The sequence below is a fragment of the Aquimonas sp. genome (genome assembly GCF_044377145.1).
GTDB lineage: Bacteria > Pseudomonadota > Gammaproteobacteria > Xanthomonadales > Xanthomonadaceae > Aquimonas.
In genome coordinates, this window is record NZ_JBILJQ010000018.1 from 1 (window position 1) to 57,671 (window position 57,671).

Below are 57,671 nucleotides of genomic sequence, written 5' to 3' on the forward strand. Positions count from 1 at the left end.
GCTTCGGTCTTGGCTTCGGTCTTGGCTTCGGTCTTGGCTTCGGTCTTGGCTTCGGTCTTGGCTTCGGTCTTGGCTTCGGTCTTGGCTTCGGTCTTGGCTTCGGTCTTGGCTTCGGTCTTGGCTTCGGCTTCGGCTTCGGCTTCGGCTTCGGCTGTGGCTTCGCTCCAGCTCCTGCGGGCACGACGCCCGCGCTCTACCCGGGGCCCCTGGGCAGCGGCGGGAGGCGGTCGAATCGCCCGAAGGGTCGCCGGCAGGGATGCCGGCGAGGTTTTCGACAGGCCATGGATGGCCTGTCCGAAAACCCCGACCGACTCACGCGTACCCGGAGTGCAGGATGCACGCAGGGCGCGGACGTGGGGTGCCCTTCTCTTTGGTTACTTTCTCTGACTCCGGGCATCCTGCCCTTCGCCCCTGCGGGGCCGCCTTCGGCGTTCGCGCCGCTACTGCGGCGCAGTGGCCACTCAAGAGAACGTGACTCGGACGGCCCGCAGGGCCGACCGAAAGCTCTCGCTCGCCACGCCACGCCACGCCACGCCGGACGGTGCTCGTGCTCGTGCTGGTGAAAGTGCAATCACACCACCCACCCCCAACCCAGACCCACCGCTTGAAAGACTCCCCGTTCCAACCTCAGCAGGCCGGATCAATCGCCCGCTACCCGCGCAGGCGCCGATGCTCGACCATCAGGCAGCGGTCCTGCACCACATCGATTCCCGCCTCGGTCAGGCGGCGGGCGAAGGCATCGTCGCGAATGCCCGACTGCAGCCAGACCGCACCCGGCGGGGCCAACAGCAGATCATCCAGATGGGCGGCCAGATCCTGCTGCCGCCTGAACACGCAGACCAGGTCGATTGCGCCGGGAATCTCCTGCACACGCCGATACACCGGTCGACCGAGGATCTCGGTCGCCTCCGGGTAATACACCGGCACCGGAACAATCTCGAAGCCGACACGCTGCAGATACTCGGGCACGTAGTACGCCGGCTGCGCAGCGGCGGCAGTCGTCTTGATGCCGAGTACGGCGATGCGGCGCACGCGCATCAGCAGCGCTCTCAGTTCGCTATCGGTTTCGAGCTGCCGTGGCTGTTCGGACATGGCGAGAGTCAGCGCCCGCGCATCGATGGGCGGCTGTCGCTGGCGTCGGCGCCGGGCTCGATTTCGCCGCGCAGCAGGCGGCCGATGACCTCGAGCGTGCGGTCGACCGCACCGCGCTCGGTGCCGACAGTACGCTGGGCCGCCTCACCCATGCGTTGACGCTGGGCAGGGTCCGACAGCAGCACCTGCAGCACCTTCGACAACTCTTCGGAATCGGCCACCCGCAGCGCCGCGCCCTGTTCCAGCAGCAGATCGGTGACTTCCTCGAAATTGAAGGTGTGCGGGCCGACCAGCACCGGCACGCCGAGTGCGGCGGGCTCCAGCACGTTGTGGCCGCCGATGGCCTCCAGCGAGCCGGCGACAAAGGCGACGTCGGCACAGGCGATGAAATTCACCAGCTCGCCGAGGGTATCGATGACGAAGCACTGGCAGTGGCCGTCGGGGTCGTCGTCCTCACTGCGGGTGCGGGTGGCGAAGCCGTAACTGCGACACAACTGCACCATCGGCTTGAAGCGTTCCGGATGGCGCGGCGCGACCAGCAGCAGCGCATCCGGAAAGCGGTTGAGCAGCCGCGAGTGCGCCTCGATGACCGCGAGTTCCTCGCCCTCGTGGGTACTCGCGGCGATCCACACTGGCCGCGCGCTACCCCAGCGCACGCGCGCGCCGGCGGCGTCTTCGAACAGGCTTGGCGGTACCTGCAGATCGAACTTCAGATTGCCGACCACGCGCAGGCGCTCCGGCCGCGCCCCCAGAGTCAGCAGACGGTCGGCGTCCTGCTGCGACTGCGCCGCCACAAAGCGCGCACTGCGGATGGCAGCGCGGATGATCGGCCGCACCGGCCCATAGCCGCGCAGGGATTTGTCCGACAGACGCGCGTTGGCGACCACCACCGGAATGCCGGCCGCCTCACAGCTCAGAAACAGGTTCGGCCAGATCTCGGTTTCCATCACCACCGCCAGCCGCGGCCGGGTGCGCTGCAGAAAGCGCTTGACCGCCGCCGGCAGGTCATACGGCAGATAGACGTGGAAGACCTTGTCGTCCCACAGCTGGCGTACGCGGTCGGAGCCGGTCGGGGTGACCGTGGTGACCACGAAGGCGATATCGGTGTAGCGCTTGCGCAGGGCTTCGATCAAGGGCGCCGCGGCATTGACCTCGCCGACCGACACCGCATGGATCCACAGGCTTTCCTTGAAATCGGGCTGCCGGAAGTAGCCGAAGCGCTCCCGCCACCGCGCGTAATAGCCGGGCATACGCAGGCCACGCGCCAACAGCCGGTAGAAGATCAACGGCGTCAGCAGGTACATGGCGAGGGTGTAGAGCGCGCGCATCATGCAGCGGCTCGCAGGCCGGGACACAGGCGGGCGCCGGCGAGGTCATGCGCGGGCATGGCGGAAGGATAACAGGGGCATGGCGACCGACTGGCTGACGGGAGATTGATCGCCGCGCGGGTCGGCGACACGCCTGCTCTCCGTGCGGCCCGACCAGGCCCTGCCGGATCGGGTGCGCACTGGGTCATCAGCGGCTAGAAAGGCAGCTTCAAGCCGGCATCCACCGCCAGCAGCTGGGCGCGGAAGGTCTCCTGCATGCGCGAGAGCGCTACATCGTTGTCGGCATCGAAGCGCAGCACCAGGCAGGGCGTGGTGTTGGAGCAGCGCACCAGGCCCCAGCCGTCCTGCCAGTCAGCACGGATGCCGTCGATGGTGGCGATCTTCGCGCCCTCGAACTTGGCCTGGGCGGCGAAGCGCTCCATGAAGGCGTAGTGGGCGCCTTCTTCCATGTGCACCTTGAGCTCGGGCGTGGACACACCCTTGGGCAGCTCGGCGAACACTTCGACCGGCTCGCGGCCGTCCGCCGCCAGGATTTCCAGCAGACGCGCGGCCGCATAGATGCCGTCGTCAAAGCCGAACCAGCGCTCGCGGAAGAAGAAGTGGCCGCTCATCTCGCCAGCCAGTTCGGCCTCGGTCTCGCGCATCTTGGCCTTGATCAGCGAGTGACCGGTTTTCCACATGATCGGGCTGCCGCCGTTGCGCAGGATGTGCCCGGCCAGGTGCCCGGTGCATTTGACGTCGTAGATGATCGCCGCGCCCGGATTGCGACTCAGCACGTCCTGGGCGAACAGCATCAGCAGACGGTCGGGGAAGATGTTCTCGCCGTCGGCACTGACCACGCCCAGGCGATCGCCGTCACCGTCGAACGCGATACCGAGGTCGAAGCCCAGGCGTTTGACCATCATGGTCAGATCGCGCAGGTTTTCCGGTTCGGACGGATCGGGGTGGTGGTTGGGGAAGTTGCCATCGACATCGCAGTACAGCGGTTCGACTTCGCAGCCGATGGCTTCGAGTACGGCCGGCGCGATCACGCCGGCGACACCGTTGCCGCAGTCGACCACCACCCGCAGGCGGCGCTCCAGCTGCACGTCGCCGCCGATGCGCGAAACGTAGTCATCCAGAATGTCGAACTGCTGCAGGCCGCCACCGCCTCCATGCGTCAGCCGGCCTTCGGCGATCCGCGCGTACAGGTTCTGGATTGCGCCGCCGTGCAGGGTTTCGCCGCCGACGACGATCTTGAAGCCGTTGTAATCGGGCGGGTTGTGGCTGCCGGTGAGCGCGATGCAGCAGCCGGTGTTGAGCTGGAACGCACCGAAATACACCACCGGCGTCGGCGCCATGCCGATGTCGATCACATCGCGGCCGGCTGCGCGCAGTCCTTCGATCAGGGCTTCCGACAGTGCCGGCCCGGACAAGCGGCCGTCGCGACCGACCACGATCTCGCGCAGGCCGGTCTCGGCCATCAGGCTGCCGACCGCTTGGCCGATCAGCCGTGCCACGCCCTCGTCCAGGCTCTTGCCGACCACGCCGCGGATGTCGTACGCACGGAAAATGCTGCGGTCGACGCTGACCGCGCGCTTGGCCAAGGCCGGTGCGACCGGCTGCGGTTCGGCCTTGTCCTTCGGATCCGGCTGCTGCTGATGGGCCAAGGTCTGGCTGAAGGTCGGCTCGTCGGCGCGCACCGGCGCAGCGCCAAACTCGGGCGCACGCCGCAGCTGCCACAGCAGCAGGGTTGCCAGCAGCAGGGCGATCAGGCCGAGGCCCATCTGCACCGGTGGATCGTAGGGGATCATGGTCACCATTGGCGGCGAGGCGATACCCAGCCAGAGGCCGCTGCCGGCAATCTGGACGGTGCGCGCATCCTTGGCAAGTTCGTTTACGCCGCTGGCGACCAGCACCGTGGTTTCGGTGCGCAGATCCAGATAGCCGCCGGGAAGATTGGCTGCCCGCACCTGCTCGATGTAGGGCTCGACCGGGAACTCGGCGAGGATCACGCCGAGGGTGCGGCTTTCCTCGCGGGCCGGCGCGGCGATGCCCATGCCGACCTGGGTGCCCTTGCCAATCGTTCCAACCACCGGGCCATCGGCGATGCGGGCGCGGTTGATCAGCTGCAGACGGGTGTAGCCGAACGTGCCGAGATCCGGGCCGAACACTTCCTGCAGCTGGGCGCTGAAGGCGCTCAGGCGCGGCGCGTCGTTCCACACCTTGGCCGCGCGTCCAGCGGCGGATTCGAGTGCACCAGCGGCGAGGTCGGCGCGCAGATAGGGGTCAGCCACCGCGGCGTCAATACGGCGCGTGCGGGCGTCGAGATCTTCCTGGATCGCGGTGGACAACTGCTCGCGCAGGGCTTCGAGTCGCGGCGCAGAGCGACCGGTCTGCCAGGCTTCGAGGCCCTGCCAGATGATGAACAGGCCGCCGACCAGGGCCACCAGTACAACGCCATACAGAACCGGGCGACGCAGGGCCTGCAGCTCGGGCGGCAGCTGAAACGGTTCTTGCTCTTTTTTCTTGCGCTTCGCCATCGCCACATTTCCCGTTTGCCCGGACAGGCTGTCCGGCGCCCCCACCCGATGAATCAGCGCACTCCGGTGTGGCCGAAACCACCCTCGCCCCGAGCGCTCGCCTCGAACGCTTCCACTTGCCGCAGCAGCACCCGCTGCACCGGCATCACCACCAGCTGCGCAATTCGATCCCCGGGCGCGACCGTGCAGGCGCGGTCGCTGCGGTTCCACAGGCTCACCAGCAGGGGGCCCTGGTAGTCCGAGTCGATCAGGCCGACCAGATTGCCCAATACCAGACCCTGCTTGTGGCCCAGACCCGAGCGCGGAAGGATCACCGCACACAGGCCCGGATCGTTCAAATGTATCGCGATTCCACTTGGAACCAGTTCACTCTGCCCGGGTTCGAGCTGCAGCGGCCGCTCCAGCATGGCTCGCAAGTCGATACCGGCCGAGCCCGCCGTGGCGTAGGCCGGCAGCGGAAACTCCGCACCCAGACGCGGGTCCAGCACCCGGAAATCGATCCCCTGCGGCGCACTCATCGCTCACCCCGGATGCGCTCTGCGACCAGCGTCAGCAAGAGTCGGGCCACTTCGAGTTTCGGCGCCGCCTCGATCCGCGCCTGCCCGCCCACCCACAGCACGCTGAGCGCGTTGCAGTCGCTTTCGAAGCCCAGACCCGGCGCGGCGACGTCGTTGGCCGCGATCAGGTCCAGCCGTTTGCGCTCCAGCTTGTCGCGTGCGTAGCGTTCGACGTCGACCGTCTCGGCGGCAAAACCGACCACGAGCGGCCGATTCTGACGCGCGGCGACTTCAGCGACGATGTCGGGATTCCGCACGAATTCAATCGCCAGGGTGTCGGCCGACTTCTTGATCTTCTGCGCGGCGCACTCGCGCGGACGGTAGTCGGCGACCGCCGCCGCGGCGATGAACACATCGGCTGCCTCTACCCGCGCCATCACTTCGGCGTGCATCTGCGCGGCGCTGCGCACATTGACCCGCTGCACTCCGGGCGGTGTCGGCAACACCACCGGGCCGGCCACCAGCTCGACATCGGCGCCCGAGGCCGCAGCCACCTCGGCAAGGGCGAAGCCCATCTTGCCGGAGCTGCGGTTGCCCAGAAAACGGACCGGGTCGATGTCCTCGAAAGTCGGCCCGGCATTGATCAGCACTCGCCGGCCGGCCAAGCCCGGCACCGGCGGCCGCAGCGCGGCCAGCGCATGCATGGCGATGTCGGCGGGCTCCACCATGCGGCCCTCGCCGGTTTCACCACAGGCCTGGGAGCCCACGCCGGGCCCGAGCACGCGCGCACCGCGCTGGCGCAGGGTATCGACATTGGCGGCCGTGGCCGGGTGCGCCCACATCAGACGATTCATCGCCGGCGCCAGCATCAGCGGGCGGTCCGAGGCCAGGCACAGGGTGCTCAGCAGATCGTCGGCACGGCCTTGAGCCAGCCGGGCCAGGGTGTCGGCAGTGGCGGGCGCGATCAGCACCAGATCGGCCCAGCGCGCCAGTTCGATATGCCCCATCGCAGCTTCGGCGGCGGCGTCCCACAGCGAGCTGCGCACGCTACGCCCGGACAGTGCCTGCAAGGTCAGCGGGCCGATGAATTCGGCGGCGGCAGCGGTCATCACCACCTGCACCTCGGCGCCACCGGCGCGCAGCAGGCGCACCAGTTCGGCCGACTTGTAGGCCGCGATACCGCCGGAAACACCCAGCAGGATGCGCGGTGCGCTATATGGAACCGTCACCGGAAAAGTCCTACCCAGAAAGCGGCCGATAGATTACCCGAAAGGGCGCAGTTCTCCGGACCGACAGCCGTGCCGACGGAGGCCAGACTGCCGCCTCCCGTTTCCATCCGGTGCTGCTTCCATGTCGATCCGTCATTGGCCCGAGGCCGAACGTCCACGCGAGAAGCTGCTGGCGCGCGGCGCGCAGTCGCTCAGCGATGCCGAAGTGCTGGCCCTGTTCCTGGGCTCCGGCAGCAGTGGCGAGGACGCCGTCAGCGCCGCGCGCGGCATGATCGGGCGCCACGGCAGCCTCGGCGCGCTGTTGGGCCTGGGCAGCAGCGGCCTGCTGCGTGAGCGCGGCCTCGGGCCGGCACGCTGTGCACTGCTGCTGGCGGCGCAGGAGCTGGGCACGCGTGTGCTGGCCGCCCAGCTCGAACGCGGCCCCGCCGTCACTGACGAACGCAGCGCCGGCCAGCTGTTCAGACAGCGCCTGCACCAACAGCCGCAGGAGGTGTTCGCCTGCATGTTTCTCGACAGCCGGCACCGCATGATCGCCTTCGAGGAACTGTTCCGCGGCACCATCGATGGCTCGGAAGTCCACCCGCGCGAGGTGGTGCGGCGCTGTCTGGGGCACAACGCGGCGGCGGTCATCTTCGGCCACAACCATCCCAGCGGGGTCAACGAACCCAGCGCCGCCGACCGTCAGATCACCCGCCGCCTGCAGGATTCACTGGCCCTGATCGACGTGCGCGTGCTGGATCACTTCATCGTCGGCGACGGCGAGCCGTACTCGTTCGCGGCGCGCGGGATGCTGTGAGAACGCTGCCCCGCGACTGAGCGCTGGCGAATCGGCGAGTGGCGCGTCATCGAACCGGTGTGGATCGGGCGCGCTCCCGCAGGCCTGCGAGACGATGCTGCGCCCCACCCTTCAGCCGGCTTTGAATCCCGAATCCCGAATCCCGGCACTCAGACCCCCCCCATCCGCGCCCGCAGCTGCTGCGCCGCGCGGCGGCTGACTTCGACTTCGCTGCCGTTGGCGAGGCGGGCGACCAGTCCGGCGCCGACGTCGGGTTCCAGGCTGCGGATGGCGTCGAGCCGCAGGATGCAGCTGCGGTTGACGCGGAAGAAGTGGGCCGGGTCCAGCCGCTGTTCGATCCGGCTGAGTGAGCTCAGCACGTAGGCCAGGCCGTGCGGCGTGTGCACGGCGGCGTGGTTGCCGACGCTGTCAAAGCGGTCGATCTCGCGCAGGCGCACGATCCGTGCGCTGTCGCCGAACTTCAGCAGCAGGCCGTGCTCCATCGGTAGTGCCATGGTGGCGCCGGCGCTGCGCGGCTGTACCCGCGCCAGGGTGCGCGCCAGCCGTTCGGGATCGACCGGCTTGACCAGGTAGTCGAGCGCGTTGAGGCCGAAGGCGTCGATCGCGAAGCTGTCGTAGGCGGTGCAGAACACGAACTGGCAGCGGTCCTCGATGTCGGCCGCCAGCTGCAGGCCGCTGATGCCGGGCATGCGGATGTCGAGAAAGGCGAGCTCGGGCTGGTGCTGATCGAGTGCGGCCAGGGCGGCGTCGGCGTGTTCGGCTTCGGCGACGATCTCTACTTGCGGATGTGCGCCGAGCAGGCGCCTGAGTTCGGCGCGGGCCAGGCGCTCGTCGTCGACCAGCAGGGTGCGGATGCGGTTGTTCATGCCTGTACTTGTCTGGGCGGGGCGGGTTGCGCTGGGTCGGCGGGGCTGGGTCGATGTTCGCCGATTTCGCCGCGTGGCGGCAGCGCTGACGCGGCATCGGTGTCGGCGTGACTTCGACGCGGGCCGTGCAGCCGCTAAACTCCGGCGATGACGTCATCGCCTTCTGATCTTCGCGCCCCGCGCCATTGGCCGGCCCAGCTAGGTGTCGCCGCGCTCAAGCTGGTCGGCCGCCTGCCCTGGTGGCTGCAGCTGCGCCTGGGCCCCGTGCTGGGGCGCCTGCTCTATGTGTTTGCGCGCAGCCGGCGCAAGGTGGCCGCGCGCAATCTGGAGCTGTGCTTTCCATCGTTGGATACGGAGTCGCGCAAGCGGCTGCTGGGCGAGCATTTCCGCGCGCTCGGCACCGCGGCCTTCGAGTTCACCCGGGCCTGGTTTGGCAGCGAGGCACCGCTGCGCAAGGGGCTTTCGGTGGAGGGCGCGGAGCACGTCCAGGCGCTGCTCGCGCAGGGCCGGGGCGTGCTGCTGGTGTCCGGCCACTTCACCACGCTGGAGGTGTGCGGGCGCCTGCTCACTGCCTATCTGCCGGTGGCCGGCATGTACCGCGCCCACGACGAGCCGGTGCTGGAAGCGGCGGTGCTGGCCGGGCGGATGCGCTACGCCAGCGCGATGTTCAAGCGCGAGGAGCTGCGCGCGGCGATTCGCCATCTCAAGGGCGGCGGCGTGCTCTGGTATGCGCCGGACCAGGACATGCTCGGCAAAGACATCGTCTACGCGCCGTTCTTCGGCATCCCCGCGGCCAGCATCACCGCGACACATCAGCTGGCGCGGCTGTCGGGCGCGGCGGTGGTGCCGTTCTTCCATCGGCGCGAAGGCGGCCGCTACGTGATCAAGCTCGGCGCGCCGCTGGCGAATTTTCCGAGCGCTGATATCGCCGCCGACACCGCGCGGGTCAACGCTGCGGTCGAGGCGATGGTGCGCGAGGCGCCGGCGCAGTACCTGTGGATCCACAAGCGCTACAAGCGCCGACCGCCGGGTGAGGCGCCGTTCTACTGAGGGTCGCGGGTGCGGTGGCTTGTCCCCCTCTCCCCAACCCCTCTCCCACCAGGGGAGAGGGGCTTCAGCTGAGACGGCCCGATGCATCGCGCCAGATGTCTGTGCTTGGCTCCCCTCTCCCCTCGCGGGAGAGGGGCCGGGGGAGAGGGTAAGCATTCTTGCGAGGCGCGTTGTCCCCCTCTCCCCAACCCCTCTCCCACCAGGGGAGAGGGGCTTTACTGAGGCGGCCCGATACATAGTGCGAGATGTAGTGGTAGTGCTCGGCTCCCCTCTCCCCTTGTGGGAGAGGGGTTGGGGGAGAGGGGAGCATTCTTGCGAGGTGTGTTGTCCCCCTCAACCACAACCCTCACCCACGCAGCGAATGTGGCTTACAGCAAGTCCAGCAAATCCGCCACACCGGTGGGACGCATACAGTCGGCGGTTTCAACCGCAGCAATCATTCGGCCGATGAACTGCTGGCATTGAGCGCGGCCAGCTCGGTTTCCACCGCGACGATCAGGCGATGCCCAGGCGCGTGCTGTGCGCGCCGCAGCGCCAGCGCGTGCTCAAGCGCGGCGCGCGCTTCATCGATCCGGCCGAGTGCGGCCAGCGCCTTGCCGGCGCCGAGATAGGTTTCACTGATGAACGGATGTTCGGCGCCCATGTGCTCGGTCGCCAGTGCCCGTGCGTGCAGGTGGCTCGCCAGTGCGGCCTCGGCATCACCGCTGTCGAGCTCGAAATTGCCGAGATTGGCGCGACTCATGATGCTGCGCGGGTGGCCTTCGCCGAGGGTGCGCACGAAGCTGGTGTAGGCGCGCTGGTAGTAGGCGCCGGACTCCTCCAGCTTGCCCTGCTGACGCAGCGCACCGGCCAGGTTGCTGACCGCACCGAGGGTGCCCAGATGATCCGGGCCATTGCTGCGTTCCAGGCCTTGCAGGGTCTGTCGCAGCACCGGTTCGGCGTCGGCGTAGCGGCGCTGCTGCAGCAGCAGCAGCACGCCGAGGCTGTTGGACAGGCGCAGGGTGCGTGGATGGTCTTCACCGTCGCGCGCCTGGCGCGCCGCCAGCAGCGGCCGCAGCACCTGTTCGGCCTCGTCCAGGCGGCCCAGATCGCTCAGCACCACCGACACCACATAGCCGGCGGTCAGTGGGTCCGGGTCCTCCTGCGGGCCTATTGCCTGCAGGCGTTCGCGCGCCGCCGTCGCCTCTATCAGGGCCTCGTCATAGCGACCGAGATCACGCAGCGCCCAGGCCAGGCTGAGCTGCAGATCCGACCACTCCCGCGGCAGTTCGGCCAGTGCTGCCGGTGCATGCTGCAGGGCGGCGCGCGTCAGCTGCTCGGCCTCGGCCGGCGAGCCCTGCGCAGCCAGACCATCGGCAACGCGGCGGACCAGCCGGAGGCTGCTCGGGTGCGCATCACCCTGCACCGCACGGCTGAGCGCCAGCGCGCGTCGACTGGCCTCCAGGCCGCGCTCGATCTCGCCAAAATTGGTGTACGTGTTGCCGATGGTGCCGAGCACATCAGCCAGCACCTCCGGGCGCTGTGCCAGCTCGCGTTCGGCGCGCTCATAGGCCTGATCGAGGATGCGCTTGAGCAGGCTGCGGTCGAGATTGGCGGCGTGCTCGGGGTCGACGCTGGTCAGCACGCTGGACAGGAACTCGGCCATCGCGCGGCTGCCCTGAGCCTCGCGCTCGGCGCGCTGCAGGCCGTACAGCGCGATCCCCAGGCCGGCCAGCAGGGCCAGCACGATACCGGCGCTGGCACCCACCGCCAGCGCATTGCGACGCACGAAACAGCCGATGCGATAGCGCCGCGAGACCGGCACCGCCAGCAGCGGGCGGCCGCGCAGCCAGCGCGAGAGATCATCGGCGAAGGCCTCGGCCGAGCCGTAGCGCTCGGACTGCTGCGGCGCCAGCGCCATCCGCAGCACGTGCAGCAGGGGCACCGGCACCGCATCCAGCAGCGGCTCGGCATGGCCACGGCCGGCGCGCAGGCGGGCATCGATGCGCAGGCGCAGGCGCTGAGCGTCCTCGATGCCCTCGCCCAGTGCCGACAGCCGCGCCTCGGGCAGCAGCAGGCTGAGCAGAATCATGCCGAGCGCATACACATCTGAGCGCGGGTCGACCGCTTGGGCGGCACCGCTGCGCTGCTCCGGGCTCATGTAGGCGCCACTGCCAGCGCCCTAGTAGCTGCGCGATTCCAGACTGCCGCTGGTGATTCCGGCGCCGATGCCGAGTGCAATGCCGAAGTCGATCAGCTTGACCTGCGGCTGGCCATCGACTTCGACCACCAGCACGTTGGCGGGCTTCAGATCGCGATGCAGCACGCCACGCTCATGCGCGTGCTGGACGCCGCGGGCCAGCGCCATCAGCAAACGCAGCCGCACATCGAGCGCCGCACCCTGGCCGCGGCACCAGGCGTTCAGCGGCACGCCATTGATCCACTCCATCACGAACCATGGATGACCTTCGGAGGTGCGGCCGGCATCAAAGACCTTGGCGATCGCCGGATGGTCCATCCGCGCCAGCGCCTGCCGCTCGACCTCGAAGTAGGCCTCGGACAGTGGGCTCAGCAGCTGGCGCTGCATCAGCTTGAGCGCCACCGGTCGGCGCACCGGTGTCTGCTGCTCGGCCAGCCAGACCTCACCCATGCCGCCGGCGCCGAGGGCGCTTTTCAGCAGGTAGGGGCCAATGCGCTGGCCGGGGCCGATGCCACTACCGCTACGACCGGGCGCCGCGTCCAGGCTGCGGGTTGGGGTGTCGTCGGCGTCGCCGAGATCTGGAACCATTGAAATGTGCCGCTCATCACATATTTGCCCGCATTATCGACAAGTTGGGCGGCGACGCCAGTGCAGGGGCGGTGCGCGGCGCGGCAAGCCCATCCGCCCGCAGACCGCCACACTTGCGCTGATCCGTGGCCACGCTCCGGCTGCAAGCTGCCCAGCCCTCATGCCCTTGGAGCCGTCATGTCCAAGCTCACCCTGCATAGTGTTGTCATCCTGCTGCTGGCCGCCCTGGCGATGCCGCTGCGGATGTCGATGCCGCAGCCGGAGTTCGGCTGGCCGCGCTGTTCGCCGAGCACGGCCTGCAGGGCAGCTTCGTGCTGGTCAGCTCGGGCGCCGCAACGGGCGCTCGCGCCGAAGCGGATCGAACTCGGACGCGCCCTGCTGACCGAACTCGGTGCCCTGCCTGCACGCTGAAGCCGCCGCCGCTGGCACGACCCGGCGCTCGCGCAAGCGCAGCGGATGGCGGCTGCCGACCCTGATCGCGCTGTGCGCACTCGGCCTGAGCCTGCCGCTGTGGTCGGCGCAGGCCACGGCACTCGGTCCACGTCTGTACTGGCTGCTGGATCTCGCCTGTCACTGGCAGTGGCTCTACGCCCAGCTGCTGCTGATCGCGACCCTGGCACAGCTCGCGCGGACCCAGCGCTGGCGACTGCTGTTTCTGCTGCCGCTGGCGGCGCTGCCGTGGTGGACGGTCGCGCCGATGGCACCGCGCGCAGTCGGCAACGGGCCGAGCCTGAGTGTGGTTGCCGCCAACCTGCACCACCGCGAGCGCGACCTGCAGCCGCTGCTGGGCTGGCTGGTTTCGACCCGGGCTGATCTGGTGGTGTTGACCGAGCTCACGCCATCGCACGCGCGCCAGATCGAGGCCATAGCCGGGTATCCGTATCGGCAGCTGGCGCCGGAGCAGGGGCCGTTCGGCATCGGCCTGCTGTCGCGATACCCGCTGATCGAGGCGCAGCTGCGTCATGACGCCGACGGCATCCCCCATATCAACGCGCTCGTCGACTTCCGCGGCCAGCCGATCCGCGTGCTGGGCGTCCACCCGATCCCGCCGCTGTCGCCGCATTTCCACCGCGCGCGCGACGGCGCACTGCGCGTCTGGGCCGCGCATGCGAAGGTCTTGCCTACCGTACTGGCCGGCGATCTCAACGCAACGCCCTGGTCATCAGGGTTCGCCGGACTGGCTGAGCATGGCCTGCGTCGCGCCAGCGGGCTGGCACCGACCTGGCCAAGCGCGGTCGCTGCGATCAGCGGCCTGCCGATCGACCATGTGCTGGTGTCGAAGGCGTGGTCGGTGCAGGCGCAGGCGCGCGGGCCGGACATCGGCTCGGACCATCGGCCGGCGTGGGTGCGGCTGCAGCTCGACCACCCATCGCCAAAGCGCGCGCTCACACCAAGCGGTGAGCCACCTGCACAGCGGCACCGGCGCAGTCGGTTGGACTCCGCACCATCACTTTCCTGCGGCCGACCGGCCGGGAACCCTGGATGTCCGCGTTGTCCTGGCGCGGCCTGCTCGCGCTCGCGTGCGATCGAACGTTCTGACATCTCACAACACCGGAATCGGGTGGCGAGTGGGCCGAGAAACGGGTGCAGCCGGATGATCTGAGGTCGTCATGGGCGGCGGCCCTGCGGCCGCGGACAGACGTCCGCTTAACCGGCGCCACGGAAGCGCTTAACGCGCGCACAAGATTGGCCCAAGGCCGGGCCCGCAGCATGCATCGCCATGAACACCTCTCCCCTGAGCAATCCTGGTTTTGCCCGCGCCGACTGCATCGGCCCCGACCACCCGCGGCGGGCTGAAGTCGAGGACTTCATCCGCAGCGTCTACCGGCAGCGCTTCAGCGCGCATCCGCCGCAGCTGATGTCACATCTGCTGGCCTTCCGCGATGCCGACGGCAGCCTCAGTGCCGCGGTGGGCCTGCGCTGCGCCTTCGAAGGCCCGCTGTTTGTCGAGCGCTACCTGGGTGAACGGGTCGAGCAGCGCCTCGGCCAGCAGCTCGGCATCGCGCCCTTGCGCAGCGAGATCGTCGAGATCGGCAACTTCGCCGCCCACTCCGCCGGCGCCGCGCGTGCCCTGATCCTCGCGCTGATTCCTTTGCTGCGCGATGCCGGCCTGCGCTGGACCCTGTTCGTCGCCACCCGCCAGCTGCGCAACGCCTTCCAGCGCCTGGGGCTGGTGCCGCGCTTTCTGTGCGCGGCCTCGGCGCAGGCGCTGGGCGAAGAGGGCGATGCCTGGGGTCGCTACTACGAAGCCGCGCCGGAGGTGCTGTTTGGCGATCTGCAGACCGTGCACGCCAGCGATGCCGCGCCGACACCGCGCGCGCTGCGGGCGGAGGCTTCAAGCGCGCAGGCGCGCCAGCTGCTGAGCTGCGGAGCACCGGCATGAACGTGCTGCTGCAGAACCTGTGGACCGCGCTGACGGCGGCCCCGGGCGAAGCCGAGCTCAGCGATGGTCAGCAGTCGCTGCCGCTGCGACAGCTGCCTGCGCGGGTCGAGACCCTGCGCGATGCATTGGCTGGCGATGGCCCGTGTCTGGCCAGCCGGCTCGACAACGGCGTCGATGCACTGCTGGTCGAGCTCGGCGCGCAGGCCGCTGGCCTGGTCAGCGTGGCGATTCCGCCCTACTTCAGCCCGGCGCAGATGCGCCATATGCTGAACGATTGCGGCGCGCAGATGCTGCTGCTCCCGGCGGCAGCGCCGGCTCCTGAGACCGACTGGCAGGCCGATGCAGTGAGCCCCCTGCCCGGCCTGCGGCTGTGGCGCCGCGCCGCAGTGGCCGCGGCCGCAGCGATCCCTGCGGGCACGAGCTGCATCACCTACACCAGCGGCAGCACCGGCCTGCCCAAGGGCGTGTGTCTGGATGCCGCGACCCTGCTGAGCGTCGCGCAATCGCTGGCCGACAGCTTCGCGCCGCTTGCGCCGACCCGGCACCTGTGTGCGCTGCCGCTGTCGACCCTGCTGGAGACCGTGGGCGTGTTTGCCGCCCTGCTGGCCGGCGCCAGCGTGTGCCTGCCGAGCCTGGCCGAACTCGGCTACAGCGGCGCCAGCGGGCTGGATCCGCGGCGCCTGCGCACGGTGCTGGAGCGGGTCCAGCCGCACAGCCTGATCCTGGTGCCGCAGTTGCTTGAAGGCCTGCTGTGGGCAGTGCAGGTCGAAGGCCCCCTTGGTCAGCCGCCGCGGCTGATCGCGGTCGGCGGTGCGCGGGTCGCACCTGCGCTGCTGCAGCGTGCGCAGGCGTCCGGGCTGCCGGTCTACGAAGGCTATGGTCTGAGTGAGGCCGGCTCAGTGGTCTGCCTCAATCCGCCGGGCGCCGCGCGCGCCGGTGCGGTCGGTCGGCCGCTGCCGCATCTGCGCATCGAGCTCAGCGCCGAGGGCGAAGTGCTGGTGCACGGCCCGCGCTTTCTAGGCTATCTCGGCGCGCCAACGCCGCCAGCGGGCCCGCTCGCCACCGGCGATCTGGGCTGGCTGGATGCCGACGGCTATCTGCATATCGAAGGCCGCAAGCGCGATGTGTTCATCACCGCCTACGGCCGCAACGTGTCGCCGGAATGGCTGGAATCCGAACTGCTGGCCCAGCCCGAGATCGCCCAGTGCGTGGTCTGCGGCGAATCCCGCGCAAGCAACCTCGCCCTGCTGCTGCCGACCGATCCAACCCTGTCCGAAGCCGCATTGGCCGCGGTGATCGCGCGGGTCAATGCCGGCCTGCCCGACTACGCGCGGATCGGCGGCGTGCTGCGTCTGCAGACGCCCTTCAGCCTGGAGTCCGGCCTGTTGACCGGCAACGGCCGGATTCGCCGCGCCGCCATTCTCAGCCACTACGCCGAGGCGATCGACATGCATTACGCACGCAGCGCCACTGCATCCCTGCCCGCCTTGACCACATCCTCCCTGGAGACCGTCTGATGCCCTTCCACGCCCAGTTGCTTGCCCGCACTGCCGCCGAGCGCGCGCAGTTCAGCGCCATACCGATCCTGCAGCGCGCCACCGTCGGCGCGATCCAGCGCGACCAGTACATCGCCTTCCTCGGTCAGGCCTTCCACCATGTTCGCCACACGGTGCCGCTGCTGATGGCCTGCGGTGCACGCCTGCCGACCCGGCTGGAATGGCTGCGTCGCGCGGTGGCCGAGTACATCGAAGAGGAAACCGGCCACGAGGACTGGATTCTCGATGACCTGGTCGCCTGCGGCGAGAACCGCGCGAACTGGGCCGACAGTTCACCGGCCTACCCGACCGAGCTGATGGTGGCCTACGCCTACGACGCCATCGCGCGGACTTCGCCACTGGCCTTCTTCGGCATGGTGCTGGTGCTCGAAGGCACCAGCGTGGCCCTGGCGACACGCGCCGCCGACGCGATCGAAACCCAACTCAAGCTGCCGCGCTCGGCGTTCTCGTACCTGCGCTCGCACGGCGATCTCGACGTCGAGCACACGGCGTTCTTCGAGAACCTGATGAACCGCATCGACGACCCCGCCGACCAGGCCGTAATCGTGCACGCGGCGCAGCGCTTCTACCGGCTGTACGGCGACATCTTCCGCAGCCTGGACACCCCGGCGGCGCAGGCGGAGGCGGCCTGATGAACCTCTCAGGACGTACCGTCATCCTCACCGGCGCTGCCGGCGGTATCGGTTCGGCGCTGGCGCTGGAGCTGTGTGCCGAAGGCGCCGATGTGCTCGCAATCGGCCGCCGCGCCGGCGCACTGGATCAGCTGCGCCAGCGCTGTGCCGGCCGGCCCGGCCAGCTGCATCCGCTGGCGGCCGACATTACCGATGCAGTTGATCGCCAGCGGATCGTCGAGGCCGCGCGCAGCTTTCGTGCGCCGAGCGTGCTGGTGCATGGCGCCGCCTGCAGCGCGTTCGGGCTGTTCGCCGACTCCGACGAGGCCGAACGCGAGCGCCTGATGCAGACCAATGTGCTGGCGCCAATGGCGCTGACTCAACTGCTGCTGCCCCTGCTGCTGGCGCAGGCCGCGCCGGCGGTGGTGGCGATCGGCTCGACCTTCGGCAGCCTGGCCCACCCCGGCTTTGCCGCCTACAGCGCGAGCAAGTTCGCCCTGCGCGGCTTTATCGAAGCGCTCGGGCGTGAGCATGCCGATACCGCACTGGCGGCGTTCTGGATCGCACCGCGCGCCACCGCCACCGGCTTCAACAGCGCCGCCGTCGATGCGCTGAACGCCCAACTCCGCACCCGCGTCGACAGCGCCGAAACCGCCGCCGCAGGGATTCTCCACGCCTTGAAGCACGACCGTCATCGCCGCCAGCTGGGCTTCCCCGAGAAACTCTTCGCCTGGTTGAACGGCGCGTTTCCGGCGCTGATCGATCGTGGATTGCGCGGCGCACTGCCGGCGGTGCGCACGCACGCCGCGGCGGCACGCGCCGCGGCGCCACGTATCCAACCCGTGGTCGCCCCACTCATCCCCACCGTCCCGCGCAGCCCCGCACGTCCCCAAGGAGCCACCCCATGAAAACCCATTCCGCCCCGCGTTCGCTGTTCGCCCTGCTGAGCGGCGCCAGTTTCGCCCTCGCCTTCGCCCAGATCGACACTGCGCGTGCCCAGGAAGACACCGCCGCGGTTGCCATGGACCAGGCCGCTGCGGTCGGCGCAGACCCCGCGCCGGCCGACCCGTTGCCCGCCATCCAGGCGCGCTGGGCCGAGGTCCGCTACCAGCTGCCCGAGGGCGAGCGGGTCAAGGCCTTTGATGCGCTGGTGAACGAAATCGGCCGCAGCCAGATGCACCACCCCGACGACCTGCGCCTGCAGGTATGGAAAGGTATCGTCCTGGCCAGCGAGGCCGGCGCACAGGGCGGCCTCGGCGCGCTGACCCTGGTCAAACAGGCCAAGGCCGAGTTCGAGGCGGTGATCGAAAAAGACGGCCGCGTGCTCGACGGCTCCGCCTACACCAGCCTCGGCAGCCTGTACTACCAGGTGCCCGGCTGGCCGCTCGGCTTCGGCGATGAGGACACCGCCGCCGAACTGCTCAAGCAGGGCCTAGCCATCGCCCCCGACGGCATCGACGCCAACTACTTCTATGCCGACTACCTGCTGGAGCAGGAGGACTACGCGGGCGCTGTTGCGGCCTTCGAGAAGGCCTTGGCCGCACCGCCGCGGCCGGGCCGCGAAACCGCCGATGCCGGCCGCCGCGCCGAAATCGAACAAGGCCTGCGCAAGGCGCGCGAGGAGCTTGGGCAGGGCTAGCCCTGAGCGTGGCAATCAGCGCGGCGGGCGAGGTCGCTGCAGTTCGATCGGCTTGCGCGCAGGCCGAGTTGGCTGCAGCAGCCCGCTCAGCGCCCGCCGCCGCTACGCCAGATCGACCAGATCAGCCAGGTCCCGCAGGCGCCGGCGCCGAGGAAGCCGAGCAGGCCGAACAATGGCAACCCGAACAGGGTCGGCCCGCCGGCAACCGTCATCACGATCGAGGAGCCGATGATCAGCGCCGCGGTGACGGTGCCGACGGTGAGCCGGTTCATCGAATGCTCGACCTGTTCGCCGAAACGCTTCAGGCGGTCGACATCGATGTGCACATTGAAGCGTCCGCGGCGCGCGGTCTGCAGCAGCTGGCGCAGCTCGCGCGGCATCGCCGCCAGCAGGGAAAGCGCATCCCCGGCAGCGCGCCAGCCGCGACGCGCCATCGCCCTGGGCCGATAGCGGCGCAGCACCGAGCGGCGCAGGAACGGCGCTGCCTCAGTCGCCATGTCGAAGCTCGGATCGAGCATGCGGCCCATGCCTTCGAGCGTTACGAACACCTTGATCACCAGCGCCAGGTCAGCCGGCAGCACCAGATGGTGGTCGCGCAGCAGGGCCATCACCTCCCCCAGCAGACGGCCGAACTGCAGCTGGCCGAGCGGCACGCTGTGGTAGCTGTCGATCAGCGCGTCGATGTCTTCGGTGAGCGCGCCCTCGTCCAGCTCACCCTCTTCGGCCCAGGCCAGCAGCACCTCGACTACGGCAGCCGTGTCGCGCGCGACCAGGCCCTGCATCAGTTCGACCAGCTGCGCACGGCGCGCTTCCGACAGCCGCCCGACCATGCCGAAATCGATCAGGCCGAGACGGTCGCCGACCAGCCAGAACACGTTGCCCGCATGTGGATCGGCGTGGAAGAAGCCGTCCTCGAACATCATCTTCAGCACCGCCTGGGCGCCGAGCCGGGCGACTGTGGCGCGGTCGGCACCGGCGGCGTCGAGTGCTGCGGAATCACACAGCGGCACGCCGTCGATGTAGTCCTGAACATTCACCCGCGGACCGGTCAGCGGCCAATGCACCCGCGGCACCCCGATCTTCGGGTTCGCCGCAAAGCTCAGCGCGATCCGCTCGGCATGGCGGCCCTCGGCGGCGAAATCGAGCTCGCGCCGCAGCGAGGACTTCAGCTGCCGCACCAGGGCCAGCGGCTGATAGCGCCGCCATTCCGGCCACTCCGATTCGACCATTTTGGCGATCCGCTCCAGCAATCGCGTGTCGGCCTCGATCACCGGCTCGATGCCCGGCCGGCGGATCTTAACCACCACCGCGGTTCCCTCATGCAGGCGGGCGCGATGCACCTGAGCGATCGAGGCCGCTGCCAGCGGCGTGGTGTCGAATTCGGCGAACACGGTCTCCACGCTGCCGCCCAGGTCCTCTTCAAGCTGCGCGCGCAGCTGCTCGAACTCAATCGGCGGGACCTTGTTTTGCAGCTTTTCGAACTCGGCGATCCACTCCGGCCCGAACAGGTCCACGCGCGTCGCCAGCACCTGGCCGAGCTTGACGAAACACGGCCCCAGTTCTTCCAGCACGCAGCGCACGCGCTGTTCGGGCTTGAGCGCGACCAGCGCCTCCAGATTCTGCGTCGGCAGCACCCGCCCGACCCGCTCCAGCGCACCCAGAAGGCCCAGCCGCCGAACCACATCGCCAAAGCCATGCCGCACGAGCACCACCGCCACTTCGTGCAGGCGGCCCAAGTCTCGTGCGGCGGTGAGGGTTTCCCAGAGCATGGACGGGAGTGTAGACGCCCGGCTGTAGCTGGGCGCGGTGTAGGCTGACACGCCTCAGCAGACACCCGAGCACCGCCATGCAATCGCCGCCCGTTCCGAAGCTATGGCAGCAGCTGCTGATCTGGAGTCTCGGTTCGGTTTCGGTGCTGCAGGTCGGTGGCAGGTGCGTGTGCGCGTGCGACGAGCACAATGCGTGGAAAGCATCGGCACGCACAGGATGAGAGGCTGTTCGTCTGGTGGGTCAAGACCCACCCTATGAACGAAGCGCGCACGGTGCAGGTATCGGCCGCTCCCGGATCCGCATAGGGTGGGTCTTGACCCACCGCCCTCCCGCGCCAATGCTCACGCCGCCCGGATGCGTCCGAGCGCCTGCCGCGACGACCTTGGGGTTCTGGTGACTGTCGCGTCGAATGCGGCGACAGCCAAACCGGTGGCCCGGGTCAAGGCCGAAGTTCAGCCGGCGATCGAGTTGCCCCAGTCTGGCGCGAGCAAACCGTCGCGGACGTGGCGATGGAAGCTCGAATGCGGCCAATCCCGAGCGCGCTCGGCGTAGCCATGCTTGACCGGGTTGTAATGGATGTAATCGATATGGGCGTGCAGGTCGCGTTCGTCGAGGATGAGACGCTCGTAGTATCGCCGCTGCCAGATGCCACGCTCACCCTTTGCGCTGCGGCTGGGGCTGAGCGATTCGCCCAGCGGTAGGCCGCGGGAGAACACGGTCTTGATCTGGCGCCAGCGTGTGGCGTTGTCAGCGTCGTCTTCGGGCAGCGACCACAAACAGTGGAGATGATCTGGCAGCACGACCGCGGCCACCAGTTCGAAGGACCGCTGGGTACGGGTTGCGCGAAAAGCTTCGCGTAGCAGAGTGATGTGATCCACCAGCAGGCTCTGCTCGCGGTTCCAGAGATTCACCGTGAAGAAGCAGGTCGCTCCGGGTGTATGAAGGCGTCGATAGTTCGGCATGCCCACGATGATGTCCCGACCCGGGGAGGCCGGCGATCGCGAAGTGGCGCGCTGTCGGGTAGGAGTTCTCCCCGGCCCGACGACACTGTCCCGAGCCGGTGCATCACCGGCAGACCTCCAATCCGAAAGGTTGCGCTTCGCCCATAGGGTGGGTCTTGACCCACCGCGCTCGCGCGGCTTTCAGGTGTTCGAGCATGGTCGCAAGGGCCCGACGACAAACCCGTCGGATCTCAATCGGGGCACGCAATCGGCGTGGTCCGACACCAAGCAAACGCAGAGCGCGGCGAAGGTTGAGGTTAGGTGGGTCAAGACCCACCCTATGGACGAAACGCGCACGCTGCAGGTATCGGCCGCACGCGGATCGACATAGGGTGGGTCTTGACCCACCGCGACCACGACACGACCACGACTCCGCACCTTGCCCAAAGGATTGCATCTCCGGCTGGACGCGTCTGGACGCGATCCGCTACGGATAGCTGAATCGCTTGACCAGGGTCAGCTCGCCCGGCGCGCGCATCGGCACCTGCACGGTTTCGCGTTTCTCATTCACCGTGCCTTCCTGGCTGACCAGGGTGATGCTGGCGACGGTCAGCGCCTGTTCGGCTTCGCCCTCGCTGTAGCCGCCGCCGTAGAAATTCACGTAGACCAGGTACACGCCGGGTAACGGCGTGGGGCTGGCGAAAATTTCCGGCCCGTAGCCGGTAGTGACGTCGATATCGATGGCGCCGCCGTTGTCGAGCGAGCGCTGCCCGTACCAGGCATGGCCGCCGTCGGGCGTCACCACGTGCAGGTCGAGGTCGGTGCCGTCGGTGTCCCAGCCCAGCAGGATCCGCAGCTTGGCCGGGGTGGCGCCATTGGGCAGGGCGTAGAACTGCAGCCGGCGCCGCGCACTGTGGTCGCCACTGCGCAGCTCGATGCTGTTGCTGCCGGCAGGGAAGATGTAGGGGCGGTCGAAGCTGCCGTCGTCTTCGACCCGCTGCGGCATCGCCACGCCATTCACCACCAGCGTCGCCGGGCCCTTGGCAGCACCGCGCACGCGGCCGCGGATCCGCGCGCTGTCGGCCTGGTCGAGCGGGCTGCTGAGGTTGCTGGCCGGATAGTTCACTTCCTGCATGAAGTTCGCGCCCTCGCCGCCCTGCTGGCGCCAGCCGGCGCGCGGGCTGCTGAACTCGACGCTCGGGATGTCGGTGCTCGGGGTGTCAACGTCCGAGGTCTCCTGCGCGCCAACCAGCGGCGCCAGCAGCAGGCTGGTGATCAGCAGGGCCAGCCGCCTACTCAAGCAGCAGCCGGCGGGTCCAGTCTTCGATAAAGCTTTCATCTTCGCCATGGGGATGGGCCTCGAAGCCCAAGTGGAGGTATTCGTGGGTAAGGTCGAGCCGATCCTGCTGGCTGCGCAGGCCGCGCACATGGATGCGCTTGCGCGCGCGGTCGACGAAGGGTCGGCCGCTGAGCAATCGGCAGACTTCGAAATCGCTGCGCTCCTGGTAGCCGGGCTCGGCCTGCAGGCGCGGGCGCCAGCGCGGCAGCTGGGCCTGCAGCCAGGCCTGTGCATCGGGCAAGGCCTCGCAGCGCGCCTGCGCCTGCTGCAGCGGGGCGAGATCGGCGCGCGGAAAGTGCTCACGCAGGATCGCGCTGACGCCCTCGCCGGCTGCCGCCGCGGCCTGCGCCTGGCGCCAGCCGAGCTGGTCCGCCCCGGCCTGATCGAGGTGATAGCGCACCGCGCTGCCGGCCAGAACGAGCTCGGCGCTGAAGGCGGCGTGGGCGCGTGCGGCCTCACCCGGCGGCTGCGCGAGCACGCGCTGGCGCGCGCTGCTGTCGTCGATACTCAGGCATTCGCCGGCGCGGCTGGCGTTCTGCTGCAGGTAGCTGCGGATGACGATGGCCAGCGCGCGCGCGGCGGCAGCGGGTTCGCTGGCGGCTTCGCGCTCCAGCACGCGGGCGACGTAGTCTTCGCCGCGCAGGCGGGCGATCAGGCGCGGGCCGCTGTCGGCGTAGTCGAGCAGCAATTCGCCTTCGGAACGGATCTCGAACTGGCTGCCGTGCTGGAAATGCACCCGATAGCGGCCGCGCAGCGCGCCGGGTGCGGCCGGCTGCGCGGTGTCTGCATGTTCGACACGACGGATCGGATAGCGCGCGAACATTCGCACCTGCACGCAGTCCTCGCCAGCGGCGGGCAGTTGCACCGGCAGTGCTCGCGCCAGCGCCGGGGCGAAGCGGGTCAGCACGCTGCGGCTGGTGCCTTCGCCCTGCGCCCACAGCGGGCTGCCGTCGGCTGACCAGCCGGCAAATCCCGCAATGCGATCAGCGCTGTCGTCATCGCGGTGCCAGCTCCAGGTCTTGACCCGCAGCTGCGAGCCCAGCGCATCGAACACGGCCGCTGGCTGCTGCAGCACCGCGGCGGCCAGCAGCTGCTGCTGGGCCTGGCGGGTCGGCAAGCGCGCCAGCAGGGCCAGCAGTTCGTCGATCCGCACTTTCGTGTCGGGCCGGAGCTGGTCGAGCTCCAGCAGCCAGGCCGGCGCCTGCTGTCGGGCCCAGTAGCTGCGCCAGGCGTTGGCATCGATCTGCAGCCGCGCGGGTTCGAAGTACAGGCCGCAGGAGCGCAGCAGGGCGTCGTTGCGTTCGATCTTCTGACCGGGCTCGCAGCAGTAGACTTCGTCGCGGTGCTGGCCACTGCAGGTGTAGGCCGGTTCGTTCTGTTGGGTATCCAGCAGCCAGGCGTGCGCGAACAGCTTCCACACGCTGCCCAGCGGCGCGCGCAGCGCTGCGGCGTCGGGCATCGGCGCTTCGCCACCGTCGACGCCGAGCTGACGCACGCGCAGCGCGCCATCGCGCAGTTCGGCCAGCTGCAGGGTGTCGGCCTGCAGCTGCGGCGCGAGTGCGGCGAGCGTCGCCGCCAGCGCGATGCGCAGGTGGCGCCGATTGGCAAAGTTGGGCATCCGCTCAGGGCCGTGCTGCTGGCATCGGTGCGCCGGTGTCGGCGCCGTGTCCGGCGATGCTCACTCCACCACCACCCGCGCCAGCGCCGGCTCGGTTTCCCAGGCTTCCTGGCCGGGCTGGTACATGCGGGTGTAGCGCGCCGGTGGGAGCTTGAACTCGCCGCGCTGCGAGAACCGCAGCAGATGGCGGTAGCTGGCGGTGCCGACCAGTACATCGACCGGCAGCGCGTAGGCGAGCTGGCCGGGTTCGTGGCGGGCGCGCTCCAGCGCCGGTGCGGCGACATCGCCGCTGCCGGCGACCAGGTTCAGGCCCCAGGTGGTGCGCTCGACATCGGCACCGGGCGGCAGCGGCACTTCGACCAGGCCGTAGTGCAGGGCGCCGTCCGCAGTGTTGCGCAGTTCGATCTCGTCCAGATACAGCGCACTGCTCTGCAGCGGTGCATCGGCGGCGACCGCCTGCAGGCTGAACTCGAACGCGCTGCTGCCGGGCACCAGCTTCCACAGCCGGCGGCTGATCTGCACCGGCAGCTCGCTGCTGGGGCTGGCGGCGCTGTCGTAGCCAATCCGTGCGCTGAGCACCGTGCCCGGCAGCTGTGCGAAGGCCAGATCGGTCGGCGGCTGCGCGCCGGTCCAGCGCCAGCGCGGCTCAAGTGCCGGGCCATCGACACGCTGCCAGTCGCCCGTCGGGGCCGGTGCTGCGGCGCTGTCGCCGGCGGCGGCGGCCTGCTGCAGCCAGCTCAGGGCCAGCGCACGTTCCAGGGTCGACTGCTCGGGCGCGAGCTGGGCGAACACGGCGGCGATCGCCGCTGGATCCGCCGCGCCGCGGTGCAGACGCAGCGCCTGCGCGAACGGCAATGCGCTCTCGGCCAGCCGACGCTCGGCAGCCTCGGCCAGCTTGGCCAGTTTGGGCGGCGCCTCAAGTTTCAGTTCCGCGGCCAGACGCAGGCCCAGCAGGGTGGCGGCAGCATGCGCCTGGGCCGAATTCGGCGCGGCGAAAACCAGGCTGTCCACGACCTCGATCGTGTCCGGCTGTTCGGGCATCGGCGTTTCCGCCAGCGCGCTGAGCGCGCCTTCCAGCAGGGTCTTCACCGGCAGCTGCATCGCATGCGCGAAGTCGAGGATCAGCATCCGCTTCAGCGGCGCCATGCCGTCGGCCTGCTCGCTGTAGATCTGCAGCACGCGTTCGAAGTGGCCGGGCGGCAGCGCCACGCCGAGCGCGCGGCTGGCGTGGAAGTCGGCGTAGTAGGCATAGGCGGTCAGGAAGGCGTCTTCGCTGCCCTCCGCGCCCCACCAGCTGAAGCGTGCGCTGGGGCCGGCCATCTGCATCAGCCGCAGGCGACCGTTCGCCAACACCAGGCGCAGCCGATCCTGCTGGGCCGGGCTGGCCTGCTGCAGACTGGGCAGGGCCAGCGCCAGCGGCAGCAGGCGGCTGGCGGTCTGCTCGCTGCAGCCCCAGGGGTAGTCGATCAGGTCATCCAGCGCGCTGCGGAACAGGGCCGCGCTGCCGACCGCAAGCCGTAGCTCGATCTCACCGGCATCGGCCGGCAGCGCCAGCGGCGTGCTCGCCGCGTTCGGCTGCAGGCTCAGGCTGGAGCGCGCCCGCCAGGTTTCGGCGAGGGCTTCGAGATCGACGCTGAGCGCGTCGGCGCGCTGATCGTTCTGATACAGCTCGGCCACCAGCTCGCCGCCGCTGGCGGTGTCGAGCGCGTCAATGGCAAGGAAGTTGGCGCCGCGCTGCAGCCGATGCGGCTGGCGCTGCTCGCTGCCCTTCCAGCGGCTGAGCAGCTCGACGTCGACCGCTTCGCTGCCCTGGTTGAACGCCAACAGGCCGAGCTGAGGCGCATCGCCGGCGCGGAACTGGGTCGGTCCGGACCATTTCAGATACAGCGGCTGCTCGCTACGGATGAAGGCGCGGCGCTGGCCGACAAGGCCGTCGTCGGCGACCGCACGTGCGGTGATGCGCCAGCGGGTCAGCGAGTCCGGCATGCGGAAGCTCAGCCGCGCCCGACCCTGGGCATCGGTCTGCAGCAGCGGCGCCCAGGCTGCGGTATCGACTTCTTCGCGACGCGGCCGCTCCAGCACCTTGACCCCGCGCTCGCTGCGGTTGCCGGCCGGCGGCGGGCTGGGTCGGCCCGGCAGGGCGACGTCGTAGCTGATGAAGGACAGGCTGGCCGCGGTCCGCACATTGTTACGCCGCGGATGGAAGAAGAACTCGCCGATGGTCGGTGCGATCTCCGGCTGCAGCGCATAGATCATCTCGTCGACCACCGACACCGTCAGCCGGGTCGGCTGCGGCTTGCCGTCGCGCGTGGTTTCGAACTCCAGCGTCACCGTTTCGCCGGGCCGATACAGCTCGCGCTCGGGGCGGATGGCGACCTCGATCGAAGGCATCGTCACCTTGATGCCGGCGTTCTGGAAGCTGTATTCGCCGGCCTGGGTGTAGAGCACAGAAAAGGTCAGATTGGGCGCGAACTCCGCGGTGACCGGAATGCGCGCGCGGAACTGCGTCTCGTTGAGGCGTTCGAGGCTGAGCCAGTCGGCGCCGGCACTGAGCAGGGCGGTGGCTTCGACCTGATCGCGCTCCAGCGTCAGCAGGGCCTCGGCGACCGGCTGCGGAAACGTCAGCAGGGCTTCGGCGGTGGCGCCGTGCTGGTATTCGGCCTGGTCGAGAACAATCTCGATGCTGCCCGGGCTGGCGCGCACGCCGTCGCCGCTGACCGCGTGACCGGTGCCGCCGAGGATCTGCCCGTGCTGATTGAGCAGGCTGATGTTGTAGGTGCCGGGCTGGGGCAGCCTCAACTCGAAGCTGTCGGCATCCGCGGCCAGCGCGCCCTCGCCGCGGCTGCGGTCTTCCAGTCGGACCCAGGTGTAGCGCTGTGGCGCATCGCCGCGCTGGTCGCCCTCGGCGCTGTAGCGCAGGCGCAGGGTGTCGCCGACCGCACTGAAGCGGCGCTCGGCCTGCAGCCGGTACTGCGCGGCGCCGCGCTCGATCAGGATCTCCTTGCTGCTGCGCACACGGTAGGCGGCGCCGTCGCTGGCGAACACGGTCAGCAGATAGCGGCTGGGCGTGGTCGCTGCCGGCAGCTCGATCCGCGCCTGGCCCTCGGCATCGGTGCGCAGCTCGGTGCTGCTCAGCTCGACCGGAAACTGGCCGAGGTACTGCAGCTCGTTGTCGATCATCGACAGCTGCTGCGCGCGCAGGCCGAGCTGCACATGTGCATCGCGCACCGGCGAGCCGTCCGGGTAGAGCAGGCTGAGCCGGCCCAGCACCGGTTCGCCGGTGCCGTGCTCGGGCTTGTCCAGGTCCAGAACGATCTCGAAATGCGGCTTGATGTACTCGGCGACCCGGAACGCACTGCTGTAGAGCTGCTCGCGGTAGCTGAAGCGCAGCTCGTAGCCGCCGGCGGTGGCGTTGTCGGGCAGCTGGAAGCGACCGGCGGCACCCTCGCTGCCGGTGAAGGCCAGCGGCAGGCTCTGCAGCAGGCTGCCGTTGGCGTCGAGCACATTGAGCTCGATCCGGCCGTCCTGGGCGCGCACCGAATCGCGCGCGCTCTTGAACTCGCGGCCGAGGATTTTCACCTCGACCCAGTCACCCGGCCGGTACAGCGGGCGGTCGGTGAAGGCGTACAGCTTGGTGTCGTAGATTTCGCTGTCGTAGTAGAAATTCTCCGACACGAACACGCCGCCCTCGGCATCCTCGCCCAGCACATAGGAGCGCTCGGGGCTGACGTGGCTGAGCTGCAGCAGGCCACGGCTGTCGGTGCGGCCGCGGCTGAGCAGGCCGACGCCGTCGGTCCACAGCACCTGCGCATCGGGCACGGCGCGGCCTTCGCGTTTGTCGGCGGTCCACACCAGCAGCTCGGAGCCGGCGATCTTGGTGATCGCCACGGTGTCGGCGACGAACACCACCGTGGTGGCGCGGAAGCGGCCGATCATCGCCTCGACCAGATACAGGCCGGGCTTCAGATGACCGAGCGGGATCTCGACATTGCCCTCCTTCTCGCCGATGAAATCGCTGGATGAGCCCGCCAGCTGGGTGTCGACCGCTGGCGCGATGGGTTTGGCTTCCCATAGCGGATAGCGGAACTCGCTGACCAGGGGCAGGCCGGCAATCGGCGCGAACTGCGGCTGCTGCTCGAACCGGGTCGGCGCGCGGATCGCTTCACCCATTTTCAGTTCCGGCAGCTCGGCAGTGACCTCGCGGCGCGCCTCGTAGGCGAAGCTGCGCTGCATCGCGCGGCGCGATTCGCGATACCAGTGGTCCCACAGATAGGCCAGCGCATTGGACAGGCCCTCGCCCTGGTACACGCCATCGAGGCGGATCCGGTGCAGGTTCGGCTGCCGCTGCAGAAACTGCAGCGGTTGCTCGATCCGGTACACGCGCATGTCGACACCGCCGTAGGGCTCCAGCTCGAAGCGGCGGTAGTCGCGGCCCGGTGCTTCCAGCCGCACCCGCGCCGGCTCGTCGCTGCCGAAGCTGCTGTCAGCCAGCAGGAAGAACTGCTCGCCGGCCAGCGGGCGGTAGTCACTCGCCGGAACGGTTTCGTCCATCTGCGCCAGCGCGGCTGCGCCCGGCAGCAGCAGGGCGAACACGGCCAGGGCCGGCGCAAGACGACGCAGCGCGCGCTGCAGACCGTTCATGGGCTGAGCCACCGCAGCCGATAGACGCCCACGAAGTTGGGGTTGCTTGCGTCCGGTATCCACCGTGTGTCCTTCCATTGCATGAGCTGGGGCAGGGTCAGGCTGCGCAGGCCGTTGTCGTCCGCGCTCTGGCTGCCGGTGTGGTAAGCGATGAAGCGGCCGGTCCAGATCATCAGATGCTGGTCGTCGCCCTGGTCGAAGAACAGCAGGTCGCCGGGTGCGGCCTGCTGCAGGTCGCGGCCGACCGCGACGCTGTTGTGCTGGATCAGCTTGATCGCATTGACGTACGGCCCGATCTGTCCGCCGCCCTGCTGCCAGCGCTGGGCCAGCGCTCGCTGTTCGGCGCTGTACTCCATCTCCGGCGGCAGCAGCGCGCTGCTCATGCCCATGCTGCGCAGCCAGGCGGCGTCGTGCGGCTTGAGCGCCTCGTTGGCGGCGAAGCGGACCAGGCCGGCGCAGTCCTGCTGGTGCCAGCGCGGGCTCGGGCCCTGGCGCAGCTGCTCCAGCACGATGCGCACGAACCAGCTGCGGAACACCCGGCTCTGCGCGGCATCGAGACGCACCTCGGCAGCCTCGGTCGGCGCGGCCGAAACACCGTTCGGCAACGCCAGCAGGGCGCCCAGCAGCAGGCCGGTCCAGCGCAGGGCTGGGCCGATGGCGAAGGCTTGATTCACAGCGCGTTCCACTCGACTTCCAGCCAGGTCCAAGGGTCGCGCGCGCTGGCATCGTCCGGCAGCTGCAGGGCCTGCGGCGGATTCGCCGCGGCGGCGCGCAGCTTGGGCAGCAGATGGGTTTGCGCGGCATTGCGGAACACCGCCTCGACCGACTCCGGCAGGCTGCTCAGGGCTTCCTGCTCCAGCAGCAGGCTGAGCTGTTCGGGCGCGAAGTACAGCGGCACCGGGCCGCCGTCCGGCAGCTGTTCGGCCAGCGGCGGGAAGCGTTTGGCCAATGCGGCCTGGGCCTGCTCGACCAGGCGCGCATCCAGCGAGAACAGCAGGTGCCGGCCCTGGCGCGCCAGCGCGATGCGGAAGAAGCGGCCGGATTCGCGCGGCTCGTCGTCGCCGGCGTCCTCTTGCGGGTGCATGCCCCAGGCCGAGCTGACCGCACGCTGCCAGCGCTGGCCTTCGGTGTTGGATTCACTGCGCAGCGGCCAGCGCGCGCCGTCGGCTTCGCGCTCGCGGGTGCCGATCAGGGCGTCGAAGGCGGCGCCAAGCGCGCTGTCGAACTGCGCCGGGTCAGCCGCTGCAGCGGTGCTCGCGGCGGCATCGGCATCGGCAGCCGCAGGCGCCAGCGCGGTGATCAGCAGCGGCGTGTACAGCCGCGACTGCGGATACCAGCACAGCGCTGCCGGGCCTCGCAGCTGCTGTTGCAGATCGTCCGGCAGCGCGGTCAACGGCTGCAGACGTTTGATCAGCAGGCCGAGCGCATCGGTGGAGATCGGCACCGCCGCGCAGGCAGCCGCACCGATCGGCGCGGCCTGCCACAGCGGCGCGAAGTCGAGCGCCGCCGGCTCAATGTTGTTCAGCGCAACAAAGCTGCGCCACTGGCCGTCGCGCAGCTCCACCCGCAGGCCGGACAGCTGCGGCAGCAGGGCGCCGTAGCCCATCGCCAGATAGTCGGCGCTGATCACCAGCCGGTGGCGCGCGAGCAGCGGGTTCAGCGCGAAGCGCGTCGGCAGCGCCTGGGCGTCCTGCTGCAGCGAGGCCCGCAGCAGTTCGAGCCCGCCGTCGGAGCTGCCGCTGACTTCGACCAGGCTGGGCGATGCCAGCACATGCAGGCGGTCGCCGTGGGCGGCGAACAACAGGGCGCGCTGCCAGCCGTAGCGCAGCCGGTAGACCGGCACCACCGCGCCGTCGATCTCGAGATTGCTCAGCTGCGACAGCTGGCGATCGTCCGCCGCCACCGTTGCCAGCGGGCTCAGTAACTGGCCGAGGGCACCGCGCTGGATGTTGAGCAGGGCATGCGCCAGCTTGCCGTCAGGCCCGCGCCACAGCGCGATCTGGGCCGGCTGATCCAGCAGCTCGGCCAAGAGCTGATCCTGCCAGTCGAGCTTGTGTTCGAAGGCCAGCCGACGCAGCGCGCCCGCCACGCCCAGACGGTCGGCATTGCTTTCGTAGTAGAAAACGAAGTCTTCGCTGAGCAGGTCGGCCAACAGCGGTGCGCGCAGCAGATCGCGCGGCAGGCTCGCCAGCGCCTGGCTTTCGATCAGCGCGTCCGGTCGGGCGGGGTCGAAGGCGAGTACCGCCTCGCCGTCCCAGCGGTCGTGGCGATACTCCTGCCAGCTGCGCCAGCCGACCCAGCCGGCCGCAGCCAGCGGCAACAGCAGCAGCGCGGTCAGGAGTCGGCGACGGCCGCTGGGCGCGGACGCGGCAGGGGCAGGTGCGGCGGGGGCAGGTGCAGCGGGCGTGGCGGTCATGCGAGGCCTGTGGCGAAGAGTGCGATAGGGCCGGAGCCGGCCGGTGCGTCAGTAGTCGAACGACTTGATCAGCTGCAGATCGCCGATCGCGCGCAGCGGCACCAGGAAGGTCTCGCGGCGCTCGTTGACGGTGTTCTCGTTGAACACCAGGCTGATCTGGGTGGTGATCATGTCGCGATCGTTGCTGCCTTCATCGAAGTTGTAGCCACCCGCGCCGAGGTTGCCCCAGTAGTTGATGTAGACCGCATAGGTGCCGCGCAGCGGCGCGGTCATGGTGAACACCTCGGGGCCCGGGCCATCGACGCTGTCGACATCCAGCCCGCCGCCATTGCTCATCACCGGATCAGCCCAATAGGCGTGCTGGCCATCGGGCGTGAGTACGTGCAGATCGACCTCGGCGCCGGGATCGTCCCAGCCCAGCACGATGCGGATGCGCGCCGGGGTCTTCAGCGCATTGGCCTCGTAGAACTGTGCTCGCCTCAGCACCTCGCCTTCGGCGCTCATCACCGCCACGCTGTTGGAGCCGGCGCCGAACGCGTACGGCCGCGCGAAGCGCCCTTCGGCGTCGGTATACAGCGGCAGCGGATTGCCATTGACCGCCAAGGTCTGCGCGCGGCGGGTGGCGTCGATGCCGCGCAGGCGACCTTCGATCAGGCTGCGCCCGCGCTGGCCGCCGCGATCGATTGGCGGGGTCGGATAGGCGACTCGCACTTCATCCGGCGTGCCGAGCAGGCCGTGATAGCGCCAGCCGCCGGTGGGGCCGGACAGCTCGGCGGATGCGGGTTCGGTGACGGCCGCCGGTTCGGGCGCGGCTGGCGCGGGCTGCGCCGTGGCGGGCAGAGCTGCCGACAGCAGCAGGCCGCACAGTGACCTGCACATCGACCCGGATGCATCTGACATCGTGGCTCCCCCCGCCAAGAACAGTTGGACCCGCCCACCGCGCGGATCACCCAAGGCTGCGCCCGCATTCGGGCTGGCCAGGTGACGAATTGTGGCTGAACGCGGGCGCTGCTGCGCGCTGTAAACCGAGGTGGGCGGTGTGCGGCAGGCGGGCCATTGCGGCGGGTCGCTCAAATTGATCGGCGATGCTTGAGATAAACCACCTTAATTCGCCACGATGGTGCGGAATACTTCGGTGAAGTGCGATGGAAAATCACGCAGGATCACGTTGATGTCATCCGGATGCCGTCTGATCAGCTTACGGGCGCCATCTCTAGTTTCAGCAGATTCCCAGATCATCCCCTCCGATAGGGCCTGTGCAATCACGCGCTCCGAAAATCCCGCCTCGTAGTACGAGATGCAATCTAGACTAGGAAGCCCGTACTTCAACCTCTTCTGTAGCAGGTCAAGGTGGCCCGCGATCGACTCCCCTAACTCTTCAGTTGCTCGCGCTACGAACGACTCTTTAACCGAAGCAAGCAGCAACGCAAATTCAAAGCCAAAAGTCTGCTCGCAAAGGGCAACAACCAAATCCAAATCGAACGCTCTCCTGGACTTCCCATGCGAATATGTGGCTTCAAGTATGCTTAGATCTTGCAGAAGAGCTGCGAAGGATCGGCCTGCCAGCCATCCTTTGGCTAACGCGTTGAGTGCGCCCTCGGGCACAGTATCAAAGAGCCGCTTCTCAGAGGATAATTTAGTCAAGAGGGGCCACAGGAGTTCGAACAAGTCATCAGTCGATTGCGATGCCCCGATCACACTCTCGTTCTCAATCACCCACGCTTCAACTTTCAGGGCATGATCGATCCCCAAGAGGGTGCGCCCGAAGCGGTGTTGGTCGTCGACATTGGGAACACGCACATCGATGCGCCGCGCCACGGATTCAAACATATCTGTCAACAGCGCTTCTTGTTCTGGGGTCGCAAGAGAAAACGCCAAGGTTTCGCTTGCCAGTTCCCTCGCGTTTGCAACGAAAGTCTCGGTATCCACATCGCTGCGATAGGTCATCAAAAAACTCTCAACTGCCTCGATGATCTTTTTCTTAGCCCTGAGCTGCTCCCGCAACGACTCAACCGAGAACTTCTTACTTTGCAGTTCGGCGGAGATGTTCCCGATAGCCTCATACAGCCCCTCCCAATCATCAACGATCATGGCTGCCAACTCGACGGGGCTTGGCCTGCCCAAAGCTCGTGTTCCCGTCTCGTTCTTCATCGGATCGAAAATCGAGAGCAACGTGCTCCGAGTTGGCTCGGCGCTGTCAGGGTGGATCAAATTAACGGCATTATCCCAGCGACGCGATTCGGTGACTCGCTCGTCGTACAGTCGGTGGCCGGTGAAGATCACCGTCCCTTCACCATACATCCCCGCACGTCCAGCCCGGTCCATCAAGTTATGAAAATCCCGCGCCTTAATCAACTCCCGCCCCTGCATGGCGCTCGTCACAAGCAGATATCGGATAGGGAGGTTGACGCCCTGCGCAAGGGTTGAGGTGCAGCCGATTAATCGAATAAGCCGCTGTCGCATCGCATACTCGATTGCAATCCTAATCCCTTGCGGCGTGTTGCCATGGTGGGCAAAAATGCCAAGAGCAGCGCCCTTCGTCAAGTAAGCGTCGGCACCAAAGTTCCTTGAGAAGAGGTTTACGAAGCGGCGAATCTCTTCAGGGTCGCTGTGCGTTGATGGCGGCTCTAGCGAGATTCCGCGCCGAAATGTCTGCTCGACTGCATCTCTGACGATTTTAGACGCGGAGGCCTTTCGGCCCGCATAAATCGCGACACCGCCGTTCTCCAGAAGGCGCAAGCCAAGGTAAAGTGCGATGGAGCCACTCTCCTTCGTGGGGAAGTATCGGTCCGACTTTTCTCTTGGAAGACGCGGCTGCAGTTCGGGCACGATGACCCGTGGAACGAAAAAGTCCTGCTCACTGTCGAACGCGACATTGAATTGAAGCTGGCCATCCCTCCCCAGAGGGAGGCTTGCAAACGCGACGAGTCGCCTAGCTTGCAAGGACTTGTCGGAAACCACCCTTGACCCGTCCTTGAGAAGCCACGTGGCAACGGCCGCCGCGTTCTGGATGACCGCAGAGATCAGCACGCTCTGGGCCGAGTCGGGCAAAAGCCTCTTGATCGAGGTAAGTAGCAGCTCATAAATCACGCCGCGCGTGCCGGTGTCGAATTGGTGCCCCTCATCATAGACCACCAAGCCGGCCTTCTGAACGATTTCGGGTTCCTGTCGCAGGATGTACAGGAGCTTCTCCGGGGTCAACACAACAACCTGGGGCGGCGACTCGATCGACACGTCGAAGATATCGAACTCAATGTCCGGCTGCAGCGCGTCGCTCGGTTGGTTGACGTTGTAGCCGTCGTCTCTGAATGTTCTTTCAAGATCGCTGGCGATCTCTTGGCACAGAGCACGGAACGGTGCAATGACCAACGCCAATTTGGTTCGCGCCGAAAGGAACGCCGACCGGATGATGAGTTCAGTTGCCCTCGACTTCCCGGCGCTCGTAGGCATCTGAACGACACCCGATCTGCCCTTGTATAGGCCAGCGTCACCAACCATTCGTTGGGATGGCCACATCTCTTTGATTGACGCGGGTCGAGATAAGTAAGGTTGCCAGCTATTTTCACTCAGCTCACTGTAGTGCGGCAGCAAGGTCCAAGCAGAGTTTGCAATGCGTGTCGCGCTTACAGCGCCGAGCAAATCAGCCATCAGCAGTTCGTGCGCTGAAGCATTCGCATATGCCCAACTGCGCAACTTGCTGATCGCGACGGTAGCTCTGTCGCTCCCGTCACCGGACTTGAAGTGTTCGCCGAGCGCACCAAGAATGGCTGTCGCATAGCTGAAATCAACGACATTGTCTGTCTGACTCCATGGCTTGTCCATGGCGGCCCTTGCAGCGAGAGCCAGTGGGTCGCCTTGAGGGTTTTCGAGTTGAGCCAGCTTGGCTATCTGCACTGCGGCATTCCCGGGCACATCGCCGAGGTAGAAGCCCGCTGCAGCCAACAAGCGCAGGTTGAAGGAGAGATCTTGGTTGAGCAGCGAATCATCAAACGCCTGAAGAACCTGGGCCGAAAAGATGACTTCGTCGCGCGGCGTCTGCACATCGCCCGCCATGCCAATGGCCTTCGCCACTGCTTCAGACGCAAAGTCACCCACGGTTCCGACGGCCAAGGGAAACTGCATCTCCAGATCCAGTCCTTCAGGAAGCGCAATGTGATCGTCTTCCGGTACACCGTACTCGTACATCTTGCCCTTCGAGAGCGTGATCGCCGCTGCGAGACGAGCGCGTCGTTCAGGCTTCATTGGCAGCCCTTTCATAGAGCGCATGGACAAACCCCATAAGCGCTTCGGAATGCAGCACCACGAGCATGAGATTATCGACGTTCTCATGCTCCGCGCAGTCGGTTTTGGGTATTTGCCCGGGGTCGTAAACGCTGGAGCAAAAGATGGCTGCGGCTCCAGACATTCTAACGTAGGGCACCTCAAGTCCATCTTGGAACCGTTCCACGCGATCCGCGCCTTCATCGTCTGTTCGCGCAATTAGGCGACGTTTCATCGCATTGAGCGACTCTGATATCCGATATACGTCCTTGGCTGAGTCGTTGACTGCGTCCTGTAATCTTGTATTCGCTTTTTTGCCACTGAGCTGTGCTTTGGACTCAAAGGAGATCAGGATATCTTTTCTGGACGGCTTGGAAGGACCAACGCCACCGAATTTGAACCCGAGCACATCGGTGCCCTTCGGCGACTCGTTTCGTACGAGCTTGTCGCCGTAGCGGGTGCGCGGTGCCCAAAATCCCAGTTGGCTTTCAAGAAGGTCAGCGATCAAAATTTCTGCGAAGTCACCCGACCGCGTAGCGGGCCCAAAGTCCTCTGTTTTATGCGGGAAAACCAAATCCGTCAAATATTGCGATCGTGACTTACTCGTCCCTTTCCTCAGGCGATCAATCTGGTCGTCGAGGCAGTAGTGTTGGCGAAAATGCTTTGCCCACATCGTTAGCGCCGGGCCGTCAGTGTGGTCGATGCTGAGTTCATACACAGCAACTGAAATACCATCTGCTGTCTGGACTTTCGCTCCTGTCTTCTTTAGCCAAGCGGTGTGTGGCATCGCTGTTGTCATCTTGAGTCTACCTTTTTTCGCCAACTGGCAATAGCGAGAACTGCAACACTATTGAGCGAAAGCCGCGCGTTTTCTTGATCGTCCGTATTGTCGGAAAGGAGTTTTTCGGCGCCACCTAGGGGCTATCCTGAAAACGCAATATGTCGGAAAACTGCGTGCCAGTGTGGTGAAATCTATCATGGAGTATTACAGAGATGGATCGGTGCGCGGCGCGACGTTTGGTCCAAGCGGAGGAGAGGTTGGTGGCTTCGGCCAATTTTCACCGACGGGTTTGCACGCCAGAATCCAGAGGCGACTCGGCTTGCGACACCGCCGAAGGCGCTAGATCGGCTCCTGTCGAACTCTGCGCCACAGCTGAGGTTTCCCGACGGCGCCCTCTGGCACTCGATAGAAACGACCTGCTCGTTTTGCGGGCCTGGATCCGTTTTTCCGTTCCAACTCTGTCCTGATACACCCACAGGTGTCACCGGTGGCGGCACGCATGTTATCGAATCTGTCGACAACGGACTCTGAGTAGACACAGCCACTCGAATGATGGCCGTAGCGGGTCAAGAAGACATCCGGCGCCCACGTGTGAATGCGCGGTCTGAAGTGCTCCCACCTCACGCTAATGTGTTGGCCGAATTAAGAAGCTTCAGCGCGCGCGGGGGAGTGCGTCGCCGCAGGCAGACGCAGCTCCACCCGCAGCCCGCGGCCGTCGCGGCCGGCGCCCAGCTGCAGACGGCCGCCAGAAAGATCAGTGATGCGGGCGACGATGGCGAGGCCGAGGCCGCTGCCTTCGGCGCGGCTGCCGGGCACCCGATAGAAGCTGTCGAGTACGCGCGCGCGTTCGGCCGGTTCGATGCCGGGGCCCTGGTCCTCGACCGCCAGCAGCACCTCGCTGCCTTCGGCCTGCAGCTCGATGCGCAGCTGCGCAGGCGTGCCGCCATGGCGGACCGCGTTGTCGACCAGGTTGCGCAGCAGGATGCCGAGCTGGGCGGTATCGGCATTGACGCGCAGATCGGGCGCAGCCACCAGTTCGACTGCGTCCTCGGCGAGCAGGCCGCTGTCGACCCACTCGGCCAGCAGCTGCTGCAGCAGGCGATCGAGATCGACCGGCTCAAGCGCGGGCGGCGGCGCGGCGGCGCCGAGCCGGCTCAGGGTCAGCAACTGTTCGACCGCGCGCTGCAGCCGGCCGAGCCCGCGCTCCGCCTGCGCCAGCGCGCGGCGGCGTGAGGCCTCGTCCTCGGCCGCGGCCAGGTTCGACAAATGCAGACGCAGGCCGGCGATCGGCGTGCGCAGCTCGTGCGCCGCCTCGTCGATGAAGCGGCGTTCGCGGCGCAGGGTTTCGTCGACGCGGCCGAGCAGGCCGTTGATCGCATCGACCAGGCCGTGGATCTCGGCCGGCACCCGATCGCGCTCGATCGGCGCCAGCGCATCACCGGCCTGCGCCGACACCGCACGGGCGATCCGTCGCAGTGAACGGCTGCCGGCGCGCACCACCAGCCAGATCAGCAGGGCCAGCAAGGGCAACTCCAGCAGCAGCGGCCACAGCATGCCGCGGGCGATCCGGCTGGCGATGTGGTGGCGCAATGCGATCGGTTCGGCGGCGAAATAGCGCAGGCCGTCGGCGGCATGCAGGCAGAAGGTCCGCCACTCCGCGCCGTCGATCAGCACCGCGCCGAAGCCCTCGCCGACCGCATCTGACGACAGCACGGGGGCGTTCTTCGAGCGCAGCAGCAGGGAATCTTCGCGCCAGACCAGGAACACCAGCTGGCGCTCGTAGGCGTGGCCGCGCGCACCGGCCGGCGCCGCGCCCAGTTCGCGCATCTCGCCGTCCCAGACCGGCACGCTGCGCGCTGCGGCGCTGGCATCGGGCGTGGCCGGCAGCAGGCCGCCGACCAGCACCTGCAGGCTGCGCGCGGAATGCGCCAGCTGCGCATCGAGCAACTCGTCGGCTTCGGTGCGGGCCGCCTGCCAGCTTGCCCAGGCGCTGAGCGCGCCGGTGGCCAGGGTGACCAGCAGCAGGCCGATCAGCAGGGGTCGCGACAGGCTTCTCATGGCGCGGCCTGCAGCCGATAGCCGACTCCGCGCACGGTGCCGATCCGCTCCGCACCCAGCTTGCGGCGCAGATGGTGGATGTGGACATCGAGCATGTTGCTGCTGACGTCGTCATCCCAGCCGTACAGCCGCTGCTGCAGCAGATCGCGCGAGACCACCCTGCCCGCGGCCTCGACCAGGCTCAGCAGCAGGGCGAACTCGCGCCGCGGCAGCTCCACCAGCTGCCCGTCCAGATGCGCCTCGAAGCGGACCGGGTCGAGCTCGATGCCGGCGAAGCCCAGCTGCATCCGCGGCGAGTGCTCGCGCCGACGCAGCAGGGCGCGCAGCCGCGCCAGCAGTTCGGCCGGGTCGAACGGCTTGCCGAGGAAATCATCGGCGCCGGCATCCAGTGCCTCGACCCGATCGCGGACTTCATCGCGTGCGGTCAGGACCAGCACCGGCACGGCGACGCCGGCAGCGCGCGCCTCGCGCAGCACGCGCAGGCCGTCCAGCCGCGGCAGGCCGAGATCGAGCACGGCCAGGTCGAAGCCACCGTCGCGCAGAGCGGCCAGCGCGCTGATGCCGTCCTGCAGCCAGTCGACGGTGTAGCCGGCGCGACGCAGGGCCTCCTGGAGTCCTTCGCCGAGCAGGGCGTCGTCTTCGATCAGCAGCAGGCGCATGGGCGCTCCGACGGTGGCAGGGCGATGAGTCTACGGCCTTCGAAATGGTCCGCAGCACGCATGCAATTGTGTAGCCCCGGCCGCAGCGGCTAAGGTCCGCGGCCATGTCGCGTCCTTCCGCCCGCTTGCCCGCATCCCTACGCCTGCTCTGGCTGGCGCTGGCGTTGCTGGTGTTGGTGCTGCAGCCGGCGCTGTCGATGGCGGCACAGGCGCACGAGACCCTGCACTGGCTGCAGGGCAGCGGTCTGAGCGACCCGGCGCATCACCCGCACGGCGGCCACGGCGCTACGCATGGCCATGCGGCGACGCCGGCGCTGAGCGTTGCAGGTCCCTCAGAGATTCAGCCCGCAGACGTGCACGACACGGCACCCGAACTCGCGGCCGAAGCCGTCCCCGGTGCTGAATCCGAATCCGAATCCGCCTTCAGCCGCCTGCTGCACGCCAGCCCCTGCTGCGTGCACTCGGCCACCGTGCCCAGCATCGAGCTGCTGCCGCTGAGCCTCGCGCCAGTCGCGCAGCCGCTCGCCGAAGGTGCGCGGCTGCGCGCCGACACCGCCCTGCCGCGCGCACTGCGTCCGCCGATCACCGGATAGGTGCTGCAGCCCCGGCGCTGAGAGCATGTGAAAAAACCATCCGCCTACTGCGGCCGCCGCCGGACGCCCGTGGCGGCAGCGCGCTACGCGAATTCTGCGGTCATTTGGCCCGCCAAACTCCCTTGAATTCACCTACCGCGCTTTGCCACGAACGCCCAGCGACGCCCTCGCTACGGCGTCTGGATTTTTCGCACGCTCTGAGCCGGTCTTTCCCTTTCCGGAGCCTTCCCATGAACCTGCTGCGCGCGGCGCTCGCCGCTGCGGCCCTTGTGCTGGGCGCGCATGCGCCGATCACTTCGGCTGCGCCCCTGTCCTTGAACGACGCGTTCGCACGCGTCATCGACCACCACCCCGAGCTGCAGCGGCTGCAGTTCGCACTTGATACGCAAGCGGCCGAGGCCGAACGCGCGGCGCAGAGGCCCGCGCTGCGCCTCGGCGCCAGCGTTGAGAACGCGCTCGGCAGCGGTGCGGCCCATGGCCTCGACGGCGCGGAGTTGAGCCTGTCGCTGGCGTCATTGTTCGAGCGCGGCGGCAAACGCGCGGCGCGCATTGAGTTCGTCGAGCTGCAGCGCAGCGGCATCGATTGGCAGCGGCAGGCGCTGCAGCTCGACCTGCTGGCCGAGGTGGTGCGGCGCTACCTCGATGCAGTCGCCGCGAGCGAGCAGCAGGCCTTGGCGCAGGAAGATCTACGCCAGCGCGAGGCGGTGGAGAAGGCGATCGAACAGCGCGTGCGCGCCGGCAGCACCCCGCAGTCGGCGCAGCGGGTGGCCGAGGCCGCACGCATTCGCGCCGAAGGCGCGGTCGCCGCGGCGATACGTCAGCAGCAGCGCGCGCTGCGCAGCTTGAGCGCGCTGTGGGGCGCCGCGCTGGAGCCGATCGAGCTGGCCACACGTGACCTGTCCGTGCTGCCGCCGGTGCCGGACCTCGCCAGCCTGCAGACCCTGCTGCAGCGCAGCCCGGCGCTGCGCCGTTTCGCCGACGAGGCGCGCCTGCGCGAGGCGCGCCTGCAGCTGGCGCGCAGCAGTGGCGTGGCCGACGTGGAATGGCAGTTCGGCCTGCGCCGGCTGCAGGCCGAGCGCGACTGGGGCCTGATCGGCAGCGTCAGCATCCCGTTCGGCAGCGCCGGCCGCGCGGCGCCATCAATCCGCGGCGCCGAATCCGAGCTGGCAGCGCTGGCGCTCGAACGCGAGACCACCGCGCGCGGGCTGGAATCGACCCTGGTCGAGGTCTGGAGCGCGCTCGATGCCGCGGTGGACGCCGCCGATCGGATCGAACGCGACCTGCTGCCCGCGCTGGCCCAGGCCGAACAGGCGGTCGAGCGCGCCTATCGCGCCGGTGCGGTCGGTCATCTCGACTGGCTGCAGATCCAGGCAGAACAGCTCGACGCGCGGCAGCAGCGCTTGCAGCAGCGTCTGGCCGCCCACCGTGCCCTGATCGAACTGCAGCGGCTGACCGGTGAGGCCTTGCTGGATCCAGCGCTGGCGCTCGCGACGACCGAAGTGGAGACCACCCCATGAGCACACTCGATCTCGTCCGTCGCAGCCTGTTGATGACGGCCCTGCTGACCCTCGGCGCCTGCGGCGGCGACCACCCGGCCGATGCGCCGGCTGCTGCGCACGGCGACCACGCTGAGCATGCCGAACACGATGAAATCGAGGGCAATGCCCATGCCCACGACGATGACGATGACCACGGCGACAGCCACGACCACGCCGAGCCCGCCACCGGGCAAGGGCCGCACGGCGGTCGCCTGCTGCGCGACGGCGCGCTCAGCGTCGAGCTGCTGATCTTCGAGCGCGGCGTCGCGCCGGAGTTTCGCGCCTGGCTGTACCGCGACGGCGAGCCGCTGGCGCCGGCTGCGGGCCAGCTGCAGGTCACCCTGAGCCGGCTCGGCGGCGCGGTCGATGTGCACACGTTTGTTGTGCAGGCTGACTATCTGCGCAGCGGCCTGGAGGTGTACGAGCCGCACTCGTTTGACGTGCAGGTGCAGGCCGATTTCGGCGCGGGTGCACGCGCGCAGTGGCAGTACGCAAGCCACGAGGGTCGCACCCGCATCGATGCGGCAGTCGCCGACCAGGCCGGCATCCGGGTCGCTGCCGCCGGCCCGGGCCTGATCCGCGACCAGCGCGAAGTACAGGGACTACTGACCGTGATCGAGGGCCGTCATGCGCGGGTGTCGGCGCGCTTTGCCGGGCCGATCCGCAGCGTCGAGGTCGGGGTGGGCGATCGCGTCAGCGCCGGCCAGCGTCTTGCTACGGTCGAGAGCAATGTCAGCCTGTCGAACTATCCGCTCACCGCGCCCTTGGCCGGCACCGTGCTGATGCGCAGCGCCAGCGTCGGCGAGATCGCCGCCGAGGCACCGCTGTTCGAGATCGCCGATCTGTCAGTGCTGTGGGTCGACCTGCATCTGTTCGGCGCCGATGCCCAGCGCATCCGGCCGGGGCTGTCGGTGCGCGTCTCACGGCTGGCCGATGGGGTCGAGATCGAGACCACGCTGGAGCGGGTGCTGCCGCTGACCGCTACCGCCAGCCAGAGCACGGTGGCGCGCGCTCGCATAGAGAACCCGGATGGCCAGTGGCGGCCGGGCTCGGCGGTGCGGGCGCAGGTGACGGTGGAGGAGACCGAAGTCGCGCTGCGAGTGCCGCTGTCTGCCCTGCAGCGCTTTCGCGATTTCGATGTGGTGTTCATCCGCGTCGGCGACGAATACGAGATCCGCCCGCTCGAACTCGGCCGCCGCGACGGCCAGCAGGTCGAGGTGCTGGCCGGATTGAACCCGGGCGATGCGGTGGTGATCGAGCAGAGCTATCTGGTCAAGGCCGATATCGAAAAGTCGGGAGCCTCACATGACCACTGACGCCTGCCACCGGCGGAGGCGCGACCATGCTTGAGCGCCTGATCCGCTTTGCCATCGCCCAGCGCGGTTTGATGCTGGTGCTCACGCTCGGCTTCGCCGCACTCGGTGTCTGGAGCTACCAGCGCCTGCCGATCGACGCCACGCCCGATATCACCAATGTGCAGGTCCAGATCAATACCGAGGCGCCGGGCTATTCGCCGCTGGAGGTCGAACAGCGGGTGACCTTCGCGATCGAGACGACCCTGGCCGGGCTGCCGCGGCTGGCCTACACGCGCTCGCTGTCGCGCTACGGGCTGTCGCAGGTGACCGTGGTGTTCAAGGACGGCACCGATCTCTACTTCGCCCGCCAGCAGGTCGCCGAGCGCCTGCAGCAGACGCGCTCGCAGCTGCCGGCGGGGCTGGAGCCGGAGATGGGGCCGATCGCCACCGGCCTCGGCGAGATCTTCATGTACACGGTCGAGGCCGAGCCCGGCGCGCGCCGGCCCGATGGCACCGCGTGGACCGCCACCGATCTGCGCACCCTGCAGGACTGGGTGGTGCGGCCGCAGCTGCGCGGCGTGCCCGGCGTCACCGAGGTCAACACCATCGGCGGCTTCGCCCGCCAGATTCACGTCACCCCGGATCCGGCCAAGCTCGTCGCCTATGGCTTCAGCCTGCAGGACGTGGTCGCCGCGCTGGCGCGCAACAACCGCAATGCAGGCGCCGGCTACATCGAGCGCAGCGGCCAGCAGTATCTGGTGCGGGTGCCCGGGCAGGCGGCCGATCTGGCCGCACTGTCGGCGATCGTGCTGGACCGCCGCGACGGCGTGCCGATCCGGATCGGCGATGTCGCCGAGGTCGGCGAAGGCCCCGAGCTGCGCACCGGTGCGGCCACCCAGAACGGTGAAGAGGTTGTGCTAGGCACCGTGTTCATGCTGGTCGGCGAGAACAGCCGCGCGGTCGCCCGCGCCAGCGCGGCGCGCTTGGCCGAGGTGCAGGCCAGCCTGCCGGCAGGCGTGCGGGTGAACGCGGTGTACGACCGCACCGTGCTGGTGGATCGCACCATCGCGACGGTGCGCAACAATCTGGTCGAAGGCGCGCTGCTGGTGATCGCGGTGCTGTTCCTGCTGCTGGGCAATCTGCGCGCGGCCCTGATCACCGCGGCGGTGATCCCGCTGGCGATGCTGATGACCCTCACCGGCATGCTGCGCGGCGGCGTCTCCGGCAATCTGATGAGCCTGGGCGCGCTCGATTTCGGCCTGATCGTCGACGGCGCGGTGATCATCATCGAGAACTGTCTGCGCCGGTTCGGCGAACGCCAGCAGTCCTTGGGTCGGGTGCTGACCCGCGACGAGCGTTTCGAGCTCACCGCCAGCGCCAGCGCCGAGGTGATCCGGCCCAGCCTGTTCGGAGTGGCGATCATCGCCGCGGTATATCTGCCGGTGTTCGCGCTCAGCGGCATCGAAGGCAAGATGTTCCACCCCATGGCATTCACCGTGGTGCTGGCGCTGACGGCGGCGATGCTGCTGTCGCTGACCTTCGTGCCGGCGGCGATCGCGCAGTTCATGGGCGGCAGGGTGGCCGAGCACGACAACCGCGTACTGCGCGCGGCTCGCCGCGGCTACGCGCCACTGTTGGGCCTGGCCCTGCGCGCACGGCTGCCGGTGCTGGCCGGCGCAGCAGCGCTGGTCGTGGCCAGCGGCGTGCTGGCCAGCCGCATGGGCAGCGAGTTCATCCCCAGCCTGGACGAAGGCGATATCGCCCTGCATGCGCTGCGCATCCCCGGCACCAGCCTGAGCCAGGCGGTGCAGATGCAGGCCCTGCTGGAGACCCGCATCCAGGCCGTGCCCGAGGTGCTGCGGGTGTTCGGCAAGCTCGGCACCGCCGAGGTCGCCACCGACCCGATGCCGCCCTCGGTGGCCGACACCTTCGTCATGCTCAAGCCGCGTGCCGACTGGCCCGATCCGCGCAAGCCGCGGGCCCAGCTGGTGGCCGAGATCGAGGCCGCGGTGAGCGTACTGCCGGGTAACAACTACGAGTTCACCCAGCCGATCCAGATGCGCATGAACGAGCTGATCTCCGGCGTGCGCGCTGACGTGGCGATCAAGATCCACGGCGATGACCTCGACACTCTGGCGGCGCTGGGCGAACAGATCCAGCGCGTCGCCGCCGGCATTGAGGGCGCCGCCGATGTGAATCTGGAGCAGACCACCGGCCTGCCCCTGCTCAGCATCACGCCCGACCCCGCCGGACTGGTGCGGCACGGCCTGAATGCCGATGCGGTGCAGGACGCGGTCCAGATCGCGGTCGGCGGCGGCCATGCCGGCCAGCTGTTCGAGGGCGATCGTCGTTTCGACATCGTGGTGCGCCTGCCCGAAGCCCTGCGCAGCGATCCGGCGCGGCTGGCCGATCTACCGATTCCGCTGCCGCACGCCGATGCCAATGCCGATGAGGTCTCACACCTCGCCAACTGGGCCAGCGGGGGGCCGGGCGTGGTGCCGCTGCGCGAGGTCGCGCGGATCGAGATCTCCGAAGGGCCGAACCAGATCAACCGCGAGAACGGCAAGCGCCGGGTGGTGGTGACCGCCAATGTGCGCGGGCGCGATCTCGGCCGCTTTGTCGCCGAGCTGCAGCAACGCATCGCGAGCGAAGTCGCGGTGCCGCCCGGCTACTGGGTCAGCTACGGCGGTAGCTTCGAGCAGTTGATCACCGCCAGCGAACGGCTGGCCTGGGTGGTGCCGGCGACCCTGCTGCTGATCTTCGGCCTGCTCTATCTCGCCTTTGGCAGCGGCCGTGACGCGCTGGTGATCTTCAGCGGCGTGCCGCTGGCGCTGACCGGCGGCGTGTTGGCGCTGTGGCTGCGCGAGCTGCCGCTGTCGATCTCGGCGGGGGTCGGCTTTATCGCCCTGTCGGGCGTGGCGGTGTTGAACGGCGTGGTGTTGATCCACTGCATCCGCGGCCTGCGCGAGCGCGGTCTGGCCCTGCAGGCCGCGATTCGCGAGGGCGCCGAAAGCCGGCTGCGGCCGGTGCTGACGACTGCCCTGGTGGCCTCGCTCGGCTTTCTGCCGATGGCCTTCAACGTCGGTGCCGGCGCCGAGGTGCAGCGGCCGTTGGCGACCGTGGTGGTCGGCGGAGTGATCTCCTCGACCCTGTTGACCCTGCTGGTGCTGCCGGTGCTCTATGGCTGGGTGTGGCGGCGCAGCGCACGTTGGCAAGGGTGATGGCGCGGCCTGGCCCCGCGCTGTCGCCGTTCGGCACCGTCGTCATCGCGCGTGCGGGCTACCATCCGCCCTTCCCTGCACTGCGAGCTGCCGATGGACACCCTCAACCCGCCTGTCTTCGACGTGATCGAGGTCGCTCGCGCCGCGCCAGCGCAGACTCGCCAGCGCCGCTGTGCCGCGCCGTCGCTCGCACCGGGCGAGGTGCGTCTGGCCACCGCCGAGTTCGCGCTGACGGCGAACAATGCGACCTACGCCCTGCTCGGCGAGCGCTTCCGCTACTTCGATTTCTTCCCGACCGACGACCGCGCCTACGCCCTGGTGCCGGTGTGGGGCTATGCGCAGGTGGTCGAGTCCGCCTGTCCCGGAGTCGAGTTCGGTGAATGGCTGTACGGCTTTCTGCCGATGGCCTCGCAGTGGGTGATCGCACCAACCCGGCTCAGCGCCAGCCGGCTGTTCGATGGCGCCGCCGCCCGCGCTGAGCTGCCGGCGGTGTACCAGTGGCTGCAGCGCCTTGGACGGAATGACGACCCCCTCGATCCCCTGCAGCCGGTGCTGCAGCCCTTGGCGCAGACCGCCTTCCTGCTGCGCGAACACCTCGCCAGCCTCGATCCGACCGGCACTCGCCCGCTGCTGCTCAGCTCTGCCTCGTCCAAGACCGCACTGGCGACCGCGCTGATGTTCAGCCGCGATTTCGACCGGCCACGCCCGCCGCTGATCGGCCTGACCTCACCGGCGAATGTGCCGAGCGTGCAGGCGCACGCGCTGTTCGATGCGGTGTGCAGCTATGCCGAACTGGCCGAGCAGCCGCCGATCGCGGCCGGCAGCGCGCCGATCCTGCTCGATTTCGCCGGCCATGCCGGCCTGCGCGAGCAGGTGCATCAGCGCGGTGGTGTGGACAGCCTCAGCCTGCTGATCGGCATGACTCACGGCAGCGCAACCGCCGCCGGGCGCAGCGAAGCTGCAGCGGCCTCCGTGCCGCGCCAGGAGCAGCTGTTCTTCGCTCCCAGTGCCGCGCTCGCCTGTGCCAAGGCCTGGGGCACCGAGGTCTACGAAAAGCGCTTCGACGCCGCCTGGCTGGATATCCAGCGCCACTTCGGCCCGCATCTGCAACTGCACCGGCAGTCCGGCGCTGCGGCCATCGTGCAGGTGTGGAACGAGCTGATGGCGGGCCGTCTGCCCGCGGATGAGGCGCATCTGCTGCGCTTCGGGGCCTGAGCGCCGCGCGCTACTCGAAGCCGTCGGCGAACAGTGCGTCGAGCACGCTGGGGTCCAGATACATGAACACGTCGGTCGCCGCATTGCTGTCGCCGCCGACCAGATCGCTGGCATCGGACTCGAATGCAATCACCCGGCCGTCGGCACTCAGCGCGAGACTGGCGCCGCTGTTGCCATTGCCCGGCACGGTGTTGCCTGCATCGCTGCCGCTGAGCAAGGCCAGCGGCTGGGTCGGCTGCTGCAGGCTCCAGGCGTAGACCTGGCTGGGCAGGCCGGGCTGGCTCTGCCGACACCGCGCGATCACCAGGCCGCTGTTGCTGATTCGCGCAGCGTCGCAGCGGCCGCCACCGCTGGCCGCGGGCACCGCAATCGCCGCGCTGTCCGCCAGCCGCCGGACCCACAGCTGCGATGTGCCCGACGCGGCCGCGTTGGAGCGGAACACCAGCAACCGGCCATCCGCCGACAGCGCGGCGTTGCCGGCGCCGGTGAGGTCAACCCCGCCGGGGCCGACACTGAGCAAGCGGGTGGCTTGGGTGAGGCGGTCGCGCAACCAGATCCGCTGGGTGCCGGTGGTGGTGGGCGGCGGTGACACCAGGTTGGTCGCCGTCGACGCAAAGGCGACGTAGCGGCCATCCGCGCTGATCGAGGGCAGCTCGCCGAAGCTGCCGCCATTGCCGGCACCGCCGCCGACCGCGAGATCGATGCGTTCGCTCAGGCCCAGCTCGGCGTCGCGCACGAACACGCTGTTGCTGCTGTTGCCGGGATCACCGCTGACCAGCTGCGCCGCAGCCGAGGTGAACACGGCGAAGCGGCCATCGGCCGAGAGCCCACCGAGCGCGCTCAAGGTCGCGCCCGGCAGACTGCCTGCCGTGGTGAGGTTGAGCAGGCGGGCTTCGCGGCTCTGGCGATCGATCCGCACCAGATGCACGCCGGCCAGGCCGCCGGTCCAGGTCGCCGAGTTGGTCTCGAATGCGATGTAGCGGCCGTCGGCCGACAGCGCCGGGCGATCCGCTGCGGTGGCATTGGCCGATGGCGCACCGCCAGCGGTGGTACTGGCGAGGCTGAAGCTGGCGCTGACCAGATCCAGCGCGACCAGCTGCGCCCCGCTGGCGCCACCGCCGAACACGCCGCCGCTGGCATTGTTGAAAGCCAGCACCTGGCCGTTCCCCGCCAGCGCCACCTGCCCGATCGGCACGTTCGACTGCTGGCCGCCGGGGCCGAGCACGCGGAAGAACTGATACGACTGCGCCTGGCTGCCGGAAGCGCCGATCAGGCCGAACAGCAAGGAAAACAGGGAGATCAACTGCCGAAAGCGGCGCGGGATGCGGGTAGCCATGTCGATTGCCTCGCGGTTGGGTACTCCCTGTGACGAGGTCAGGCGCGGCAACGTGTCAGGCACGCGGCAAGCCGGGTGCCTGCGGCCGGAGACTCGAACCCGCAGCCCTCCGATGCCGCCCACGCGGGCACACTAGCGCCCTTGTGTGGTGACCCGGGGCCGGCGTGGCAGAGCTGCAGCACATCGATGGCGGTCGCGCCGAACGCGGTCTGGTGGTGTATCGCGCCAGCCGGCTTGAGGCCCTGCTCGAACCGCTGCTGGAGCTGCTCGATGCGGCGCCGCCGGACGATGTGCTGACCCCGCAGACCGTGCTCGCCGCGCATCCGGGCATGCGCCACTGGCTGGCGCGCGCGCTGGCGCAGGCACGCGGGCCGCAGGGCATCGTCGCCAACTTCGAGGTGCTGCTGCCGAGCACCTGGATCGACCGCCTCGCGCAGCAGCAGCTCGGCCAGCAGGAGGTGGCGCTGCCGGCGTATCGACGTGCGCAGCTGCGCTGGGCGGTGTTCGAGCGTTTGGCCGAGGGCGCACCTGGGCTCGACCCCACGCGCATCGCGCACTACCTGGGCGAGGGCAGCCGCGATGCGCAGGCGCGGCGACGCTTTCAGCTGGCCGATCGGCTGGCGCGGCTGTATTCGCAGTACATGGTCTATCGGCCCGACTGGCTGCAGCGCTGGGAACGCGGCCAGCGCGTGCTGGCGCATCTCGACAGCCCGCGCGCGCGGCTGGAGGGCGAACTGATCGCGCCGCTGTGGCGGCAGCTGAAGCGCGACCTCGGTGCGCACCGCGCCGACGTGCTGGCGCAGCTGCTGCCGCGCTTGCGCGAGCTGCCACCGGCGCCGCCGCTGCATGTGTTCGGGCTCAACCACTGCCCGCCGCAGGAGCTCGCCGTGCTGCGCGCGCTGGCCGACTCGCGGCTGGTGGCGCTGTACGCACCCGACCCCTGCCGCGAGTTCTGGGGCGGGCTGAGCCGCGATCTCGACACCCTGGCAGCGCGCCGTGCCGAGGAATCCGCCGCGATCGAAGCCGCCGGCGAGGGCGACTACTTCCTCGAACACGGCCATCCGCTGCTGGCGCGCTGGGGCCGTCTCGGCCAGCAGTTCTTCCTCGCCTTGGCCGAGATCGACGAAGTGCGCGAGGACCTGCGCCACTGGCGCGACCGCGCCGACAGCGCGCCGGTCAATCGACTGCAGCGCCTGCAGGACAGCCTGCGCCGGCTCGACCTCGACCTGCTGCGGGTGAATCTTGACGACGACATCGTGTGCGCCGCCGAAGTCGGCGACGACAGCCTGCGCGTGCATGCCTGCCACACCCGACTGCGTGAGCTCGAAGCCCTGCGCGAGGTGCTGCTGGCGGTGACCGGCGCCGACGCACGCGGCCGCGCCCGGCTGGCGCCTGGCGAGATTGTGGTGATGGCCGCCGACATCGCCGCCTATGTGCCGCTGATCGCCGCGGTGTTCGGCCCCGCTGGCGATTCGCGAGCGCGGCTGCCGTATCACCTCGCTGACGTCAGCACCGCGCGCAGTCATCGCCTGTTCGCGGCGGTGCGGCGACTGCTGGCCTTGCCCTCGCTGCGACTGAGCGCGCCCGAGCTGATCGATCTGCTGCAGGTGCCGGAGATCGCGCGCCGGTTCGGGCTGGATGGCGAGGGCGTCGACGGCATCGCCGAGTGGCTGCGCGCCAGCCACAGCAGCAGCGGCCTCGACGCCGACTTCCGCCTGCGCTTCGGCCTGCCGCCGCTGTACCCGCACAGCTTCGCCTGGGGCGTCGATCGTCTGCTGGCCGGCTATCTGCTGGAGGACAGCGCCGGTGCAGACGAGCCACGTGGAGTGCAGCTCGGCGATGGCAGCGAGCTCGCGCCGCTGGCCGGCGTGCACGGCGCCGGCGCCGAACAGGTCGGCGCGCTGGATGCGCTGCTGCAGGCGCTGCAGAGCCTGTTCGACTTGGCCGAATCGCGGCTGCCCTTGAGCCGCTGGGCGGAGCGGCTGGACGCGGTGTTCGACAGCCTGTTCCGGATCGACCCCGACGATGCCGCCGCGCGCGAAGCCGACAGCGCGCTGCGCCAGCTGCTGCAGGGCCTGGCCGCCGAGCCGGGTGCGCTCGAACTCGATCCAGAGCTGCCGTTCGAGCTGGTCCGCGACCTGCTCGAAGAGCGTCTGCAGGCGGTGCCGGAGCGGCAGCCGTTTCTGCTCGGCGGTATAACTTTCTGCGGCATGGTGCCGCAGCGCGCGATCCCGTTCGGCCTGGTCGCCGTGCTCGGTCTGAACGAGGGTGAGTTCCCGCGTCGCGCCGCCGACGGCGGGCTTGATCTGATGCGCCAACAGCCGCGGATGTACGACCGCGAGCAGCGCACCGACGACCGCTATCTGTTTCTGGAAACCCTGATGTCGGCGCGGCAGATGCTGCACCTGAGCTATCTCGGCGCGGCGGTCAAGGACGGCGGCCAGCGCAACCCGGCGGCGCCGCTGGGCGAACTGCTGGCCCTGCTTGATGCCAGCGCCGGGCTCGATCCCGATGACACCGTCAGCCCGCGGCCGTGGCGGATCGAGCACCCACTGCAGCCGTTCGACCCGCGCCATTTCGATGCCAGCGATCCGCGCCTGTACTCGCACCAGCAGGCCTTTGTCGAACTGCCGCGCAGCGGTCGGCTGGCCGCACTGCCGCCCTTCGTCGACAGCAGCCTGAGCGCACCGACCGAGCTGCCGGCACAGCTCGAACTGCGCGCCCTGCACGGCTTCTGGCGTGATCCGGCGCGGCAGGTGCTGGCGCAGGGCCTGCAGCTGCGGCTGGATGCGCTCGACGACGAGCGCCTGCCCGACAGCGAGCCGCTGCAGTCGCGCCTGGACGCGCGCGAGCAGGTCAGCCAGCGCCTGCTGCGCGGGCTGCTGCAGCGCGCTGCCGTGTCCGTGCCGAAAGCACCACCGGCCTGGCTGCGCCTGGGCGGCCTGCTGGCGCCGGGGCGGCCGGGCCTGCGTGCCTGGGCTGACGAGCGCAGCAAGCTGCAGGCGCTGCTGGAAACGCTGGCGGCTGCGGCGCCGGATTTCGATGGCCGCAGCCTGCACAGCGCGGCGATTGATCTGCGCATCGAGCGCACTCGACTGCTCGGCGAAGTCGATGGCCTCTATACGCGTGCAGCGGGCGGTGACTGGCTGCTGCGGGCCTGGCCGCGGGCAACAGTCAGCGACAAGGCTTCGCTGCTGCTGGCCGAGGGGGAACTGGACTTCAAGCAGCGCCTGCCGCTGTTCATCGACTGGGCCTGCCTGCGTCTGCTCAGCGCGGGATCAGTGCAGACTGTTCAGCCGCTGCGCATTCTGGCCCTGCTCGATTCCGCATCGTCGGCGCCGTGGATCGACGGCCTCAACGCCTGGGACGCCGCCCTGTGCATTGCCGACGCGCCGCTGCAACAGAGCCTGCTGGGCCAGCTCGAAGCGCGCCTGCATCAACTGCTGCAGTGGTGGCTGCAAGGCCAGGGCGCCCAGCTGCCCTATCTGCCGAAGAGCAGCTGGAGCGCGCTGTGCGTCGAGCGCGAGCCGGCCAAGCCCGATGCACCGCCGTTCGCCGAGCGCCTCGCCGATGCGGTCGACAAGGCCTGGACCAGCGCGCCGCCGTTCCGCACCGGCGAGAGCGACTACGCGCCCGGCTATGCGCGCCTGCTGGTGGCCGAGCTCGATCTTGAGCCGGGCAGCGAAGATCTGGATCGCCTGCGCGCGTTCGCCGAGCGCCTGCACGCCTGCCTCGATCTGGCGCCGCCGCCGTGAGCGGCTGGCAGAGCCTGCAGCTGGCGCCCGGCAGCCGCTGCCTGATCGAGGCCAGCGCCGGCACCGGCAAGACCTGGACCATCGCGGTGCTGTACCTGCGTCTGCTGCTGGAGTTCGGCTTCAGCTCGCGCCAGATCGTGGTCACCACCTTTACCGAAGCCGCCGCTCAGGAGCTGCGCGAGCGCCTGCGGCGGCGTCTGCTGTGGGCCGAAGCGCAGGCCGCGCAGCACAGTTCAGGCATCGAACATCCGTCGGCGGCCGACGATGCCGCTGCGCTGTGGCTGCAGGCGCGCTGGCACACGCAGGCCACGGCGCTGGCCGATCTGCAGCGCCTGCGCCTGGCCCAGGCCGAGCTCGATCACGCGCCGATCAGCACCCTGCACGGCCTGTGTCGGCGCATCCTCGCCGACCAACCCTTCGCCTGCGGCGTCGACTTCGACGGCGGCGAGCTGGTCGCCTCCGACGCGCTGCTGGACGAAGTGGTGCAGGACCTCTGGCGCTGCCTGCAGCAGGGCGCTGACGATCAGCCGCTGCGCCTGCTGATGGAGGCCAGCGGGCTGGAGCTCGACATCAGGCGCCTGCGCGAGTGGCTGAAGCTTGGCCTGATGCCGGGCATGCAGATCGAGGCGGCGGAGCTGGCCGAACTTGCCGCCGACCCGGCGCTGGCCGATCAGCTCGACAGCGTCGCCGAGCTGCCCGGCGTGTTCGCCAAGAACGCGGTGCTGCCGCGCGCACTGCGCGCACTCGCCGACAGCCTGCGCGCACCACACGGGCCGCCGCCCGGTGAGTCCGAACTCGGCAGCCTGTGCAAGGCGCGCGGCCTGACCGGCGTGCTGAAGGCCGCGCAGAACGATTCACGCGTACTGGCGGCGACCGCGGCGGCGCAGCCGCTGGGCGAACAACTTGCGGCGCGCGCGCAGCAGCTGCCGCTGCGCCTGCTGCAAGTGCTGGTCGCCGATGCGCGCGCGCGTCTGCAGGTACTGCTGGCGCAACGGCGGCTGCAGAGCTTCGACAGCCTGCTCGAAACCGTCGACGCCGCGCTCAGCCGCGAGGCTGCCCGTGCCGACGATGCGCGCCCGCTGGCCGATGCGCTGCACGCCGCCTGGCCGGTCGCCCTGGTCGATGAGTTCCAGGACACCGATGCCCTGCAGTACGCGATCCTAGACCGCATCTATCGCGAGGCCGATGGCTCACCGCGCGGCCGACTGCTGATGATCGGCGACCCCAAGCAGGCGATCTATCGCTTCCGTGGCGGCGATATACACGCCTACCAGCGTGCCGCCGAGCAGGCCGACGAGTACCTCACGCTGGACGTCAATCAACGCTCGACCCGCGCCCTGGTGGCCGGCTGCAGCGAGCTGTTCGAGCGCGCCGGCAGCGTGCTGTCGACCGACCCGCAGCACAGCATCCACTACCTGCCGGTGAGCGCCGCCGGGCGAGCTGATACGCGCCCTTATACCCAGGATGGACAGCCGCCGCGGCAGGCACTGATCGTTCACTACCAGGCCGAAGCGCCCGATGCGCAGCCGGCCCGACGCAGCTGGGCGCTGCGCGCCTGTGCGGCGCAGATTGTCGAACTGCTGAACGACCCGGGCCAGCGGATCGACGGCCGTCGGCTGTCACCCGGCGACCTCGCGGTGCTGCTGCCGAGCGCGCGCGACATCGCCAGCCTGCGCGCACTGCTGGACGCGCGTGGCGTGCCCTGCGTCAGCACCAGCCGCGACAACGTGTTCGGCCAGGACTGCGCGCGCGAACTGCAGGTGCTGCTGTACGGCGTGCTGCACAACCACGATGCCGGCGCCCTGCGCGCCGCGGCGGCGACCCGTCTGTGGGGCGCGCGATTGTCCGAACTGCGCGCCTGGGAACAGCAGCCCGAGGCCCTGCAGCATGTCGCCGCCCAGTTCCGCGGCCTGGCCGAGGACTGGCGCGAGCGCGGCGTCGCCGGCCTGATCGAGCGCCTGCTCGAACTGCTGGCACCACGCGCGCTGCAGACCCGCCAGGGCGAGCGTCTGCTGACCGATCTGCGCCATCTCGGCGAACTGCTGCAGGATCAAGCCGAACACCTCGGCGGCCCGGAGGAACTGCTGGCCTGGCTGGACGCGCAGCGCCGCGGACTCGACGGCATCGATGAAGGCAGCGCCGATGAACGTCAGCTGCGGATCGAATCGCAGCAGCCGAGGCTGCGCCTGCTGACCCTGCATGCGAGCAAGGGCCTGGAGTTCCCGATCGTGTTGCTGCCCCTGCTGTGGGCGCAGGGTGGACGCAACGAATCCGCGCCGTTTCGGATTACCGATGGCCGCGCCGAGCGCCCGCGGCTGGGCTTCGACGACGCTGCCAAGGCGCTGCACCGACGCGACCTGCAGGACGAGCGCTTCCGCCTGCTGTACGTCGCGCTGACCCGCGCGGTGCACGCCTGCCATGTGTTCGCGCTGTCGCCGCTGCGGCCCAAGGACGGCCGCTCCAGAAGCCCCGCCTGCGAGGGCGTGGATGCCTCGGCGCTGGACGTGCTGCTTGCGCGCGCGGGCGTCGGAGGTGATGAGTTCGACCCGGCCCAGCTGCAGTCGATCGGCTGGCGCGAGGGCTGGCGCGATCCAGGCTTGGTCCGCTATGTCGATGAACAGACCCACTCGACTGAGCGCTCCGCGCGCCCGCTGCAGCCGCTGCCGCGGCGGGTGCTGGAATCCAAGCACAGCTTCACCGGTCTCTCGCGCGCCGGCCGCGCCTGGGCCGACGGCGCGCTCGATCCCGAGGCCGCCGCGCTCGACGAGCTGCAGCCGGCGGCGCCCGGGCTTGAGCTCGATGGCGCAGCCGATAGCGCGACCGCAGTGGATGACACGGCCGTCGACGTGTCAGTGGACGAAGCCGCGCATCCCGAACTGCTCGCCCTGTCCGAGCTGCGCGGCGCCGGTTTCGGCAATGCCCTGCACACGCTGCTGGAGACGCGGGTCATCGGTCAGCCGCTGAGCGCGCAGCGCGCGCATGTGCGCGCGGCCTTGCAGTTGGCCGGGCTGCGCCAGCGCGATTTCCGCCAGCACGGTTTCGAGGGCTGCGTCGAACGTGTGGCGCAGCGGCTCGACGCCGCACTGGCCGCACCGCTGGGCCTCAGCCAAGCGCCACAGGTGTCACTGGCGGATGTGCCGGCGGTCGATCAGCGCGCCGAAATGGGCTTCGAGTTCGCCCTGCCCGAGATCAGCCTCGCCGCACTGGCGCAGGCCTGTGCCGAGCACGGCGAGCCCGATCTGATTCCACCCGGCGGCCGCCGCGTCGCTGGCCTGATGACCGGCAAGATCGATCTGGTGCTGCGCGTGCAGGGCCGCTTCCACGTGCTCGACTACAAGGGCAACTGGCTGGGCGAGCGGGTCAGTGATTACAGCGGCGACGCGCTGACCGGACACATGGACGCCAGCCAGTACCGCTTCCAGGCCCTGCTGTACACGCTGGCGCTGGATCGTTACCTGGCGCAGCGACTCGGCGCCGCCTACTCGCGCCAGCAGCAGCTCGGCGAATGCGTGTATCTGTTCCTGCGCGCGGCCGGGCTGGCGCCGGGCGCGGGCGTTTGGCGCCAGCGCTTCAGCGATGGCCTGATCAGCGCTGTGCAGGCTGCCTTGGCCGGCATGCAAACGCTGGAGCTGAGCCGATGAACACCGCCGCCGACGGCGCCTTCAATTTTCGCCGGCGCCTGGCCGATGCGCTGGCCAGCGAGGACTGGCGCGCACTCGATCGCGCGGTCGCGCGCTGGGTGCTGGCCCACGGCGGCTCGCCTTTGCTGGCCCGCGTCGCCGCCTGGGCCAGCTATGCCGAAGGCCAGGGCGACAGCGTGTTGATCGTTGCCGGCGAGGGCAGCGGCCGCTATCTGCCGGCACTGGGCGAGGACGCGCTGCAGGCGCTGGCGGCCGAACCGCTGGTGGCGGTTGCGGATCGCGCTGCTGGAGGTTCTGGCAGTAGCGATGCGGGGGCTGAGATTGATTCCGATGACTGCATCGCCTTGAGCCCCTTCGTGCTCGACGGCGAGCAGTTCTACCTGCGCCGGAACTTCGCGCACGAGCAGGCGCTGGCGGCGGCGATCCGCGCGCGCCGTGGGCCGAGCCTTTCGTCCGCCCACAGCGCTGCCGAGGTCGATGGCGCGCTGCAGACGCTGACCGCGCAACGCGTCGAGGATCTGTTCGGCGGCGACAACAGCACCGCCGTGCAGGCCCAGCGCGAGGCGGTGGCAGAGTTCGGCGCGCGTCGCCTGTTCGTGCTCACCGGCGGGCCCGGCACCGGCAAGACCACCACCGTGCTGCGCATGCTGCTGCTGCGCGTTCGCCAGCACACCGAGCGCTACGGTGAGCCGCCGCGGCTGCGGCTGGCGGCGCCCACCGGCAAGGCCGCACAGCGCTTGGCGGAATCGCTGCAGGCCGGCGGCTTGGCGCTGCGCAGCGGCAGTTCGGCGCTTGGCGCCGAATGGCAGCCGGCGCTCGATCATGTGCTGCAGGCCGAGGCCGGCACCCTGCATCGGCTGCTCGGCAGCCGTGGACCCAGCCGCGGTCACGCCTATCACGCCGGTCGTCCTCTGCCGCTCGATCTGCTGGTGGTCGACGAGGCCTCGATGGTCGATCTGGCCCTGCTGCGCGCGGTGTTCGATGCCCTGCCCGTATCGGCCAGCCTGCTGCTGGTCGGCGATGCCGAGCAGCTCAGCTCGGTCGGCACCGGCTCGGTGCTGCGCGATCTGGTCGATGCGCTGCAGGCCGCGCCACGCGGCGATCTGGTTCGGCTCAGCCACAGCTTCCGCGCCGAACAGTCGCTGCAGGCGGTCAACCAGGCGATCCAGGCCGGCGATGTCGAGGCCTTCGACAGCGCCTGCCGCAGTGCCGAATCTGCAGTGCTGCGGCGCGAAGTCGACAGCCCGCGCGCGTTGGCGGCGGCACTGCAGGCGCACGCGCGGGCGATCCACGCGCAGCTGCAGGCGGCTGATGCGTTCGCAGCGCTTCCGGCGGATCCGGCGGCCGAACAGCAGGCCGTGCAGGCCTGCCTGACCGAGCTGCGCCAGCAGCAGCTGCTGTGCGCCCTGCGCGAAACCGCGTTCGGCGCGCGTGCGGCCGATGCCAGCCTGAGCGGACTGCTGAAGGCGCGGCTGGACATCGCCGCCGGACAAGCCTGGTTTGCCGGCCGCGCGGTGATGATCCAGCAGAACGACTACCCGAGCGGCCTGTTCAACGGCGATGTCGGGCTGTGCCTGCGCAGCGCCGACGGTCAGCTGCGGGTGTGGTTCGAGACCCGCAGCAGTGGCGATGCCAGCGGCGCTGCCGATCCGGCGCAGGCGACACGTCTGCGCGCCTTCAGTCCGGGCAGCCTGCCGGTGCACGCCGGTGCCTTCGCTATCACCGTGCACAAGAGCCAGGGCAGCGAGTACGCCCGGGTCGCCCTGCTGCTGCCGCCGGAAGCGACGCATCCGATTCTTGCCCGCGCCCTCGTCTACACCGGCGCCACCCGCGCCCGTCAGGCTTTGGAACTCTGGGCCAGCACGGCAGCGCTGCGGGCAGCGATCGCCCAGCCCTCGCAGCGCGTCAGTGGACTGCGCCAGCGCCTGCTCGATCGCTGACTGCGGTTGAGACCGCCGTTGAGTCGGGCGCGAACCCGGCCTGCGCGGAGCCGCGCTCAGCTGTCGGCGACCTCGACCCGATTGCGGCCCGCATGCTTGGCCCGATACAGGGCCGCATCGGCATCCGCGAACAGCTGTTCCAGGGTTTGATCGGCGCGCAGCGTGGCGACGCCGAAGCTTGCGGTCACCGGCAGCTCGACATCGAACGCATGCCCGGCGATCAGCTCGCGCAGCTTCTCGGCCAGGCCGAGCGCCTGGTGCTTGCCGGAGTTTGGACACAGCAGCACGAACTCCTCGCCACCCCAGCGCGCCAGCCGG

At 68.9% G+C, this 57,671-nt stretch carries 39 protein-coding genes (1 of these 39 running past the window's edge); 17 read left to right on the forward strand and 22 right to left on the reverse strand.

The window, feature by feature from the left end; translation table 11 throughout:
- Positions 1-651: 651 nt before the first annotated feature.
- From ACIQ7H_RS07785 to coaBC, 5 genes are all read right to left on the reverse strand, one after another.
- On the reverse strand, positions 652-1,092 hold the full coding sequence (locus tag ACIQ7H_RS07785) for a CoA-binding protein (RefSeq protein ID WP_395790090.1): 441 nt from the start codon (positions 1,090-1,092) through the stop codon (positions 652-654).
- An 8-nt stretch (positions 1,093-1,100) separates the two neighbouring features.
- Complete coding sequence (gene waaA / locus ACIQ7H_RS07790; RefSeq protein ID WP_395790192.1) at positions 1,101-2,420, reverse strand: lipid IV(A) 3-deoxy-D-manno-octulosonic acid transferase; 1,320 nt, start codon at positions 2,418-2,420, stop codon at positions 1,101-1,103.
- 194 nt (positions 2,421-2,614) lie between these two features.
- Positions 2,615-4,942, reverse strand: a complete 2,328-nt coding sequence (locus ACIQ7H_RS07795) for a phosphomannomutase/phosphoglucomutase (protein WP_395790092.1) — start codon at positions 4,940-4,942, stop codon at positions 2,615-2,617.
- Between the two features lie 53 nt (positions 4,943-4,995).
- Positions 4,996-5,460: a dUTP diphosphatase gene (gene dut, locus ACIQ7H_RS07800; RefSeq protein WP_395790094.1), complete on the reverse strand. Its 465-nt coding sequence runs from the start codon at positions 5,458-5,460 to the stop codon at positions 4,996-4,998.
- Positions 5,457-6,668, reverse strand: a complete 1,212-nt coding sequence (coaBC, locus tag ACIQ7H_RS07805; protein WP_395790096.1) for a bifunctional phosphopantothenoylcysteine decarboxylase/phosphopantothenate--cysteine ligase CoaBC — start codon at positions 6,666-6,668, stop codon at positions 5,457-5,459. Before coaBC ends, dut begins: the two co-directional genes overlap by 4 nt.
- Positions 6,669-6,789: 121 nt before the next feature.
- Here coaBC and radC point away from each other — a divergent pair, with 121 nt between their 5' ends.
- A complete protein-coding gene (radC, locus tag ACIQ7H_RS07810; RefSeq protein ID WP_395790098.1) occupies positions 6,790-7,464 on the forward strand; it encodes a DNA repair protein RadC in 675 nt (224 codons plus the stop codon).
- A 149-nt stretch (positions 7,465-7,613) separates the two neighbouring features.
- On the opposite strand, the gene ACIQ7H_RS07815 is transcribed toward radC, so the two are convergent.
- Positions 7,614-8,330, reverse strand: a complete 717-nt coding sequence (locus ACIQ7H_RS07815) for a LytR/AlgR family response regulator transcription factor (RefSeq protein WP_395790100.1) — start codon at positions 8,328-8,330, stop codon at positions 7,614-7,616.
- Positions 8,331-8,477: 147 nt separating this feature from the next.
- Between ACIQ7H_RS07815 and lpxL the strand changes: the two genes are divergently transcribed.
- Positions 8,478-9,380, forward strand: a complete 903-nt coding sequence (lpxL, locus tag ACIQ7H_RS07820) for an LpxL/LpxP family Kdo(2)-lipid IV(A) lauroyl/palmitoleoyl acyltransferase (protein ID WP_395790102.1) — start codon at positions 8,478-8,480, stop codon at positions 9,378-9,380.
- A 436-nt stretch (positions 9,381-9,816) separates the two neighbouring features.
- Here lpxL and ACIQ7H_RS07825 read toward each other — a convergent pair whose 3' ends face one another.
- Positions 9,817-11,520, reverse strand: a complete 1,704-nt coding sequence (locus ACIQ7H_RS07825) for a tetratricopeptide repeat protein (protein WP_395790104.1) — start codon at positions 11,518-11,520, stop codon at positions 9,817-9,819.
- A 21-nt stretch (positions 11,521-11,541) separates the two neighbouring features.
- Entirely contained in the window at positions 11,542-12,147 is a 606-nt protein-coding gene (locus ACIQ7H_RS07830; protein ID WP_395790106.1) for a serine/threonine-protein kinase, read from the reverse strand.
- Between the two features lie 177 nt (positions 12,148-12,324).
- Here ACIQ7H_RS07830 and ACIQ7H_RS07835 point away from each other — a divergent pair, with 177 nt between their 5' ends.
- The 7 genes from ACIQ7H_RS07835 (at position 12,325) to ACIQ7H_RS07865 (ending at position 18,336) form a co-directional block, all read left to right on the forward strand.
- Positions 12,325-12,558 (forward strand): hypothetical protein, encoded by a 234-nt coding sequence (locus tag ACIQ7H_RS07835; protein ID WP_395790108.1) that lies wholly within the window; start codon positions 12,325-12,327, stop codon positions 12,556-12,558.
- Complete coding sequence (locus tag ACIQ7H_RS07840; protein WP_395790110.1) at positions 12,539-13,750, forward strand: endonuclease/exonuclease/phosphatase family protein; 1,212 nt, start codon at positions 12,539-12,541, stop codon at positions 13,748-13,750. The genes ACIQ7H_RS07835 and ACIQ7H_RS07840 overlap by 20 nt, the downstream gene beginning before the upstream one ends.
- Before the next feature lie 117 nt (positions 13,751-13,867).
- Positions 13,868-14,530 (forward strand): thermostable hemolysin, encoded by a 663-nt coding sequence (locus tag ACIQ7H_RS07845; RefSeq protein WP_395790112.1) that lies wholly within the window; start codon positions 13,868-13,870, stop codon positions 14,528-14,530.
- Positions 14,527-16,047, forward strand: a complete 1,521-nt coding sequence (locus tag ACIQ7H_RS07850) for an AMP-binding protein (protein WP_395790114.1) — start codon at positions 14,527-14,529, stop codon at positions 16,045-16,047. The genes ACIQ7H_RS07845 and ACIQ7H_RS07850 overlap by 4 nt, the downstream gene beginning before the upstream one ends.
- The gene (locus ACIQ7H_RS07855) at positions 16,047-16,718 is read left to right on the forward strand and encodes a TenA family transcriptional regulator (RefSeq protein WP_395790116.1); all 672 of its coding nucleotides are present in this window, start codon (positions 16,047-16,049) and stop codon (positions 16,716-16,718) included. Before ACIQ7H_RS07850 ends, ACIQ7H_RS07855 begins: the two co-directional genes overlap by 1 nt.
- Positions 16,718-17,605: an SDR family oxidoreductase gene (locus tag ACIQ7H_RS07860; protein ID WP_395790118.1), complete on the forward strand. Its 888-nt coding sequence runs from the start codon at positions 16,718-16,720 to the stop codon at positions 17,603-17,605. The genes ACIQ7H_RS07855 and ACIQ7H_RS07860 overlap by 1 nt, the downstream gene beginning before the upstream one ends.
- Positions 17,602-18,336 (forward strand): tetratricopeptide repeat protein, encoded by a 735-nt coding sequence (locus tag ACIQ7H_RS07865; protein WP_395790120.1) that lies wholly within the window; start codon positions 17,602-17,604, stop codon positions 18,334-18,336. Before ACIQ7H_RS07860 ends, ACIQ7H_RS07865 begins: the two co-directional genes overlap by 4 nt.
- 86 nt (positions 18,337-18,422) lie before the next feature.
- On the opposite strand, the gene ACIQ7H_RS07870 is transcribed toward ACIQ7H_RS07865, so the two are convergent.
- The 12 genes from ACIQ7H_RS07870 to ACIQ7H_RS07925 form a co-directional block, all read right to left on the reverse strand.
- Positions 18,423-20,105 (reverse strand): ABC1 kinase family protein, encoded by a 1,683-nt coding sequence (locus tag ACIQ7H_RS07870; protein ID WP_395790194.1) that lies wholly within the window; start codon positions 20,103-20,105, stop codon positions 18,423-18,425.
- Positions 20,106-20,558: 453 nt separating this feature from the next.
- Positions 20,559-21,068 carry an REP-associated tyrosine transposase gene (locus tag ACIQ7H_RS07875; RefSeq protein WP_395790196.1) on the reverse strand — a complete coding sequence of 170 codons (510 nt, stop codon included), beginning with the start codon at positions 21,066-21,068 and terminating at the stop codon, positions 20,559-20,561.
- Between the two features lie 466 nt (positions 21,069-21,534).
- A complete protein-coding gene (locus ACIQ7H_RS07880) occupies positions 21,535-22,347 on the reverse strand; it encodes a YfaP family protein (RefSeq protein ID WP_395790122.1) in 813 nt (270 codons plus the stop codon).
- Positions 22,340-24,004 carry a DUF2300 domain-containing protein gene (locus ACIQ7H_RS07885; protein WP_395790124.1) on the reverse strand — a complete coding sequence of 555 codons (1,665 nt, stop codon included), beginning with the start codon at positions 24,002-24,004 and terminating at the stop codon, positions 22,340-22,342. The genes ACIQ7H_RS07880 and ACIQ7H_RS07885 overlap by 8 nt, the downstream gene beginning before the upstream one ends.
- A gap of 60 nt (positions 24,005-24,064) precedes the next feature.
- Entirely contained in the window at positions 24,065-28,645 is a 4,581-nt protein-coding gene (locus tag ACIQ7H_RS07890; protein WP_395790126.1) for an alpha-2-macroglobulin family protein, read from the reverse strand.
- Positions 28,642-29,319 (reverse strand): DUF1175 domain-containing protein, encoded by a 678-nt coding sequence (locus ACIQ7H_RS07895; protein WP_395790128.1) that lies wholly within the window; start codon positions 29,317-29,319, stop codon positions 28,642-28,644. The genes ACIQ7H_RS07890 and ACIQ7H_RS07895 overlap by 4 nt, the downstream gene beginning before the upstream one ends.
- Positions 29,316-31,061, reverse strand: coding sequence for a DUF2138 family protein (locus ACIQ7H_RS07900; protein WP_395790130.1), 1,746 nt, complete (start codon positions 31,059-31,061; stop codon positions 29,316-29,318). The genes ACIQ7H_RS07895 and ACIQ7H_RS07900 overlap by 4 nt, the downstream gene beginning before the upstream one ends.
- 48 nt (positions 31,062-31,109) lie before the next feature.
- Complete coding sequence (locus ACIQ7H_RS07905) at positions 31,110-31,961, reverse strand: YfaP family protein (RefSeq protein ID WP_395790132.1); 852 nt, start codon at positions 31,959-31,961, stop codon at positions 31,110-31,112.
- 204 nt (positions 31,962-32,165) lie between these two features.
- Positions 32,166-35,303: a DEAD/DEAH box helicase gene (locus tag ACIQ7H_RS07910; protein ID WP_395790134.1), complete on the reverse strand. Its 3,138-nt coding sequence runs from the start codon at positions 35,301-35,303 to the stop codon at positions 32,166-32,168.
- Positions 35,293-36,120: a Hachiman antiphage defense system protein HamA gene (locus ACIQ7H_RS07915; protein ID WP_395790136.1), complete on the reverse strand. Its 828-nt coding sequence runs from the start codon at positions 36,118-36,120 to the stop codon at positions 35,293-35,295. Before ACIQ7H_RS07915 ends, ACIQ7H_RS07910 begins: the two co-directional genes overlap by 11 nt.
- A 624-nt stretch (positions 36,121-36,744) precedes the next feature.
- Positions 36,745-38,160, reverse strand: coding sequence for an ATP-binding protein (locus ACIQ7H_RS07920; RefSeq protein WP_395790138.1), 1,416 nt, complete (start codon positions 38,158-38,160; stop codon positions 36,745-36,747).
- Positions 38,157-38,819 carry a response regulator gene (locus ACIQ7H_RS07925; protein WP_395790140.1) on the reverse strand — a complete coding sequence of 221 codons (663 nt, stop codon included), beginning with the start codon at positions 38,817-38,819 and terminating at the stop codon, positions 38,157-38,159. Before ACIQ7H_RS07925 ends, ACIQ7H_RS07920 begins: the two co-directional genes overlap by 4 nt.
- 104 nt (positions 38,820-38,923) lie before the next feature.
- Between ACIQ7H_RS07925 and ACIQ7H_RS07930 the strand changes: the two genes are divergently transcribed.
- From ACIQ7H_RS07930 to ACIQ7H_RS07950, 5 genes are all read left to right on the forward strand, one after another.
- A complete protein-coding gene (locus ACIQ7H_RS07930; protein ID WP_395790142.1) occupies positions 38,924-39,412 on the forward strand; it encodes a hypothetical protein in 489 nt (162 codons plus the stop codon).
- Positions 39,413-39,642: 230 nt separating this feature from the next.
- Positions 39,643-40,929: a TolC family protein gene (locus ACIQ7H_RS07935; RefSeq protein WP_395790144.1), complete on the forward strand. Its 1,287-nt coding sequence runs from the start codon at positions 39,643-39,645 to the stop codon at positions 40,927-40,929.
- Positions 40,926-42,266: an efflux RND transporter periplasmic adaptor subunit gene (locus ACIQ7H_RS07940; protein ID WP_395790146.1), complete on the forward strand. Its 1,341-nt coding sequence runs from the start codon at positions 40,926-40,928 to the stop codon at positions 42,264-42,266. The genes ACIQ7H_RS07935 and ACIQ7H_RS07940 overlap by 4 nt, the downstream gene beginning before the upstream one ends.
- A gap of 26 nt (positions 42,267-42,292) precedes the next feature.
- Complete coding sequence (locus ACIQ7H_RS07945) at positions 42,293-45,466, forward strand: efflux RND transporter permease subunit (protein ID WP_395790148.1); 3,174 nt, start codon at positions 42,293-42,295, stop codon at positions 45,464-45,466.
- A 93-nt stretch (positions 45,467-45,559) separates the two neighbouring features.
- Positions 45,560-46,681, forward strand: coding sequence for a DUF2855 family protein (locus tag ACIQ7H_RS07950; RefSeq protein ID WP_395790150.1), 1,122 nt, complete (start codon positions 45,560-45,562; stop codon positions 46,679-46,681).
- Positions 46,682-46,691: 10 nt separating this feature from the next.
- Here ACIQ7H_RS07950 and ACIQ7H_RS07955 read toward each other — a convergent pair whose 3' ends face one another.
- Positions 46,692-48,017 (reverse strand): TolB family protein, encoded by a 1,326-nt coding sequence (locus ACIQ7H_RS07955; RefSeq protein ID WP_395790152.1) that lies wholly within the window; start codon positions 48,015-48,017, stop codon positions 46,692-46,694.
- A 164-nt stretch (positions 48,018-48,181) separates the two neighbouring features.
- Between ACIQ7H_RS07955 and recC the strand changes: the two genes are divergently transcribed.
- Genes recC through recD form a run of 3 tightly spaced genes read left to right on the forward strand, consistent with a single transcriptional unit; the run spans position 48,182 to position 57,353 of the window.
- On the forward strand, positions 48,182-51,772 hold the full coding sequence (recC, locus tag ACIQ7H_RS07960; protein ID WP_395790154.1) for an exodeoxyribonuclease V subunit gamma: 3,591 nt from the start codon (positions 48,182-48,184) through the stop codon (positions 51,770-51,772).
- Positions 51,769-55,413, forward strand: coding sequence for a UvrD-helicase domain-containing protein (locus tag ACIQ7H_RS07965; RefSeq protein WP_395790156.1), 3,645 nt, complete (start codon positions 51,769-51,771; stop codon positions 55,411-55,413). The genes recC and ACIQ7H_RS07965 overlap by 4 nt, the downstream gene beginning before the upstream one ends.
- Positions 55,410-57,353, forward strand: a complete 1,944-nt coding sequence (gene recD / locus ACIQ7H_RS07970) for an exodeoxyribonuclease V subunit alpha (RefSeq protein ID WP_395790158.1) — start codon at positions 55,410-55,412, stop codon at positions 57,351-57,353. The genes ACIQ7H_RS07965 and recD overlap by 4 nt, the downstream gene beginning before the upstream one ends.
- A gap of 56 nt (positions 57,354-57,409) precedes the next feature.
- On the opposite strand, the gene ACIQ7H_RS07975 is transcribed toward recD, so the two are convergent.
- Positions 57,410-57,671: the end of a GGDEF domain-containing protein gene (locus ACIQ7H_RS07975; RefSeq protein WP_395790160.1), read on the reverse strand. 1,034 nt of this gene lie beyond the right edge of the window; 262 of the gene's 1,296 nt are visible here — the last part of the coding sequence; the start codon falls outside the window, past its right edge; it ends in the stop codon at positions 57,410-57,412.

What these genes read in the sequence shown, in the direction of transcription:
- ACIQ7H_RS07935 (WP_395790144.1), top strand. Translation starts at nt 39,643, where the DNA reads ATGAACCTGCTGCGCGCGGCGCTCGCCGCTGCGGCCCTTGTGCTGGGC.
- ACIQ7H_RS07850 (WP_395790114.1), top strand. Translation starts at nt 14,527, where the DNA reads ATGAACGTGCTGCTGCAGAACCTGTGGACCGCGCTGACGGCGGCCCCG.
- ACIQ7H_RS07900 (WP_395790130.1), bottom strand. Translation starts at nt 31,061, where the DNA reads ATGACCGCCACGCCCGCTGCACCTGCCCCCGCCGCACCTGCCCCTGCC.
- ACIQ7H_RS07915 (WP_395790136.1), bottom strand. Translation starts at nt 36,120, where the DNA reads ATGACAACAGCGATGCCACACACCGCTTGGCTAAAGAAGACAGGAGCG.
- ACIQ7H_RS07830 (WP_395790106.1), bottom strand. Translation starts at nt 12,147, where the DNA reads ATGGTTCCAGATCTCGGCGACGCCGACGACACCCCAACCCGCAGCCTG.
- ACIQ7H_RS07930 (WP_395790142.1), top strand. Translation starts at nt 38,924, where the DNA reads ATGTCGCGTCCTTCCGCCCGCTTGCCCGCATCCCTACGCCTGCTCTGG.
- ACIQ7H_RS07855 (WP_395790116.1), top strand. Translation starts at nt 16,047, where the DNA reads ATGCCCTTCCACGCCCAGTTGCTTGCCCGCACTGCCGCCGAGCGCGCG.
- ACIQ7H_RS07835 (WP_395790108.1), top strand. Translation starts at nt 12,325, where the DNA reads ATGTCCAAGCTCACCCTGCATAGTGTTGTCATCCTGCTGCTGGCCGCC.
- ACIQ7H_RS07885 (WP_395790124.1), bottom strand. Translation starts at nt 24,004, where the DNA reads ATGCCCAACTTTGCCAATCGGCGCCACCTGCGCATCGCGCTGGCGGCG.
- ACIQ7H_RS07815 (WP_395790100.1), bottom strand. Translation starts at nt 8,330, where the DNA reads ATGAACAACCGCATCCGCACCCTGCTGGTCGACGACGAGCGCCTGGCC.
- ACIQ7H_RS07845 (WP_395790112.1), top strand. Translation starts at nt 13,868, where the DNA reads ATGAACACCTCTCCCCTGAGCAATCCTGGTTTTGCCCGCGCCGACTGC.
- ACIQ7H_RS07870 (WP_395790194.1), bottom strand. Translation starts at nt 20,105, where the DNA reads ATGCTCTGGGAAACCCTCACCGCCGCACGAGACTTGGGCCGCCTGCAC.
- lpxL (WP_395790102.1), top strand. Translation starts at nt 8,478, where the DNA reads ATGACGTCATCGCCTTCTGATCTTCGCGCCCCGCGCCATTGGCCGGCC.
- ACIQ7H_RS07910 (WP_395790134.1), bottom strand. Translation starts at nt 35,303, where the DNA reads ATGAAGCCTGAACGACGCGCTCGTCTCGCAGCGGCGATCACGCTCTCG.
- ACIQ7H_RS07875 (WP_395790196.1), bottom strand. Translation starts at nt 21,068, where the DNA reads ATGCCGAACTATCGACGCCTTCATACACCCGGAGCGACCTGCTTCTTC.
- ACIQ7H_RS07950 (WP_395790150.1), top strand. Translation starts at nt 45,560, where the DNA reads ATGGACACCCTCAACCCGCCTGTCTTCGACGTGATCGAGGTCGCTCGC.
- radC (WP_395790098.1), top strand. Translation starts at nt 6,790, where the DNA reads ATGTCGATCCGTCATTGGCCCGAGGCCGAACGTCCACGCGAGAAGCTG.
- dut (WP_395790094.1), bottom strand. Translation starts at nt 5,460, where the DNA reads ATGAGTGCGCCGCAGGGGATCGATTTCCGGGTGCTGGACCCGCGTCTG.
- ACIQ7H_RS07945 (WP_395790148.1), top strand. Translation starts at nt 42,293, where the DNA reads ATGCTTGAGCGCCTGATCCGCTTTGCCATCGCCCAGCGCGGTTTGATG.
- ACIQ7H_RS07825 (WP_395790104.1), bottom strand. Translation starts at nt 11,520, where the DNA reads ATGAGCCCGGAGCAGCGCAGCGGTGCCGCCCAAGCGGTCGACCCGCGC.
- ACIQ7H_RS07920 (WP_395790138.1), bottom strand. Translation starts at nt 38,160, where the DNA reads ATGAGAAGCCTGTCGCGACCCCTGCTGATCGGCCTGCTGCTGGTCACC.
- recD (WP_395790158.1), top strand. Translation starts at nt 55,410, where the DNA reads ATGAACACCGCCGCCGACGGCGCCTTCAATTTTCGCCGGCGCCTGGCC.
- ACIQ7H_RS07860 (WP_395790118.1), top strand. Translation starts at nt 16,718, where the DNA reads ATGAACCTCTCAGGACGTACCGTCATCCTCACCGGCGCTGCCGGCGGT.
- ACIQ7H_RS07865 (WP_395790120.1), top strand. Translation starts at nt 17,602, where the DNA reads ATGAAAACCCATTCCGCCCCGCGTTCGCTGTTCGCCCTGCTGAGCGGC.
- ACIQ7H_RS07785 (WP_395790090.1), bottom strand. Translation starts at nt 1,092, where the DNA reads ATGTCCGAACAGCCACGGCAGCTCGAAACCGATAGCGAACTGAGAGCG.
- ACIQ7H_RS07940 (WP_395790146.1), top strand. Translation starts at nt 40,926, where the DNA reads ATGAGCACACTCGATCTCGTCCGTCGCAGCCTGTTGATGACGGCCCTG.
- ACIQ7H_RS07905 (WP_395790132.1), bottom strand. Translation starts at nt 31,961, where the DNA reads ATGTCAGATGCATCCGGGTCGATGTGCAGGTCACTGTGCGGCCTGCTG.
- waaA (WP_395790192.1), bottom strand. Translation starts at nt 2,420, where the DNA reads ATGCGCGCGCTCTACACCCTCGCCATGTACCTGCTGACGCCGTTGATC.
- ACIQ7H_RS07925 (WP_395790140.1), bottom strand. Translation starts at nt 38,819, where the DNA reads ATGCGCCTGCTGCTGATCGAAGACGACGCCCTGCTCGGCGAAGGACTC.
- ACIQ7H_RS07955 (WP_395790152.1), bottom strand. Translation starts at nt 48,017, where the DNA reads ATGGCTACCCGCATCCCGCGCCGCTTTCGGCAGTTGATCTCCCTGTTT.
- ACIQ7H_RS07890 (WP_395790126.1), bottom strand. Translation starts at nt 28,645, where the DNA reads ATGAACGGTCTGCAGCGCGCGCTGCGTCGTCTTGCGCCGGCCCTGGCC.
- ACIQ7H_RS07795 (WP_395790092.1), bottom strand. Translation starts at nt 4,942, where the DNA reads ATGGCGAAGCGCAAGAAAAAAGAGCAAGAACCGTTTCAGCTGCCGCCC.